Annotated in this window: 47 protein-coding genes (2 of these 47 cut by a window edge); 21 read left to right on the top strand and 26 right to left on the bottom strand. The window is 65.5% G+C overall.

Annotation, left to right across the window (positions count from 1 at the left end):
• The 8 genes from PFLCHA0_RS21260 to PFLCHA0_RS21225 all read left to right on the top strand — a co-directional run.
• Window positions 1–6472, top strand: partial view of a non-ribosomal peptide synthetase gene (locus tag PFLCHA0_RS21260; RefSeq protein WP_041752440.1) — the end only. The gene continues 6545 nt to the left of window position 1, outside the view; 6472 of the gene's 13017 nt are visible here — the last part of the coding sequence; the start codon falls outside the window, past its left edge; the stop codon is at window positions 6470–6472.
• 227 nt (window positions 6473–6699) lie between these two features.
• On the top strand, window positions 6700–7737 hold the full coding sequence (locus PFLCHA0_RS21255) for a hypothetical protein (protein WP_015636491.1): 1038 nt from the start codon (window positions 6700–6702) through the stop codon (window positions 7735–7737).
• Between the two features lie 119 nt (window positions 7738–7856).
• The gene (locus PFLCHA0_RS21250; protein ID WP_015636490.1) at window positions 7857–8906 is read left to right on the top strand and encodes a hypothetical protein; all 1050 of its coding nucleotides are present in this window, start codon (window positions 7857–7859) and stop codon (window positions 8904–8906) included.
• 111 nt (window positions 8907–9017) lie between these two features.
• Window positions 9018–9524, top strand: a complete 507-nt coding sequence (locus tag PFLCHA0_RS21245) for a sigma-70 family RNA polymerase sigma factor (protein WP_041752437.1) — start codon at window positions 9018–9020, stop codon at window positions 9522–9524.
• Entirely contained in the window at window positions 9521–10480 is a 960-nt protein-coding gene (locus PFLCHA0_RS21240) for a FecR family protein (protein ID WP_015636488.1), read from the top strand. Before PFLCHA0_RS21245 ends, PFLCHA0_RS21240 begins: the two co-directional genes overlap by 4 nt.
• An 86-nt stretch (window positions 10481–10566) precedes the next feature.
• Window positions 10567–13008, top strand: a complete 2442-nt coding sequence (locus tag PFLCHA0_RS21235; RefSeq protein ID WP_015636487.1) for a TonB-dependent siderophore receptor — start codon at window positions 10567–10569, stop codon at window positions 13006–13008.
• 409 nt (window positions 13009–13417) lie between these two features.
• Window positions 13418–13774, top strand: a complete 357-nt coding sequence (locus PFLCHA0_RS21230; protein WP_041752435.1) for a DUF6124 family protein — start codon at window positions 13418–13420, stop codon at window positions 13772–13774.
• 108 nt (window positions 13775–13882) lie between these two features.
• A complete protein-coding gene (locus tag PFLCHA0_RS21225; RefSeq protein ID WP_015636485.1) occupies window positions 13883–14695 on the top strand; it encodes an alpha/beta fold hydrolase in 813 nt (270 codons plus the stop codon).
• 214 nt (window positions 14696–14909) lie between these two features.
• On the opposite strand, the gene dsbG is transcribed toward PFLCHA0_RS21225, so the two are convergent.
• Genes dsbG through dsbD form a run of 3 tightly spaced genes read right to left on the bottom strand, consistent with a single transcriptional unit; the run spans window position 14910 to window position 18267 of the window.
• On the bottom strand, window positions 14910–15677 hold the full coding sequence (gene dsbG, locus PFLCHA0_RS21220) for a thiol:disulfide interchange protein DsbG (protein ID WP_011062459.1): 768 nt from the start codon (window positions 15675–15677) through the stop codon (window positions 14910–14912).
• Window positions 15653–16516, bottom strand: coding sequence for a TlpA disulfide reductase family protein (locus tag PFLCHA0_RS21215; RefSeq protein WP_011062458.1), 864 nt, complete (start codon window positions 16514–16516; stop codon window positions 15653–15655). Before PFLCHA0_RS21215 ends, dsbG begins: the two co-directional genes overlap by 25 nt.
• Window positions 16516–18267 carry a protein-disulfide reductase DsbD gene (gene dsbD, locus PFLCHA0_RS21210; RefSeq protein WP_015636484.1) on the bottom strand — a complete coding sequence of 584 codons (1752 nt, stop codon included), beginning with the start codon at window positions 18265–18267 and terminating at the stop codon, window positions 16516–16518. The genes PFLCHA0_RS21215 and dsbD overlap by 1 nt, the downstream gene beginning before the upstream one ends.
• A gap of 153 nt (window positions 18268–18420) precedes the next feature.
• On the opposite strand from dsbD, the gene PFLCHA0_RS21205 reads away from it, so the two are divergent.
• The 4 genes from PFLCHA0_RS21205 to PFLCHA0_RS21190 all read left to right on the top strand — a co-directional run bounded on the left by PFLCHA0_RS21205 (window position 18421) and on the right by PFLCHA0_RS21190 (window position 22379).
• Complete coding sequence (locus PFLCHA0_RS21205) at window positions 18421–19098, top strand: response regulator (protein ID WP_011062456.1); 678 nt, start codon at window positions 18421–18423, stop codon at window positions 19096–19098.
• The gene (locus PFLCHA0_RS21200; RefSeq protein WP_011062455.1) at window positions 19099–20424 is read left to right on the top strand and encodes an ATP-binding protein; all 1326 of its coding nucleotides are present in this window, start codon (window positions 19099–19101) and stop codon (window positions 20422–20424) included. It abuts the gene before it with no gap.
• Window positions 20425–20659: 235 nt separating this feature from the next.
• Window positions 20660–22072, top strand: a complete 1413-nt coding sequence (locus PFLCHA0_RS21195; protein WP_011062454.1) for an aspartate aminotransferase family protein — start codon at window positions 20660–20662, stop codon at window positions 22070–22072.
• Between the two features lie 82 nt (window positions 22073–22154).
• Complete coding sequence (locus PFLCHA0_RS21190; RefSeq protein ID WP_011062453.1) at window positions 22155–22379, top strand: MbtH family protein; 225 nt, start codon at window positions 22155–22157, stop codon at window positions 22377–22379.
• A gap of 66 nt (window positions 22380–22445) precedes the next feature.
• Here PFLCHA0_RS21190 and PFLCHA0_RS21185 read toward each other — a convergent pair whose 3' ends face one another.
• From PFLCHA0_RS21185 to PFLCHA0_RS21140, 10 genes are all read right to left on the bottom strand, one after another.
• Window positions 22446–23273, bottom strand: coding sequence for a class I SAM-dependent methyltransferase (locus PFLCHA0_RS21185; RefSeq protein ID WP_015636483.1), 828 nt, complete (start codon window positions 23271–23273; stop codon window positions 22446–22448).
• 210 nt (window positions 23274–23483) lie between these two features.
• Window positions 23484–24467 carry a metal ABC transporter solute-binding protein, Zn/Mn family gene (locus PFLCHA0_RS21180; RefSeq protein WP_011062451.1) on the bottom strand — a complete coding sequence of 328 codons (984 nt, stop codon included), beginning with the start codon at window positions 24465–24467 and terminating at the stop codon, window positions 23484–23486.
• The gene (locus PFLCHA0_RS21175; RefSeq protein ID WP_015636482.1) at window positions 24468–25367 is read right to left on the bottom strand and encodes a metal ABC transporter permease; all 900 of its coding nucleotides are present in this window, start codon (window positions 25365–25367) and stop codon (window positions 24468–24470) included. It abuts the gene before it with no gap.
• The gene (locus PFLCHA0_RS21170; RefSeq protein WP_015636481.1) at window positions 25367–26110 is read right to left on the bottom strand and encodes a metal ABC transporter ATP-binding protein; all 744 of its coding nucleotides are present in this window, start codon (window positions 26108–26110) and stop codon (window positions 25367–25369) included. Before PFLCHA0_RS21170 ends, PFLCHA0_RS21175 begins: the two co-directional genes overlap by 1 nt.
• Complete coding sequence (locus PFLCHA0_RS21165) at window positions 26107–27036, bottom strand: metal ABC transporter substrate-binding protein (protein ID WP_015636480.1); 930 nt, start codon at window positions 27034–27036, stop codon at window positions 26107–26109. The genes PFLCHA0_RS21170 and PFLCHA0_RS21165 overlap by 4 nt, the downstream gene beginning before the upstream one ends.
• A gap of 35 nt (window positions 27037–27071) precedes the next feature.
• The gene (locus PFLCHA0_RS21160; RefSeq protein ID WP_015636479.1) at window positions 27072–27644 is read right to left on the bottom strand and encodes a DUF6162 family protein; all 573 of its coding nucleotides are present in this window, start codon (window positions 27642–27644) and stop codon (window positions 27072–27074) included.
• Window positions 27641–27979, bottom strand: a complete 339-nt coding sequence (locus tag PFLCHA0_RS21155) for a hypothetical protein (protein WP_015636478.1) — start codon at window positions 27977–27979, stop codon at window positions 27641–27643. Before PFLCHA0_RS21155 ends, PFLCHA0_RS21160 begins: the two co-directional genes overlap by 4 nt.
• The gene (locus tag PFLCHA0_RS21150; RefSeq protein ID WP_011062445.1) at window positions 27976–28518 is read right to left on the bottom strand and encodes a hypothetical protein; all 543 of its coding nucleotides are present in this window, start codon (window positions 28516–28518) and stop codon (window positions 27976–27978) included. The genes PFLCHA0_RS21155 and PFLCHA0_RS21150 overlap by 4 nt, the downstream gene beginning before the upstream one ends.
• Window positions 28515–29738 (bottom strand): PepSY-associated TM helix domain-containing protein, encoded by a 1224-nt coding sequence (locus PFLCHA0_RS21145; protein ID WP_015636477.1) that lies wholly within the window; start codon window positions 29736–29738, stop codon window positions 28515–28517. The genes PFLCHA0_RS21150 and PFLCHA0_RS21145 overlap by 4 nt, the downstream gene beginning before the upstream one ends.
• 296 nt (window positions 29739–30034) lie before the next feature.
• Window positions 30035–30502 (bottom strand): VOC family protein, encoded by a 468-nt coding sequence (locus PFLCHA0_RS21140; protein WP_011062443.1) that lies wholly within the window; start codon window positions 30500–30502, stop codon window positions 30035–30037.
• 283 nt (window positions 30503–30785) lie between these two features.
• Between PFLCHA0_RS21140 and PFLCHA0_RS21135 the strand changes: the two genes are divergently transcribed.
• The 3 genes from PFLCHA0_RS21135 to PFLCHA0_RS21125 all read left to right on the top strand — a co-directional run bounded on the left by PFLCHA0_RS21135 (window position 30786) and on the right by PFLCHA0_RS21125 (window position 33531).
• Window positions 30786–32009, top strand: coding sequence for an SfnB family sulfur acquisition oxidoreductase (locus tag PFLCHA0_RS21135; RefSeq protein ID WP_015636476.1), 1224 nt, complete (start codon window positions 30786–30788; stop codon window positions 32007–32009).
• 3 nt (window positions 32010–32012) lie between these two features.
• Window positions 32013–32678: a methionine ABC transporter permease gene (locus tag PFLCHA0_RS21130; RefSeq protein ID WP_011062441.1), complete on the top strand. Its 666-nt coding sequence runs from the start codon at window positions 32013–32015 to the stop codon at window positions 32676–32678.
• 82 nt (window positions 32679–32760) lie between these two features.
• Window positions 32761–33531 carry a MetQ/NlpA family ABC transporter substrate-binding protein gene (locus PFLCHA0_RS21125; RefSeq protein ID WP_015636475.1) on the top strand — a complete coding sequence of 257 codons (771 nt, stop codon included), beginning with the start codon at window positions 32761–32763 and terminating at the stop codon, window positions 33529–33531.
• Window positions 33532–33620: 89 nt separating this feature from the next.
• Here PFLCHA0_RS21125 and PFLCHA0_RS21120 read toward each other — a convergent pair whose 3' ends face one another.
• From PFLCHA0_RS21120 to soxR, 5 genes are all read right to left on the bottom strand, one after another.
• Window positions 33621–34955, bottom strand: coding sequence for a coiled-coil domain-containing protein (locus tag PFLCHA0_RS21120; RefSeq protein WP_015636474.1), 1335 nt, complete (start codon window positions 34953–34955; stop codon window positions 33621–33623).
• The gene (locus tag PFLCHA0_RS21115; protein ID WP_015636473.1) at window positions 34952–41278 is read right to left on the bottom strand and encodes an AAA domain-containing protein; all 6327 of its coding nucleotides are present in this window, start codon (window positions 41276–41278) and stop codon (window positions 34952–34954) included. The genes PFLCHA0_RS21120 and PFLCHA0_RS21115 overlap by 4 nt, the downstream gene beginning before the upstream one ends.
• A 15-nt stretch (window positions 41279–41293) precedes the next feature.
• Entirely contained in the window at window positions 41294–41938 is a 645-nt protein-coding gene (locus tag PFLCHA0_RS21110) for a 4Fe-4S cluster-binding domain-containing protein (protein ID WP_015636472.1), read from the bottom strand.
• On the bottom strand, window positions 41935–43773 hold the full coding sequence (locus PFLCHA0_RS21105; protein WP_015636471.1) for an AAA family ATPase: 1839 nt from the start codon (window positions 43771–43773) through the stop codon (window positions 41935–41937). Before PFLCHA0_RS21105 ends, PFLCHA0_RS21110 begins: the two co-directional genes overlap by 4 nt.
• Window positions 43774–44031: 258 nt before the next feature.
• The gene (gene soxR, locus PFLCHA0_RS21100) at window positions 44032–44505 is read right to left on the bottom strand and encodes a redox-sensitive transcriptional activator SoxR (protein WP_011062436.1); all 474 of its coding nucleotides are present in this window, start codon (window positions 44503–44505) and stop codon (window positions 44032–44034) included.
• A gap of 108 nt (window positions 44506–44613) precedes the next feature.
• On the opposite strand from soxR, the gene PFLCHA0_RS21095 reads away from it, so the two are divergent.
• A complete protein-coding gene (locus PFLCHA0_RS21095) occupies window positions 44614–44979 on the top strand; it encodes an antibiotic biosynthesis monooxygenase (protein WP_011062435.1) in 366 nt (121 codons plus the stop codon).
• Here PFLCHA0_RS21095 and PFLCHA0_RS21090 read toward each other — a convergent pair.
• The 4 genes from PFLCHA0_RS21090 to msuE form a co-directional block, all read right to left on the bottom strand.
• Entirely contained in the window at window positions 44976–46076 is a 1101-nt protein-coding gene (locus tag PFLCHA0_RS21090) for a sigma-54 interaction domain-containing protein (RefSeq protein ID WP_011062434.1), read from the bottom strand. The genes PFLCHA0_RS21095 and PFLCHA0_RS21090 overlap by 4 nt on opposite strands.
• A 24-nt stretch (window positions 46077–46100) precedes the next feature.
• Window positions 46101–47288 (bottom strand): acyl-CoA dehydrogenase family protein, encoded by a 1188-nt coding sequence (locus PFLCHA0_RS21085; protein WP_011062433.1) that lies wholly within the window; start codon window positions 47286–47288, stop codon window positions 46101–46103.
• A 134-nt stretch (window positions 47289–47422) separates the two neighbouring features.
• A complete protein-coding gene (ssuD, locus tag PFLCHA0_RS21080; protein ID WP_011062432.1) occupies window positions 47423–48562 on the bottom strand; it encodes an FMNH2-dependent alkanesulfonate monooxygenase in 1140 nt (379 codons plus the stop codon).
• A gap of 9 nt (window positions 48563–48571) precedes the next feature.
• On the bottom strand, window positions 48572–49135 hold the full coding sequence (msuE, locus tag PFLCHA0_RS21075; protein WP_015636469.1) for an FMN reductase: 564 nt from the start codon (window positions 49133–49135) through the stop codon (window positions 48572–48574).
• 400 nt (window positions 49136–49535) lie between these two features.
• Between msuE and PFLCHA0_RS21070 the strand changes: the two genes are divergently transcribed.
• The 4 genes from PFLCHA0_RS21070 (at window position 49536) to PFLCHA0_RS21055 (ending at window position 53757) form a co-directional block, all read left to right on the top strand.
• A complete protein-coding gene (locus PFLCHA0_RS21070; RefSeq protein ID WP_015636468.1) occupies window positions 49536–49796 on the top strand; it encodes a hypothetical protein in 261 nt (86 codons plus the stop codon).
• A 102-nt stretch (window positions 49797–49898) separates the two neighbouring features.
• Window positions 49899–50513: a LysE family translocator gene (locus tag PFLCHA0_RS21065; RefSeq protein ID WP_015636467.1), complete on the top strand. Its 615-nt coding sequence runs from the start codon at window positions 49899–49901 to the stop codon at window positions 50511–50513.
• A 210-nt stretch (window positions 50514–50723) separates the two neighbouring features.
• Window positions 50724–51893: a cysteine desulfurase family protein gene (locus tag PFLCHA0_RS21060; protein ID WP_015636466.1), complete on the top strand. Its 1170-nt coding sequence runs from the start codon at window positions 50724–50726 to the stop codon at window positions 51891–51893.
• A 55-nt stretch (window positions 51894–51948) separates the two neighbouring features.
• On the top strand, window positions 51949–53757 hold the full coding sequence (locus PFLCHA0_RS21055; RefSeq protein WP_015636465.1) for an aminopeptidase P family protein: 1809 nt from the start codon (window positions 51949–51951) through the stop codon (window positions 53755–53757).
• A gap of 84 nt (window positions 53758–53841) precedes the next feature.
• Here the strand turns inward: PFLCHA0_RS21055 and PFLCHA0_RS21050 are convergent, their stop codons facing one another.
• Both PFLCHA0_RS21050 and PFLCHA0_RS21045 read right to left on the bottom strand, forming a co-directional pair.
• Window positions 53842–54438, bottom strand: a complete 597-nt coding sequence (locus PFLCHA0_RS21050) for a 2-hydroxychromene-2-carboxylate isomerase (protein WP_015636464.1) — start codon at window positions 54436–54438, stop codon at window positions 53842–53844.
• 37 nt (window positions 54439–54475) lie between these two features.
• Window positions 54476–55216 (bottom strand): SDR family oxidoreductase, encoded by a 741-nt coding sequence (locus PFLCHA0_RS21045; protein ID WP_015636463.1) that lies wholly within the window; start codon window positions 55214–55216, stop codon window positions 54476–54478.
• A gap of 93 nt (window positions 55217–55309) precedes the next feature.
• On the opposite strand from PFLCHA0_RS21045, the gene PFLCHA0_RS21040 reads away from it, so the two are divergent.
• Window positions 55310–55879 carry a TetR/AcrR family transcriptional regulator gene (locus tag PFLCHA0_RS21040; protein ID WP_015636462.1) on the top strand — a complete coding sequence of 190 codons (570 nt, stop codon included), beginning with the start codon at window positions 55310–55312 and terminating at the stop codon, window positions 55877–55879.
• 9 nt (window positions 55880–55888) lie between these two features.
• Here PFLCHA0_RS21040 and PFLCHA0_RS21035 read toward each other — a convergent pair whose 3' ends face one another.
• Both PFLCHA0_RS21035 and rhtA read right to left on the bottom strand, forming a co-directional pair.
• Window positions 55889–56170: a hypothetical protein gene (locus tag PFLCHA0_RS21035; RefSeq protein WP_011062423.1), complete on the bottom strand. Its 282-nt coding sequence runs from the start codon at window positions 56168–56170 to the stop codon at window positions 55889–55891.
• 158 nt (window positions 56171–56328) lie between these two features.
• Window positions 56329–57157: the 3' portion of a threonine/homoserine exporter RhtA gene (rhtA, locus tag PFLCHA0_RS21030; protein WP_011062422.1), read on the bottom strand. Its footprint extends 59 nt past the window's final position; the window shows 829 of its 888 coding nt (coding positions 60–888); its start codon lies off the right edge, out of view — the gene reads right to left on this strand; the stop codon is at window positions 56329–56331.

Here is a 57157-nt window from a genome sequence, read left to right as displayed (position 1 = left end):
CGAGCCCGGCGAGCAACGCCTGGATCAGTGCATCCATCATCTGTTCAGCGAACAGGCCCTGGCCCGCAAGGACGCACCGGCCCTGACCTTCGCCGGGCAGACCCTGAGCTACAGCGAGCTGGACAGCCGCGCCAACCGCCTGGCCTGGATGCTTCGTGAGCGTGGCGTGGGCCCGCAGGTGCGGGTTGGCCTGGCCCTGGAGCGTTCCCTGGAAATGGTCGTCGGCCTGCTGGCGATCCTCAAGGCCGGCGGCGCCTACGTGCCCCTGGACCCGGAATACCCCCTGGACCGCCTGCACTACATGATCGAAGACAGCGGCATCGGCCTGCTGCTCAGCGATGCGCGGATGTTCGCCGCCCTGGGCGAGCTGCCGGCCGGAGTCGGCCGCTGGTGCCTGGAAGAGGACGGTGCGCTGCTGGCCGACTACCCGGCGGGCGAATTGCCCTTCATCAGCCTGCCCCAGCATCAGGCGTACCTGATCTACACCTCCGGTTCCACCGGCCAGCCCAAGGGCGTGGTGGTGTCCCACGGGGAAATCGCCATGCACTGCCAGGCGGTGATCCGCCGCTTCGGCATGCGCCCGGACGACTGCGAGCTGCACTTCTATTCCATCAACTTCGACGCCGCCACCGAGCGCTTGCTGGTGCCGCTGCTCAGCGGCGCCCAGGTGGTACTGCGGGCCCAGGGCCAGTGGGACGCCGAAGAGATCTGCCAACTGATCCGTCAGCACCGCATCAGCATCCTCGGTTTCACCCCCAGCTACGGCAGCCAGTTGGCCCAGTATCTGGCGACCCAGCAGCAGACCCTGCCGGTGCGCATGTGCATCACCGGCGGCGAGGCCCTGACCGGCGAACACCTGCAGCGCATCCGTGCGGCCTTCCAGCCGAACCTGTTCTTCAACGCCTACGGCCCCACCGAAACCGTGGTCATGCCCCTGGCCAGCCTGGCGCCGCAGCAGTTGGCCGAAGGCGTGGCCAGCGTGCCGATCGGCAGCATCGTCGGGGCCCGGGTGGCCTATATCCTCGATGCCGATCTGGCGCTGGTGCCCCAAGGGGCGACCGGTGAGCTGTATGTCGGCGGCGCCGGTCTGGCCCAGGGTTATCACCGTCGTCCGGGGATGAGTGCCGAGCGTTTTGTCGCCGATCCGTTCGCCACCGATGGCGGGCGCCTGTACCGCACCGGGGACCTGGTGCGCCAGTGCGCCGACGGTCAGCTGGAGTACATCGGCCGGGTCGACCATCAGGTGAAGATTCGCGGTTTCCGCATCGAGCTGGGGGAGATCGAAACCCGTCTGCTGGATCATCCGGCCGTGCGTGAAGCGGTGGTGCTGGCCTTGGATACCCCGGCCGGCAAGCAGCTGGCTGGTTACCTGGTGACCGAGGTGGCCGAGCGCAACGAGGTGCAGCAGGCCAACCTGCGTGAAGCCCTCAAGCAGCAACTGAAAACCCAGTTGCCGGACTACATGGTGCCGACCCACCTGATCCTCCTGGCCAGCATGCCGTTGACCGCCAACGGCAAGCTCGATCGCCGGGCCCTGCCATTGCCGGACCCGGAGCTCAACCGCCAGCAGTACGTGGCGCCGAGCAACGAGCTGGAACAGACCCTGGCCAGGGTCTGGGGCGAAGTGCTGAACGTGCAGCAAGTGGGCCTCAACGACAACTTCTTCGAACTGGGGGGCGACTCGATCCTGTCGATCCAGGTGGTCAGCCGCGCCCGCCAGTTGGGGATTCACTTCACCCCGCGGGACCTGTTCCAGCACCAGACGGTGCAAACCCTGGCGCGGGTTGCCAGCCACACTCAGCGCGTCAGCGCCGAGCAGGGCCAGCTCAGTGGCGAAGCGCCGCTGACGCCGATCCAGCACTGGTTCTTCGACAGCCGCATTCCCCAGCCGCAGCACTGGAACCAGGCCTTGTTGCTGGAACCGCTGGGCACCCTGGATGCGTCGTTGCTGGAGCAAGCCCTGCTGGCGGTGCTGGAGCAACACGACGCCCTGCGCCTGCGCTTCAACCAGGCGGGCGGGCAGTGGCGCGCCGAGTACCTGCCGTTGTCCGATGCTCCCTTGTTGTGGCAGGTGCGGGTGCCGTCCATGGCCACCTGCGAGGCACTGTTCGCCGATGCCCAGCGCAGCCTCGACCTGGAACACGGGCCGCTGCTGCGGGCGGTGCTGGTGGACGGCCCTGAAGGCGAGCAACGCCTGTTGCTGGCCATCCACCACCTGGTGGTGGACGGTGTGTCCTGGCGCGTGCTGCTGGAAGATTTGCAAAACGCCTATCGTCAGTTGCAAGCCGGAAAGGCCCTGAACCTGCCGGCCAAGACCAGTGCCCTGCGGGACTGGTCGAGCCGCCTGCTGGCCTATGCCGGCAGCGAATCCCTGCGTGAAGAGCTGAGCTGGTGGCAGCAGCAATTGGCCGGCCCGGCCGCGCAACTGCCGGGGCTCAAGGCCACTGGCAGCCAGCAGCATCAACAGGCTCAAAGCCACAGCGTGACCCTGGATGCCGAGCGCACCCGTCAGTTGCTGCAACAGGCTCCAGCGGCCTACCGCACCCAGGTCAACGACCTGCTGCTGACCGCCCTGGCCCGGGTGCTGTGTCGCTGGAGCGGGCAGCCTTCGGCCCTGGTGCAATTGGAAGGCCACGGCCGCGAGGCGCTGTTCGACGAGATCGACCTGACTCGCACCGTGGGTTGGTTCACCAGCGCCTATCCGCTGCGCCTGACGCCGTTGCAGGTGGAAGAAGCGGCCGGGCAGGGCGCCTCGATCAAGGCCATCAAGGAACAACTGCGGGCCGTGCCGCACAAGGGCCTGGGTTATGGCGTGCTGCGCTACCTGGCGGATGAAAGCTGCCGCGAGGCCCTGGCGGCGCTGCCGCTGGCGCCGGTGACCTTCAACTACCTGGGGCAGTTCGACCAGAGTTTCGGTACCGATGCACTGTTGCGCCCGTTGGATGAATCCGTCGGCCCGGCCCATGCACCTGAAGCACCGTTGCCCAACGAACTGAGCATCGACAGCCAGGTGTATGGCGGCGAGCTGGTGCTGCGCTGGACCTACAGCAGCGAACGTTTCGACGCCGAGCTGATCAGCGAGCTGGCGAGCGCCTACCTGGGCGAGCTGCAGAGCCTGATCGGCCATTGCCTGAAGGACGATGCCGGTGGCCTGACGCCGTCCGACTTCCCCCTGGCGCGCCTGACCCAGGCCCAGCTCGATGGCCTGCCGGTACCGGCGGCGCAGATCGAAGACGTCTACCCGCTGACCCCGATGCAGGAGGGCATGCTGTTGCACACCCTGCTGGAGCCGGGCACTGGCCTGTATTACATGCAGGACCGCTACCGCATCAACAGCGAACTGGACCCGGAGCGTTTCGCCCAGGCCTGGCAGGCGGTGGTGGCGCGCCACGAAGCCTTGCGCGCGTCTTTTTGCTGGAACGTCGGCGAAGACATGCTGCAAGTTATCCACAAGCCGGGCCGCACCCCGATCGAGTTTCTCGACTGGAGCGCGATGCCCGAGGCCGAGCAGGAAGCCAAGCTGCAAGCCCTGCACAAACAGGAGCGCGAGGCCGGCTTCGATCTGCTCAACCAGGCGCCGTTCCACCTGCGGCTGATCCGCGTCGGCGCTGCGCGCTACTGGTTCATGATGAGCAACCACCACATCCTCATCGATGCCTGGTGCCGCTCCTTGCTGATGAACGACTTCTTCGAGATCTACACCGCCCTCGGTGAAGGTCGCGAGGCGCAACTGGCGGTGCCACCGCGGTACCGCGACTACATCGGCTGGCTGCAGCACCAGAGCCTGTCCGAGGCGCGGCAGTGGTGGCGACAGAACCTTGAAGGTTTTGAACGCACCACGCCGATCCCCAGCGACCGGCCGTTCCTGCGCGAACACGCCGGTGACAGCGGTGGCATGATCGTCGGCGACTGCTACACCCGCCTGGATGCCCGGGATGGTGCGCAACTGCGGGAACTGGCGCAGCAGCACCAGCTCACCATCAACACCTTCGCCCAGGCGGCCTGGGCCCTGGTGCTGCGGCGCATGAGCGGCGATCGCGACGTACTGTTCGGCGTTACCGTGGCCGGGCGCCCGGTGGAAATGCCGGAGATGCAACGCACCGTCGGCCTGTTCATCAACAGCATCGCCCTGCGGGTCAAGCTGCCCCAGGACGGTGAGCGCTGCAGTGTGCGCCAGTGGCTCAGCGCCTTGCTCGACAGCAACATGCAGCTGCGTGAGTACGAGTACCTGCCGCTGGTGGCGATCCAGGAAACCAGCGAACTGCGCAAGGGCCAGCCGCTGTTCGACAGCCTGTTCGTGTTCGAGAACGCGCCGGTGGAAGTCTCGGTGCTGGACCGTGCCCAGAGCCTGAACGCCAGTTCGGATTCCGGCCGTACCCACACCAACTTCCCGATCACCGCGGTGTGCTACCCGGGGGATGACCTGGGCCTGCACCTGTCCTACGACCAGCGCTACTTCGAGCAGGCGACCATCGAACGCATGCTCGGCGAGTTCAAGCGCCTGCTGCTGGCCCTGATGCAGGGCTTCCATGGCGACATGGCCGAACTGCCGCTGCTGGGCGAAGAAGAGCAGGACTTCCTGCTGGCCGGCTGCAACCAGAGCGAGCATGAGTACCCGCTGGAGCGCAGCTACGTGGAGCTGTTCGAGGCCCAGGTGGCGGCCCATCCGCAACGCATCGCCGCCAGTTGCCTGGACCGGCGCTACAGCTACGCCGAGTTGAACCGCTACAGCAACCGCTTGGGTCATGCCTTGATCGCCAACGGCGTGGGCTTTGATCAGCCGGTGGCCCTGCTGGCCGAGCGCGGCCTGGAACTCTTGGGCATGATCATCGGCAGCTTCAAGGCCGGGGCCGGCTACCTGCCCCTGGACCCGGGCCTGCCAAGCCAGCGCCTGGGTCGCATCATCGAGCTCAGCCGCACGCCGATCCTGGTCTGCACCGCGGCCTGCCGCGAACAGGCCCAGGCCCTGCTGGACGAGTTCGGCTGTGCCGGGCGTCCGCGGCTGCTGGTCTGGGAAGAGCTGCAAGCCGCCGAGCATGCCGAGCACAACCCGGGCCGCTACAGCGCGCCGGACAACCTGGCCTATGTGATCTACACCTCCGGTTCCACCGGCCTGCCCAAGGGCGTGATGGTGGAGCAGCGCGGCATGCTCAACAACCAGCTGAGCAAGGTGCCGTACCTGCAACTGAGTGAGGCCGACGTGATCGCCCAGACCGCGTCCCAGAGCTTCGATATTTCGGTCTGGCAGTTCCTTGCCGCGCCGCTGTTCGGCGCTCGGGTGGACATCGTGCCCAACACCATCGCCCACGATCCCCAGGGCCTGTTGGCTCACGTCCAGGAGCAGGGCATCACGGTGCTGGAGAGCGTGCCGTCGCTGATCCAGGGCATGCTCGTCCAGGACGCCATCGCCCTCGCTGGCCTGCGCTGGATGCTGCCCACCGGCGAGGCCATGCCGCCCGAGCTGGCGCACCAGTGGCTGCTGCGTTATCCACAGATCGGCCTGGTCAACGCCTACGGCCCGGCGGAGTGCTCCGATGACGTGGCCTTCTTCCGTGTCGATATGGCCTCGACCCGTGGCGCCTACCTGCCCATCGGCACGCCCACCGACAACAACCGGCTGTACCTGATGGACGAAGCCCTGGAGCTGGTGCCCCTGGGAGCGGTGGGTGAATTGTGCGTGGCTGGCACCGGTGTCGGCCGTGGCTACGTCAGCGACCCGTTGCGTACCGCGCTGGCCTTCGTGCCCCATCCGTTCGGTGCTGCGGGCGAACGCCTGTACCGCACCGGCGACCTGGCGCGCCGGCGCAGCGACGGCGTACTGGAATACGTCGGCCGGATCGACCATCAGGTGAAGATCCGTGGCTATCGCATCGAACTGGGCGAGATCGAAGCGCGCCTGCATGAACAGCCGGAACTGCGCGATGCCGCCGTGGGCGTGCAGGAGGGCGTCAACGGCAAGCACCTGGTTGGGTACCTGGTGGCCAGTGACACGAACCTGAGCCCGAGCGAATGCCTGGAGCGGATCAAGCCGCGGCTGCGCGCCGAACTGCCGGAATACATGGTGCCGCTGCACTGGCTGTGGCTTGCGCGCCTGCCGCTCAACGCCAACGGCAAGCTCGATCGCAAGGCCCTGCCGGCCCTGGAGATCGGCCAGCTGCAGAGCCAGGACTATCAAGCGCCGGGCAATGAACTGGAGCAAACCCTGGCGGACATCTGGGCCGAGGTGCTCAAGGTCGAACGGGTGGGCGTGCGCGACAACTTCTTCGAGTTGGGCGGGCATTCCCTGCTGGCGACCCAGATCGCTTCACGGGTACAGAAGACCCTGCAACGCAACGTGCCGCTGCGGGCCATGTTCGAATGCAGCACGGTGCAGGAGCTGGCCGCGTACATCGACGGTTTGGCCGGGAGTGAGATCAGCGAGGAGAAGGTCGACCGGCTGAGTGATCTGATGGCCGAGCTGGAGGGGCTGTGATCGACGGATGAGCGGTGGGGCGTTGTTCGCGCAGCAGGAGGACCGACATTTGGCGTAGGAGCCGGCTTGCCGGCGAAGAGGCCCGCAAGCCTTGCATCGTCCTGGCCGACGCCTTCGCTGGCAAGCCAGCTCCTACGGGCGAAGAGGCCCGCAGGTCCTCTGCTATGATCGCGCCCGGCCCAGGTCCAAGCACCTGCGCCGGGCGTTTTCATTCAAGGACCGGAACCATGGCAGAACAGCTTTACTGGCGCGACATCGAAGATTCCCTGGGCAACTGGAGCGGCCTCGGTGTCGAGGTCGAACCGGGCCCCACGAACAGACCGCCGTTGTACTTGCGCACCGGCGCCAATGCCCGGATCAAGCTGATGCACCACGACATGCCGTTGTTCTGGGCCACCCTGGCCCGGGACCACGGCGGCGTCTGGCTGGTGCGCAACCCGCTGGCGGACGGCGCCGAATGCCGGCTGCTGGCACCCATCGACTCACCCACCGTGGAGCAGCACGCCGCCCTGGCGCCCGAGCTGCGGATCAAGGCCTGGAGCCGCTATTTCGTCAGCCGTCTCAGTGAAAGCGCCCGGCACTTCCTCACCCCCGGTTTCTGGCTGGCCCAGGGCCTGCTGCCGGAGCCCTCCAGCACCGCGAGCGGCCTGGACCACTGGCGCTTCACCTCGGTGATCGACCCTTTGACCCATGTGCCCAACTGGCACCTGTACGGCGAGGATTTTCTCGACAACCTGCAACCCCAGACCCTGGAGTGGATCGACTGGTGGCATGGCGGCGGCAAGCTCATCGGCCTGCACCGTGTCGACCCTGAGGCCGGGCGCCTGAAGTGGTGGCGCAAGAAGGCCCGCGAAGGCAGCCTGGCGCCGATCCTGCTGTGGTACGTCGGCGGGTTGGCGTCCTACGTGGTGATCGACGGCCATTACCGTTTGCAGGCGGCCATCGCGGAAAACCTCGCGCCATCATTCATCGTCCTCAGCGCCACCCGCGAGCGCGGCTTCGCACCGAGCCTGGAGCATCAGCAACGGATCATGGATTCACTGCGCAAGCGCGGCGACGCGGTGCCGCGCAACCCGGCCCTGAGCACCGAGAACCTCAACCGGGTGCTGATCCAGGCCTTCGATGACCGGCCGCAGTACCGCAGCGCTACCCCGGCCTGGGCCGGCAATGAGCCGGAGTCGCAGTGGTGCGACGAGGTGCGTCAGTGCCTGGGCGGGCAAGGGTTGGCAGACGAAGTAGACGCGGTCATTGGCCGCCATGGGTAAGGCGCTGGCCGCCTTCGCTGGCAAGCCAGCTCCTACAGGCGAATGCGCCCTCCAGCCCTCTGCTATAGTCGCGCCTGCCCGCCGCAGGGCCGGTCATTGATCAAGGATTAGGGACAATCGTGGAACAGATTTTCTGGCGTGATATCGAGGATTTGGCCGGCCACTGGAACGGCCTCGGCGTGGACGTCAAACGCCCGGCCAGTGGCAAGCCCAACCTGTGCCTGCTCAGTGGCAACAACAGCCGTATGCAGTTGGTGCTCGGCGACCAGACCCTGCTCTGGGGCACCATGTCCCGCTGCCTGTATGGCGTATGGCTGGTGCGCAATCACCTGCCGGAGCAACTGCCGCAAACCCTGGTGGGCCCCATCGACTCGCCTCAGGTGGAACAACAGGCGCGCCTCGACCCGGCGCTGCGCCTCAAGGCCTGGAGCCGCTTCTTCGTCGAGCAACTGATGCAGCACCAGCCGGACTTCTTTTACCCCGGCTACTGGCTGGTGCGGGCCCTGCGCCCGGCATCGCAGAAACCGATGCGGCCGCTGCTCAGCGGCACCGAAGCCTGGTACTTCAAGGGCGGTGAAGACGCCCTGAGCCATATGCCGCAGTGGGCGATCTATGGTCGTAACATCCTCGACAACCAACAGGCCGGTACGGCGCGCTGGGTCGGGTTGGGGGAGTACGGTGGCGCAGTAGTCGGCCTGCATGCCGTGGACCCGCATTCCGGGCGCTTGAAGTGGTGGCGCAAAAAAGCCCGCGAAGGCAGCTTGCCGCCGATCCTGCTGTGGTACGTCACCGGTCTGAGCTGCTATCTGATTCTCGATGGCCATTACCGCCTGCAGGCGGCCATCGATGAAAACCTGCCGCCGGAGTTTCTGGTGCTCAGCTCGCCGCGGCTCTACCGCTATCGCCCCAACGCGCAAGAGCAGCAGAAGGTGCTGGGGGCGCTGCAAGTGCAAATCCAGCGCAAAAAACTGGACACCGGGCGCTTCAACCAGTTGCTGATCAGCACCTTCGACGACCGGCCGTATCACGGCTTCGGCAGCCAGTCCTGGGCGGGGATTGCCTCGGAGCAGGCGTGGATCGACCAGGTCAGCGGCATTCTCAAGGAACGCGGTGACCTGAGCGACCTGGAGGAAATCCTCGAACGCGAAGCGCCGGAAGAGTACCGCTGATCGCCACCCCCGGATTTGCCGCGGCGCTGGGGGATTTGCAACGACGAACGTTGATTTTCATGACCGGCAAACTGGATAATGATAACAATTACCATTAGCGTGCCGGTCTCGATGCACAGTCCCGTAGACACCAAAGCCATAGTTGCCAACCTCTATAGCGAGAATTACCGCTGGTTGCGTGCCTGGCTGTATCGCCGATTGCAGTGCCCGCAGGATGCCGCGGATCTGACTCAGGACACCTTCGTGCGCACGCTGACCGCCGGCCAACTGGCCGATCTCAACGAACCGCGGGCCTTTCTCGCCACGGTGGCCAGGCGCTTGTTGAGCAACCTGTTCCGGCGCCGTGCCTTGGAGCAGCAGTACCTGCTGGAACTGGCGCGGATGCCGCAGGCCTTCAGCCCCTCCGAAGAGGAGCTGGCGCTGGTGCGCGAAGCGCTGGAACTGATCGACCGGCTGCTCGAAGGTCTACCGCAACGGGTGCGCCATGCTTTTATCCTGCATCGCCTTGAAGGCCTGGCGCAGCCGCAGATCGCCGAGCGCCTGGGAGTTTCTCTGGCGACCGTCGAGCGCGACCTGCGGCGAGCCTTCCTGCATTGCCTCAGCGAGCGCGCCGCATGAGCCGTACCGCCAGCGACCAGGCCAATCGCGCCGCCGTGGACTGGTTGCTGAAGCTGGAATCCAGCAGCCAGGGAGATGCCGTGCAGCAAGCCTTTGCCCACTGGCTGGCGCAGAGCGGCGAACACGCCGCTGCCTGGCAGCGGGTCAACGCCGTGCTCAGCCAGCCCTTGCAGCAACTGCAGAGCAGCGAGCAACTGCAGGCGGCCAGCCGGGCCTTGCGATCGCTGCCTTCGCCAGCGCGGCGCAAAGTGCTGGGCGGCGGGCTGGCGTTGCTGGTGCTGGGAGGCGGTGCTGCCGGGCTGGTTAACCGCGTGTTGCCCTTGGGTCAGGTGCTGGCCGACCTGGATACTGCCACCGGCCAGCGTCAGTCCATGATCCTGGCCGATGGCAGTCGGCTCCACCTGAACGCCCGCAGCGCCGTGGATATCCGCTTCGATGCCGGGCAGCGGCGCATCGTCCTGCGTGAAGGCACGGTGCAGGTCGACGTCGCCGCCGACCCGGCGCGGCCGTTTATCGTCGAAAGCCGCGAGGGGCGGGTGCAGGCCCTGGGCACCCGTTTCATGGTCAGCCGCAACGATCTCGGCAGTCTGGTTTCCGTGCAGCAACACAGCGTGCTGCTGACCACCGCCCAGGGGCGCCAGCAGCGGGTCGAGGCCGGTGAAGCCTTTGCTTTCGGCGCTCAAGGCATCGAGCGTCAGGCACCGTCGTTGCGTACCCGGGTGGACTGGCTCGACGGCCGCATCGATGTGCGCAACGAGCCCCTGGGCGAATTGATCGAGCTGCTGCGGCCCTACCGCAGCGGCCTGTTGCGCATCAGCCCGGAAGCGGCGCGGGTCCGGGTCTATGGGGTGTTCCCCTTGGATGACAGCGATCAGGTGCTGCGCTCCCTCGGCGAAACCCTGCCGATCCAGGTGACTCGCTATGGCTTCTGGCTGACCCGTATCGAGCTGCGCTGATTGTTAAAAAAGCCAGGAACAGTGAGGGGGTTCGGTTTTTCCCGTGTCCTGGTTATGGAAAGCCAACCTAATAACGAGCCCTTTCCATGTCCCAGATTATTTTCCGTCCCAGCTTGCTGGCGATGGCTGTCGTTCTGAGTTACGCCGCTCTGCCCACTGTCGCCCATGCCGCGACCGACCCGCAGCAGGCTCAGGCCACCCGAGCGTTCGATCTGCCCGCCGGTGACCTGGGTGAGACCTTGAGCCGCATCGCCCGGGACAGCGGCCGGGTGCTGTCGGTGGCCCCGCAGTTGCTCAGCGGCAAGCGCGCCAGTCGGGTCAGTGGCCAACTGACTCCCGAGCAGGCTGTGCAGCAGGCCCTGGTGGGCAGCGGCCTGGGCCTGACCACCACCCCCAGTGGCACCTGGAGCCTGTACCTGTTGCCCACGGGGTCGGCGTTGCAACTGCAGCCGACCCATATTCAGGGCCAGGATCAGGAGCAGGCCTGGGGGCCAGTGGATGGCTACGTGGCTACTCGCAGCGCCACCGCGACCAAGACCGATACGCCGATCCTGGAAATTCCTCAGACCATCAACGTGGTCACTGCCGATCAGGTGCAGACCCAGGGCGCGCGCAACCTGACCCAGGTCCTGCGCTACACGCCGGGACTGAGCGTCAACGGCTACACCGACCGCAATACCATTGCCGACGAGATCACCAGCCGCGGTTTCGCCCCGACCCCGCTGTACCTGGACGGCGCCTACCTGCCCTATGCCGGCAGCCTGGGCGGGGCGCCGCAAATCGATCCCTACACCCTGGAGCGCGTCGAGGTACTCAAGGGGCCGTCGTCGGTGCTCTATGGACAGAACCAGCCCGGTGGCCTGGTCAATCTAGTGTCCAAACGCCCCAGCAGTACGCCGCAACATCAGGTCAAGTTCGGCCTGGGCAGCTACAACCGGGTCTATGGCGCCCTGGACAGCAGCGGCCCACTGGATGATCAGGGAGAGTTCTCCTATCGCCTGATCGGCGTGGCGAAAAAGGGCAACGAACAGGTGGCTCACACCAACAGCCAGCGCACCCTGCTGGCGCCGAGCCTGACCTGGAGCCCAAGCGACGCCACGCGCCTGACGCTGTTTGCGCAGATCCAGCGCGACGACGGGCTGGCCGACTACCAGGCGTTGCCGAAAATCGGCACCCTCGAACGCGGCCCCGATGGGCGCAAGATCGACCGCGATTTCTTCAATGGCGATTCGCGCTACAACGACTACAAGCGCGACCAGTACATCCTTGGCTACGAGTTGAGCCAGGCCCTCAACGACGACCTGAAATTCCGTTCCACCGCGCGCTACATCGACGTGCGCGACCGCTACAAGGGCTTTTACCTGCGTGGCTTCGTCACCGATGCTGGCGGTGTGACCGACTACACTCGAGCTACCCGCACCAAGCTCGACTGGCAGCAGCACAACACAGCCTACACCCTGGACAACAACCTGGAGTACCGCTTCAACACCGGTGCCCTGGAGCACACCACCCTGGCGGGCGTGGACTATCGCCATTTCAATCGCAAGTACACCGGCTACAACGCCTACGGGGTCTTGCCGGTAGACCTGTACGGCAAGAACAACTACGACACCAGCAGCGTCACCCCCGAACTGACCACGCGCTGGGACAACACCGTCAGCCAGACCGGCGTCTACGTCCAGGACCAGATCAAGCTTGACCAATGGATACTGACCCTCGGCGGCCGCCAGGACTGGGCCGAAGTGGAAAACAAGGACCTGCTGGCCCGCAGCATCGTTGAACAGCGGGACCACAAGTTCACCGGTCGGGTGGGCCTGACCTACGTGACCGATTTCGGTCTGGCGCCCTATGTCAGCTACTCCCAGTCCTTCCTGCCGACCGTGGGCACCAGCGCCCCGGAGCGCGGTGCCAAGGCCTTCAAGCCGACCGAGGGCGAGCAGTATGAAGTGGGGGTGAAGTACCAGCCCGTGGACAAGACGCTGATGACCGCGTCGGTGTTTCAGGTGAAGCAGAAGAACGCCCTGACCAACGACATCGACTACCCCGAATACAACGCGCAGCAGGGCGAGATTCGTTCCCGGGGCATCGAGCTGGAAATCAAGTCCAGCCTGGACAACATCGATGTGATGGCTGCCGCCACCTACATCGATTCCTTCTATACCAAGGCCAATGACTCCACCAAGGGCAACCGTAATGAAGCCCAAGCGCCGGTCTCGGCCAGTGCCTGGGTCGACTACCACTTCACCCAGGCGGCGCTCAGCGGCCTGACCTTTGGCGTGGGCGCGCGCTACACCGGCAGGAAGCCGGGGGACTCGGGCAGCACCTTCAGCACACCAGCCTATGTGGTGTACGACACCACCGTCAGCTATGACCTGGGCAAGCTCGACCCGAGCCTGCGCGGGCTGAAAAGCAGCCTCAACGTGCAGAACCTGTTTGACCGGGAATACGTCTCCGACTGCAACTACAACTTCGGCTGCTACTACGGCCAGGAGCGGGTGGCTTCGGTGGAAATGAGCTACGACTGGTAACACAGGGCCAGGGGAGCAGATGGCCGTGAAGGCGCCTGCTGCCCTGGAACGTAGTGGCTCCGAATGTCGAGGAACAACGTCTGATAGTCAGGCGGTTCGCTTTCTTTTGTAAGGCAAATCCGAGAAACTGCGGGCCGCTTGAATGCGCCTGGTGGGCGGGCTAGGGTTCCGGAGCCATCGCTCAATCGATGGCTCGGATGTGCAAGTCCGGTCATGTCGGCGCATCGTTGTCAAAAGCAGTTCGGGGTTTTTTGCCCGTTGTTTCTGCGTTATGGCAGCCGTGCGTGGGAGACTTTCGAGTCTGCCGGGTTCCGATATGCCCGGTCTTGCACACCTGCGTACGGCTGCCACCCTATTCGTGTGCAAGCGAACGGTGACGGCTCCTTTGAGTTCATATCGGAGTTACACCATGAAAAAGCTCGTCCCCGATCCACCCACGTCCTATCGCGATCCCGCCCTCAAGGCCGCCAACGCCACCCTGCGCGTGGCCCTGGCCCGGCAACCGCTGGACCCCGCGGTGTTCCAGCTCACGACCCAAGCCAAACCCGTTTCCCCCGACTCGCTGTTCAGCGTGCGCGAAGGCGTCAGCGCCGAAGAGGCCTTGGTGCATGTGGCGCTGCTGCTCAAATGCGCCGAAGAGGTCTGCGATGAAATCACCCAGCAGGGCAGCGGCCTGGAGCGCGGGCTGATCTGGTCCATGGTGCATTCCGTGGAAATGGCCAGGGCCGTGGTGGAGGCCTTGCTCGACGGTCAGCGCGGGCCTTGAATCCGGGCATCTCCTGATACGTTTTGTCGGACGGGTCCGATTGACTGGGCTTTTTTCACGGCACAGTCTGTCGGACCTTTTTCGTCATTTCCTTGCAGGAGCTACCCCATGCCTTTCGCCACCATCGATGGACAACCGTTGCACTACCTCGACCAGGGCCAGGGGCCGGTGGTGTTCCTGGCCGGCAGTTATTTGTGGGACACCGGCATGTGGGCGCCGCAGATCGAGGCGCTGTCGGCGCAGTATCGGGTGATCGCGGTGGACCTGTGGGGCCATGGCCAGTCCGGGCCGTTGCCGGCAGGCACCGCGTCGCTGGACGATGTGGCGCGGCAGATGCTGGCCTTGCTCGATCATTTGCAGATCGAACGGGTGACCCTGGTGGGCTTGTCGGTGGGCGGCATGTGGGGCGCGCGTCTGGCCCTGGCGGCGCCGCAGCGCATCGACGGGTTGGTGCTGATGGACACTTACCTGGGCGCCGAGCCTGAGCCGACCCGGCAGTATTACTTTTCCCTGTTCCAACAGATCGAGGACAGCGGCCTGATCGCCGAAGCGCTGCTGGATATCGTGGTGCCGATTTTCTTCCGTCCGGGTATCGATCGGCAGTCGGCGCTGTTCCAGGATTTTCGCGCCAGCCTCGCGGCGCTGCCGACCGAGCGTTTGCGCGCGAGCGTGATTCCCATGGGGCGCATCACCTTCAGTCGGGCGGATGTGCTGGATCAGCTGGAGCGCCTGGATGGGCAGAACACCTTGCTGCTGTGTGGTGATCAGGACCAGCCGCGGCCGCCTGCGGAAACCCTCGAAATGGCTGAGCGCATTGGCTGCCCTTACCAGCTGGTGCCCGAGGCGGGGCATATTTCCAGCCGGGAAAACCCGCAGTTCGTGACCCGGGCCTTGCTGGCGTTTTTACAGCGCCACGGTTGAAGCCCGATTCTTCCGTTGTAGGAGCTGGCTTGCCAGCGAAGGGGCCCGCAAGCCGGGCGCCAGCCTGACGGACGCTTTCGCCGGCAAGCCGGCTCCTACGGGTGGGGATACGCGTTGTAGGAGCTGGCTTGCCAGCGAAGAGGCCCGCAAGCCGGGCGCCAGCCTGACGGACGCCGTCGCCGGCAAGCCGGCTCCTACGGGGGAGGGTGCGGGGTTATTTCGGACCGAGGATCTGGGTCAGTTTGCCCGGGGCCGGGGCGCCCTGCTGTTGTTGCAGTTCGCCCTTGTCGTCGAGGTAGAAGATCGCCGGGGTCGCCGATAGCTCCAGCTCTTCCATCAATTTCATGTTGGCGTCGAGTTTGGCCTGGACCGCTGCAGGAATACTGGCCAGGGGTTTCAGGGCGCTGCCCTTGCCGGCCTTTTCATGATCCTGCAAGGCCTGTTGCGGGTCCTTGGCGGCTAGCAGCGCAGCGGATTTGCCCGGGCTGTCTTCGCGGATGATGCCCACCATGATATGCCGCAGCTGCACTTTGCCGGCCTTGACCCAGGGCCGTGCCTGTTCCCAGAACATGTTGCAGTAGGGGCAGTTGGGGTCGCTGAACAGGTAGACGATGCGTGGTGCATCGGCCTTGCCGTCGGCGATCCAGTTGCTCTTTTCCAGGTTGCCCCAGACTTCCTTGGCCATGGGCGCGTAGACCAGTTTCTGCAACGGTTCGGCGCTCAGGTCCTTGCCGTCGGCATCGTAGAGGTTGCCCAGCAGCACGTGCTTGCCGTCAGGGGTGAGGTACAGGGTCATGCCGCGGTTCTGGTACTGCGCGGCGTAGCCCTTGAGGCCGTCCGGGGCGTCGAAGCTGCCGATGATCTTGGCACCTTTTTCTTCGATCTTGCGGATGGGCGCAGGCAGTTCCTCGGCCTGTAGCAGTGGGGCGTTGAGCAACGCCGCGCCCAGAGACAGGCTCAGCAAGTGGCGGATGAAGGGCATGGCAGTTTCCTTGAAGGGGCGACCGAGGTTGGGTGGGCGCCGTCGAAGTTTTCCAGGGCCCGGGCCAGGCTGGCTTCCGAGAGTTCCCCCAGGTGGCTGCCCAGCAGGCGGCCATCGGCGCTATAGAACAGCGTAGTCGGCAGGGCCATGGAGCCCACGGCCTTGCCCAGGCGGCCACTGCCGTCGAACAGCACGTTGTTCAGGTTCAGGTCCTGGGTGGCCAGGAAGGTGCTGACGCTTTGCATGCTTTCGGCCTGGTTGACGAACAGGAAGGTCAGGTCCGGGCGTTGCTGCTGGGCTCTCTCCAGCACCGGCATCTCCCGCCGGCACGGTGGGCACCAGGTGGCCCAGAGGTTGATCACCAGCGGGCCACCCTGGTAGTCGGTGAGTTGCACGGTTTCGCCGGCGGCGTTGCGCAGGGCCACCTCCGGCAGGCGCGTGCCCTGGTCGTAGAGGGTCAGGGCCAGGGTCGCCAGCAGCCAGAAGGCCAGGCCGCTGGCCACCCCGGCACCCAATGGGCGGCGCAGCGCCGGGCGTTTCCAGCCCCAGGCCAGGGCCGCCAGGAGCATGACGATCACCCCCGGCCAGGCCAGGAAGCCGCCGTCGCGCAGGTCGATGATCATCCACAGGTCGTGTTGGTAGTGCTTCCAGTAAGCGAGCACGAAACTGACCCGGGCGGCGAGCATGCCCAAAAGGAACAGGCTGAACAGCACGGATTCGGGGTTGTCACCGCCGCGCTTGGCCACGCGCCAGCCCACCAGGGTGGCCAGGGCCAGGGCACTGATCAGCAGCAGGTGGTTGAGGGCGATGGCAAAGGTGCCGATGGTAAAGGTCAGCATCAACGGGCTTCCCGGGTCTGGGTCCAGCGTTGCAGGAAGGCGTTGGCATCCACTTCGCCGGTGATGCGCTGGCTGCGGCGTTCACTGCCGTCCGGGCCGATCCACAGCATGCTCGGTGGCCCCGGCACCTTGTAGCGGCTCAGGAGTTCGCGGCCGTCGGCGTTGTCCAGGGTCACGTCCAGGCGCAGCAGGCGCACATCCTTCAGGGCCTCCAGCACCTGAGGCTGGCCGAACACGGTTTTCTCCATGATCTTGCAGGACACGCACCAGTCGGCGTAGTAGTCCAGCAGCACCCACTGGCCCTGGGCCCGGGCGCTGTCCAGGGCGCCTTGCAGCTCGGCGGGGGACTTCACCGTGGTGAAGGCATCATGGGCCGTGACGCTATTGGCCACAGGGCCACCGCTGTAGACCTTAAGCGGCCGCCATAGGTCGTCGCCGCCACCGGCGGCACCCACCAGCAGCATGCCGCCCCAGGCCGCGAACAGCAGCGCGCCGGCACCGAACAGGTGCAGCAAGCGGCCGGCAATCGCCCGTTGCTGCCAGGCGCAGTAGGCCACCACCAGAGCCAGGGCGCCCCACAGCCCCATCCACAGGCCGGGGTTCAGTACCGGGCGCAGCATGTAGATGGCGGTGCCCAGGAACAGGAAGCCGAACACGCCCTTGAGCAGGTTCATCCACGGCCCCGGCTTGGGCAGGAAGCGGTTGCCCACGGTCACCAGCAACAGCAGGGGCAGGCCGATGCCCAGGCCCAGGGCGAACAGCGCCAGGCCGCCAAACAGGGCATTGCCGGTCTGGGCGATGTACAGCAGGCCACCGGCCAGGGGCGCGGTCATGCACGGGCCCACCAGCAGCGCAGACAGCGCGCCGAGAGCGCCACAGCCGATCAGGCTACCGCCCTGGCGCTGGCGACTGGCACCTTCCAGGCGGTCGCGCAGGACTGCGGGCATCTGCAATTCAAAGAAACCGAACATCGGCAGCGACAGCAGCACGAACAGGGCGGCGAAACTGCCCAGCACCCAGGGTTGTTGCAGCCAGGCCTGCAGGTTGCTGCCCAGCAGGGCGGCGATCACCCCCATGCCGGCATACACCAGGGCCATGCACAGCACGTAGCTTGAGGCCAGGGCCAAACCGCGGCGCGGGCTGGCGCCGCTGCCGACGACCATGCCGGCGAGAATCGGCAACATCGGCAGTGAGCAAGGGGCGAAGGCCAGCAGCAGGCCGAAGCCGAAGAAGGCCAGCAGGCCCAGGCCCCATGATTTCTGTTGCAGCTCATTGGCCAGCAACTGGTCCTGGGCCGAGCCGTTGCTGGTTGTCGCAGAGTTGGCGGCAGCGACTGTGGGCGCACCGCCCAGGTCCACTTCCAGGGTTTGCGGCGGGTAGCACAGGCCGGCGTCGGCACAGCCCTGCCAGCCCAGCTTGACCTTGCCGCTGGCGGCGGCCGGCAGCTTCACTTCCAGGCCCTGGCGATACACCGTCTGCTGGCCGAAGAATTCGTCGCTGTGGTCTTCACCGGCCGGCAGGGTGGGTTGCAGCTCTGGCGCCACGCCGTCGAACTTCAGGCGCTTCTGATACAGGTAGTAGCCGTCGGCGATCTGCCAGAACAGCTGGGTTTCCCCCGAAGGCAGGCGCTCGGAGGTGAAGACGAAGGCCTTGCCCACCGGCAGGAAGTCGGGCTTGACCTCGAACGGGTTGTTGCCGGCGTGCGCCAGTGTGGTGAAGAGCATGAACAACAGGAGAAACAATCGACGCATGGCCAAGCCTTAAACCGGTGCAAGTTGCGAGCACAATGGCCGGTCCTGATTAACCGATGATTAACCATACTTGGCTTGTGGCCAGGAAACGGCGGGCATAATGTCCGCTTAATCCGCAGCCCGCTTAATCAACGCCTTTGTACAGGACCGACCATGCACGTACTTGTCTGTGAAGATGATGAGCTGATTGCCAGCGGGATAGTCGCCGGCCTCACGGCCCAGGGCCTGACGGTCGAGCATGTGGCCACCGCTTCGGCAGCGCGGGCCATGCTCGGCGTGGCCGATTTCGACGTGATGGTACTGGATCTTGGCCTGCCGGATGAAGACGGTTTGAAGCTGCTCAAGCAGCAGCGCCAGCAGGGCCTGGAGATTCCGGTGCTGATCCTCACCGCCCGCGACTCGGTGACCGATCGGGTCGATGGCTTGCAGGCCGGTGCCGACGATTACCTGCTCAAGCCGTTCGACCTGCGGGAACTGGCGGCGCGCCTGCACACCCTGTTGCGCCGGGTGGCGGGGCGCAGCGTCAACCTCATTGAACACGGACGCCTGACCTATGACCCGAGCACCCGGGAAACCCTGCTCGGTGGCCAACCGGTGGACCTCTCGCGGCGCGAGCAATCCCTGCTCCAGGCTCTGCTGCACAACCGTGGCCGGGTGCTGTCCAGCGAGCAACTCAAGGACAGCGTCTACGGTTTCAACGATGAGCTGGAGAGCAACGCGCTGAATGTGCACATCCACCACCTGCGGCGCAAACTCGGCAACGGCATCGTTGAAACCGTGCGCGGCCTCGGCTATCGCCTGGGCCCGGCCGACGGTGAGGAGAACCGCTAAGTGAGAAGCCTGCGCCTGCGCCTGAGCATGACCCTGGGCGCTGCCTTCATCCTGATCTGGGCCCTGGCCGCGGCCTGGATGCTCAGTGACCTGCGCAACCAGATGATGTTTTCCCTGGACCAGCGACTGGTCGCCTCGGCGCGCATGGTCGCCGGGCTGCTGGAGCAGATGCCGGCGCTGCCGTCCCATGGCCCGAGCAACCAGATCAACAGCGCGGCCCTGACCATCCCCGGCGGCATGGCCTGCCAGGTCAGTTCCCTGCGCGGGCAGATCCTGGCCCGCAGCCACAGCACTCCGGAGCACCCGCTGGAAGCCGAGAAACTGGGCTTTCACGACCAGATGATCGACGGCGCGCCCTGGCGCACCTTCACCCTGGTGCGCGGCGACATGCGCATCACCACCGCGGATCGCCAGGTCGAGCGCGAAGCCCTGAACATGTCGGTGCTGCTGGCGGCTTCGGTGCCGGTGGGCGTGGCCCTGCTCGGCTGCCTGTGGCTGCTGTGGCTGGGCATCGGCCAGAGCCTGGCCCCGCTGAACCGGATTCGTGACGCGCTGATGCGCCGCAGCGCCGACTCCCTGGAACCGTTGCAGATCCAGCCCATGCCCAGCGAGCTGCGGCCGCTGCTGGAAACCCAGAACCAGCTGTTCCAGCGCATTGCCAAGACCATCGAGCGCGAACGGCGCCTGACCGGTGACGCCGCCCACGAATTGCGCAGCCCGCTGACCGCGATCAAGACCCACCTGCAAGTGGCGCGCATGACCGAAGGTGCGGCCCGGGATCAGTCCCTGGCCCGGGCCGAGGAGGGCGCCGACCGCATGCACCGCACCCTGGAGCAGTTGCTGTTGCTGGCCCGGGTCGAGGGCAGCCTGTCGTTCGACGACGGCGTGCACTGTACTGCCGAACAGGTGGCGCGCCTGGCGATCCAGGACGCCGCCGTGGGCGCTCGGGCCCGGGTCAAGCTGCATATGCACGGCAAGGCCGGCGAGGCTGCGGTGGAAATGCCCTCGACCCTGGCCATCGCTGCCTTGCGCAACTTGCTGGACAACGCACTGCGCCACACCCCTGAAGAATGCCCGGTGGAGCTGAACCTGGAGACAGTCGGCGCCCGGGTGCGTTTCCAGGTCCGCGACCATGGCTCGGGCATTCCCGCGCAAGACTTGCAGCACCTGACCCAGCGCTTCTGGCGCGACAGCCAGAGCAGTGGCTGTGGCCTGGGCCTGGCGATTGTCCAGGCCATCGTCCAGCGTTGTGGTTGCGAGCTGAATTTCGACAGCCGCCCCGATGGCCTGCGAGTCGAGCTGACCCTGCCTGCCCACCGCGCCTGACCCATCACCTTCCCCTGTAGGAGCCGGCTTGCCAGCGAAGGGGCCCTTGAGACCGCCTTCGCCAGCAAGCTGGCTCCTACGGGGCGGCATGTGCAATTTCCTCGCCCCGGGGTGTAAATCCCCACCGCGCTGAAGCGTTTTTAGAACAGGAAAACCTGTCAGTGCGCGCCCGCGCTTGGGCTGCGCATCCGGCCGGTGGCCGTTTTGCTCAAATTGCAGCGTGAGGGTTCGAGACATGTCAGCCGTTACCAGCCTGATGGAAGATTCGCCGGTGGGCCTTGGCGCCGCCCCGCAAGAGACGCTTTACCAGTTCGACGAGTCGCCCCTGCTGGCCCGCCAGAGCCGCCAGGAATCCAATGCCCGCAGTTATCCACGGCGCATTCCCCTGGCCCTGAAGCGGGCCAGCGGCATTCACGTCGAAGACGTCGAGGGCCGGCGTTTCATCGATTGCCTGGCCGGTGCCGGGACTTTGGCCCTGGGCCACAATCACCCGGTGGTGATCGCCGCGATCCAGCAGGTGCTGGCCGATGAATTGCCGCTGTTGACCCTGGACCTGACCACCCCGGTCAAGGACCAGTTCGTCCAGGACCTGTTCGGCCTGTTGCCCGAGGCCCTGGCTGGCGAGGCCAGGATCCAGTTCTGCGGCCCCACCGGCACCGATGCAGTGGAAGCCGCGCTGAAGCTTACGCGCACCGCTACCGGGCGCAGCACCGTGCTGTCGTTCCAGGGCGGTTACCACGGCATGAGCCAGGGTGCGCTGAGCCTGATGGGCAGCCTGGGGCCCAAGCGCGCCCTGGCCGGGCTGCTGAACAACGGCGTGCAGTTCCTGCCGTTCCCCTATGACTACCGCTGCCCGTTCGGGCTGGGGGGCGCCGAAGGGGTCAAGGTCAACCTGCATTACCTGGAAAACCTGCTCACCGATCCGGAAGCCGGGGTGGCCCTGCCAGCGGCAGTGATTGTCGAGGCGGTGCAGGGCGAGGGCGGGGTGATCCCGGCCGACCTGGAATGGCTGCAAGGTGTGCGCCGCATCACCGAGAAGGCCGGGGTGGCATTGATCGTCGATGAAATCCAGAGCGGCTTCGGTCGCACCGGCAAGATGTTCGCCTTTGAGCACGCGGGGATCATTCCCGATGTGGTGGTGATGTCCAAGGCCATCGGCGGCAGCCTGCCGCTGGCGGTGATGGTCTATCGCGACTGGCTCGACACCTGGCAGCCGGGTGCCCACGCCGGCACCTTCCGCGGCAATCAGATGGCCATGGCCACCGGTTCCGCGGTGATGCGCTACCTCAAGGAACACCGGGTGCCCGAGCACGCGGCGGCCATGGGCGAGCGCTTGCGCGAGCACCTGCTGATCCTGCAGCGCGACTTCCCGCAACTGGGGGATATCCGTGGTCGTGGCCTGATGCTCGGGGTAGAGCTGGTGGACCCGGCCGGCGTGCCGGATGCCCAGGGCCATCCACCCCAGCATGCGCGCCTGGCACCGCTGGTGCAGCGCGAATGCCTCAAGCGCGGGCTGATCCTGGAGCTGGGCGGGCGCCACGGCGCCGTGGTGCGTTTCCTGCCGCCGCTGGTAATCACCGCAGCGCAGATCGACCAGGTGGCCCAGATCTTCAGCAAAGCCGTAGCGGCGGCAGTGGCCAGCCTCTAATTTTTTGCCCCGCCGTTTCGTTCCTTCTACACAACCGCCGTGCGCTGAGCGCGGCGAACCTTATCAGTGATGGAGACAAGCAATGACTTCAGTATTCGACCGTGAGGACATCCTGTTCCAGGTGGTGGTCAACCATGAAGAGCAATACTCGATCTGGCCCGACTACAAGGCCGTGCCCCAGGGCTGGCGCACTGTGGGCAAGAGCGGTTTCAAGAAGGACTGCCTGGCCTACATCGAAGAAGTCTGGACCGACATGCGGCCCTTGAGCCTGCGCCAGAAGATGGACCAGCAGGCCGTGGCCGGCTGATCGGTCAGGCAGGGCAAGAAAAGCCCGCGGAACTCCAGGGTTCAGCGGGCTTTTTGTATTGCGCGATCAGGCCGCGGGCTTGATGGCCTGCAAGGTGTAGCTCAAGGGCAGGCGCCATGGCGCGTCCTTGAGCCGCCATTCGCCGCGTTCATCAACGATCATCTGCCCGGGGAGGGCTTCCCAGGGGATGCTCTGGTGCTCCACCAGACCGGTGATCTGCAAGCCCTGGCCCAACAGGGCGCTGATGATTTCGCCCATGCCGTGATTCCATTCGTGGGTCATGGTGGCCTTGAGGGGGCTGTCGGTTTCCACGTAGGTATTTTCGTCGTCCCAGACCAGAGGCTCGCGGGTTTCGAAGTAGGGCAGTTCCACCCGCAATGAGTCGTGGTGATCTTCGTTGATGGCCCAGAGCATCGGGTGGCCTTCGCGGATGAACAGCCGGCCCCCGGGCTTGAGCAGGGCGCCGACGGTCTGCGCCCAGCGCTCGATGCTCGGCAGCCAGCACAGGGCGCCGATGCCGGTGTAGACCAGATCGAAGTTGCCTTGGGGCAGTACCTCGGCGGCCAGGAACACGTCGGACTCGTGGTAGTCGATAGGCGTATTGCAGCGTCGGGCCAGGGTCCGGGCTTCCGCCAGGGACGCCGGGGAAAAATCCACGCCGCTCATCTGCGCGCCGAGGCGGGCCAGGGACAGGGTGTCGGTGCCGATATGGCATTGCAGATGCACCCCGCGCAGGCCTCGGATATCCCCCAGCAAGGGCCGGTCGAACTGCACCACGTCGGACAGATAGCCGGCTTCGTCGACAAAACGCTGCACCGCGTAGTCCGCCGAGGCGGCATGCAGGGGCGCGCGTTCGTCCCAGTTGGTCTTGTTGAGGTTTACGTAGTCGCTCATGGCGCGGGCTTCTTCTCTGGGCTTTTGGCGAAGCGCAGACTAGCACCGGAAAATGCGCGCGATCTTGAGGGAATATGTAAGCGGCCCCGGCCCCTGACCCCGACTGTAGCCGCTGCTGAGCCATGGCGAAGCTGCGCCAAGGTCCGAAGGACCTTCAGCGATCTCAAGAGCAGCGTCTCCTGCACAGCCGTTCGCAGCCTGCGGCAGCGGCTACAGGCTCAAGGCCTGGGTGACTTTCTGCAGGTTGCCTTCCAGTTCGGCGAGCGGGTCAGCGCTGTCGGTTTCCAGCACCAGTAGCTGGCTGCCGCCGGCGCTGATGGCGGCTTTCAGTGCATCGGACGGCTGGCGGTGGTGCAGGACCAGGGCCACATCGTTGTCCTTGAGCCGGGCTTGCAGCTTTTTCAGGGCCTCGGGGGTCCATTCGTTGTCGGCCCGGGCGTCCACTTCCAGCAGTTCCAGGTTCAGGCCACTGACCAGGTACCCGAAGTGCTCGGAGAGGCTCAGCACGCTGAGGTTGTCGGCCTCGGCCAGGCGCGCTTCGCTGTCGGCGCTGAGTTTCAGCAGGCGCTGTTTGAGGCCCGCCAGGTTGCTTTCGATCTGCGGTTTGGCTTCGGGCGCCAGCCGCGCGAGGTCCGCCGCCAGCACGTCGGCCATGCGCCCCAGGTTGTTGCTGGACAGCCAGGGCTGGGCGTTGAGCCCGTCGCTCTTGCCCGGTTGCAGGGCCACCCCGGGCAGGGCGCCGTCCACCGGGCGTGCAGCGTCGATCTCGACGATGCGGATGTTGCTGCGCCGGGCGTTGGGGTACAGCGGGTCGTCCGGCCAGATCGAGCGCAGGCCGATCACTGCGTCGGCATTGAGCGCCAGCTTGGCCAGGGCCGGAGCGCCACGCCCGGTGAAATAGGCAGTCTGCCGCGAGCCCGGCAGGTTGGCCGGGGCGGCCCGTTCCAGCTTGATGTCGGTACCCTGCAGCAGGATCTGCCCCAGGCCGAAAGTTACCGGTAGGGAAGCCAGCACCGTCGGTGATTTGCTTGAGGTGGCGCTGTGCAGCGCGGTGTTGCCCATGCCGTGGTTGGCGACCACGCGCATCGGTTCGAAGTGGTCGCGCTCGGCCAGGGCCGGAGTACTGATCAGGCCGCCGAGGGCCAGGGCCAGGGTCAGGCGACGCAGTGACAGGTGAGGCAATGAACTGTGCATTTATCCGATATTCCCTTTCAGGCTGGGGACAGTGCCGCGAGCGATGGCGGCCAGGGCGAAGGCGACACCGGCCACCAGGATGATCGCGGCGCCGGAGGGCACCGGCAGGTCGAAGACGATCGGCAGCAGGATGCCGCACAGGGTGCTGACGGTGGCGATGCTCACCGAGATCCAGAAGAAGCCCTTGAGCGACTGGCTCAGCAGGCGTGCCGCGGCGGCCGGAATCACCAGCAGGGCGCCTACCAGGATGGCGCCGATGACTTTGACCGCGGCCACGGTGATCAGGGTCACCAGGATCACGAACAGGTAGTCCAGGGTCTTCACCGCTACGCCGCGTACCGCCGCCAGCTGCGGGTTGAAGCTGGCCAGCATGATGCGGTTGTACAACGGCAGGCTCAGGCCCAGCACCAGGGCGCCGACGATCAGCAGCACCAAGAGGTCGCTGCCGTTGACCGTGAGCACCGAGCCGAACAGCACGTTTTCCAGGATGTGCACGTTGATCTTGCCGGCGAGGATCAGCAGCAGGCTGGCGCCCAGGGCCAGGGACACCGAAAGGAACACGCCGATCAGGGTGTCCGGGGCCAGGCCGGTGCGGTTGCGCAGGTAGTTGAGCAGGATGCCGAACAGCAGGCAGTAGCCGAACAGGCTGCCGTAGGGGCCGGTGTAGGGTTCGCCCAGGAGAATGCCGATGGCCACCCCGGTCAGCGCCGCGTGGCCCACGGCTTCGGAGAAGAAGGCGAAGCGTTTGACCACCACCAGGGTACCCAGGCCGCCCAGCACCGGGCCGATCAGCAGCCCGGCCAGCAGGGCGTTGACCACGAACCCGTAGGCCAGGGCTTCGGGCAGGTAGCCGGCCGAAGCCCAGCCCTGGACCATCAGGCGAAAAGCTTCATAGGTCATCAGGCGGCGCTCCCGGCGGCTCGTGGATGGGTGGAGAACAGGCTGAGCAGGCGCTCCGGGGTCAGGGTCTGCTGCGCCGGGCCGTCGAACAGCACCCGACGGTTGAGGCCGGTGACCCGGTCCGCCAGGCGGCCCACGGCCTCCAGGTCGTGCTCGATCCACAACAGGGTGATGCCGCTCTGGCGCCAGTCGTGGAGCAGTCGTTCGAAGACCTGGATGCCGGCCTCGTCCAGGGCCGACATCGGTTCATCCAGTACCAGCAGTTGCGGTGCCGGGATCAGGCCCTGGGCCAGCAGTACCCGCTGGCGTTCACCGCCGGACAGGGCGCCCATGCGCCGCTTGCGCTTGTCCTGCATGCCGACTCGTTCCAGGGCCTCGCCAATGGCTTGGGCGTAGTGCCGGCTGAGGCCGAGAAAGGCCGGGCGGCGCTGGCACATGGCGGCCATGAAGTCGTCCACGGTCATGGGCAGGCCGCGGTCGAACTCCAGGGCCTGGGGCACGTAGCCGATGGTGCCGGGGGCATCCGGCCACTGCAGGCGCAACTGGCCCTGGTGCGGCATCTGCCCCAGCAGGGTCTTGATCAGCGAACTCTTGCCGCCGCCGTTGGGGCCCACCAGGGCGTGCACGCTGCCGGGCTGCACCTGGAAGGCGACGCGATCGAGGATGGTGGTGCGGCCCAGGGTCAGGCTGACCTGGTCGAACTCGATGGCCGGGCCCCGCAGCAGGGTCTCGATGGCGGTCATGCCCCGGCCTCCTGGATGGCCCGGACCACGGTGTCGAGGTTGCCCTTCATTTCCTTCTCGTACTTGTCGGCGCTGTAGTCGCCGTAGGAAATGTGTGACAGCGGGTAGAGCTTGACCCCGGATTCACGCTGGATGGTGTCGACGTAGGTGGAGGGGAAGTCCATCTCCGAGAAGATCACCTTGACGTCCAGCTCGCGCAGTTGGTCGATGGTCTTCTTCAACTGGCTGGGGCTGGGTTCGATGCCGTGGGCCGGCTCCACCACCGCGGTGACTTGCAGGCCGAACTCGCGCAGCAGGTAGTCGTAGGCAGCATGCACCGTGGCCACCCGCAGGTCGGCATTGGGCGCCTGGGTCAGCTTGGCCAGGGCGTCGGCGCGCATCTGCCGCAGGCGCTTGCCGTAGGCGCGGGCGTTCTGGGTGTAGGTCTTGGCGTTGGTCGGGTCCATCTTGCCCAGCTCTCGGGCGATGTTGTTGACCTGGGCGATGGAGGCGCTGATGGAGAGGAAGGTGTGCGGGTTGACCACTTTGCCGGCGCCTCGCGCGGCCACCCCGGTGGCGGCCAGCAGCGGCACGTTTTCGTTGGCTTCGATCACCGGGATGTCCGGGCGCTCGCTGGCGGCGATCATGCGGTCGGCGAAGTCATCGTGGCCCACGCCGTTGAGCACTATCACGTCCAGGGTGCCGATGCGCTTGATGTCCTCGGCCCGGGGTTCGTAGGCGTGGGGGTTGAAGCCGGCGGGAATCAGCGGCACCACCTCGGCCTTGTCACCGACGATATTGGCCACGTAGCTGTAGTAGGGGTGCAGGGTGATGCCGATGCGCAGGCGCTTGGCCGGGTCGGCGCTGGCCAGGGGGCTGAGCACCAGGGCCAGCAGACTGACCAGCAGCACCTGCAGAAAGGGGCGGCGTTGAGATGAAATAGGCATGAGCAAGCGGTCTTCTCTCGGGTGAATGCGAATGATCAGTGGCGATGCTGGCGGGTCACTCCGGCATCGAATTGCGCCACCACCTGTTGCCAGCCGGCGGCGGCCAGTGGTTCGTCGCCCAGGTCAGCGGGCAGGGCGGCGGAAGGGGCGCGGTTGAGCCAGATATCCACCTGGGTGTCATCTTCGGCGTCGATGCGCATCAGAAAGGAGCCGGCCACTTGCGGGTTCTGGCTCAGACCCAGGTAGGCCTGGTTCTGCACTGTCCAGATATGGCCACCGCGGCTCACCGAGCTGGCGTCCTGGGCGAAGGGTGCGAAGCCTTCGCCGGCCAGTTCCTCGGGGGTCGGCAGGTCCTGGCTTTCGGCGCGCAGCAGGTGGATTTCGTCGAGGGTCACCCGCAGGTCGGCATAGATGCCCTGCTCGCCGGCGCTGAGGTCGCGGCGCGCGTCCAGCTGGTGGCTGGCGACACTGCCGGTCGCGGTTTCTTCGCCGCGCCACAGCACCACGGTGGCAGCCACACTCAGAATCAGTGCACACAGCAACAGCACATAGAGGGTTTCATGGCCGGCGCCGGCGGGGCGCACAACCTGGGTGGTGGCAGGAGTCATGGGGCCTCGATATCCGCTTGGTCGATCTCGACCACGTGGCCGGGGCCCGCATCGAAGAGTACGTAGAACTCGCTGGAAGGTTTCTTGAAGGTCAGGGTCGAGTCGGCTCCCAGCTTGCCCGGCACCAGGATGGTTTCGTCGTAGCCGATCACGTCCAGGGTCACCCCCGGGGCGCCGCTGCCATCGGAAAAACCACCGGTGCAGCGGATCTGCTCGGCGTCTATGGCCTTGCACTCGCACATCGGGTTGTGGGCCAGGGCGCTGTGGCTGAAGGCGCCGCCCAGCAACAACAGGGCCAGGGCGCCAAGGCGCCGTGGGGATACTGCGCAACTCATCGTTTGCCTCCTTGTTTTTCGAGCCAGGCCACGGTGGCGGGTGACGCCTGGCTCAGGGGAATGGATGCCTGGTGCATGCTGCCGTCCCAGCCTTCCATGGTGATCCACAGCTCGGAATCGGCCTTGGTCTTTTCCGGGATGGGCAGGCTGGCGCCCATGCGGTACGGGCTGCCGAAGAAAATCACCCCGGCGGCCCGCAGGCTGCGGGGCTTGCCGATGCGCAGGTAGGTGGCCTTGACCGGCTCGATGCAGGCCTGGCACAGGGCGGCGTTGAAGCTTTTCAGGTAACCGGCGGGGCCATCGCTGCGTGGCGCTTCGTTGCGCATTTCCGCCAGGCGCAGGCTCCAGGGGCCGACCTGGATCTCGCCGATCTCCCGTTCACCCAGGCCGCTTTCGCCGCGAAACAGGGCAACGTCGGCGAAGTATTTGGGCATGAAGCCCAGGGGAATCAGCAACAGCAGGATGTTCAGGTGAAAGCGCCACTTGTGCCAGAGCCGGCTCAGGTTCGAAGGCGCGGCGGCGGTGCTAGTCTGGCTCACAGGGTGCTCTCCGAGGTTTCGGCGCTCATGGCCGGGGCGGGTGCCTGGGCGGGTTTGCTGGCGGGGCGCGCACGGGCGGCCTTTTCTTCGCGCTTAAGGGCGTTGGCGGTGACCAGGGCGGTGCGCTTGGTCCAGATCAGCAGGCCGCTGAGGACCATCATGCTCAGCACCAGGCCGAAGAAGAACCAGATCAGCTTGATCCAGAGGCCGCCGAAATCACCGGTGTGCAACGGGCGCATGGATTCGGTGACGAACTCCAGGGTGTTGCGGTCCGCCAGCAGGTGCGAGGTGTCCAGGGAGCCGGTATAGGGGTTGATGTTGGCCGTCTGGTACATCAGCGGATACCAGCCGCGGCCGCCGACATACAGGTGGCTGTAGGCGTTGCTCGGCAGGCTGACGAAGCTGATGTCGAAGCCGGGGATTTTCTGTGTGGCAATGCCGATGGCCTGGTCCAGGCCGATCATCGGCGCCGGGCTGCCATCGCCCGTGGTCGGCACTTGCTCGCGGGCGATCACCGGGACCACGGGTTCGCTGGAGATACTGATGTGGTTGTCCGAAAGAATCGCTTCGATCATGAACCAGGTGCCGGTGATGGAGATCACCGCGATGAACCAGATCGACCAGATGCCGCTCAGGCGATGGAAATCACCCCAGAAGATCCGTGCACCGTGGCGCAGGCGCAGGGTCGGCTTGAGAAAGCCTTTCCAGAACTTCTTGTAGACCACCAGCCCGGTGATCAGCGACACCAGCATGGGCAGGCCCAGCAAGGACACCAGGTACCAGCCCCAGCTGTAGCCGTTGGTGAAGGGCACCAGCCACCAGCCGTGCAGGGCGCGGGTGAAGCCCTGGAAATCGAACTGCGGGCTGGTGCCCTGGATCACCCCGGTGTAGGGGTTGACGTAGAGCGTCGGCGAGCGGCCGTCCGGGTAGCTGACACTGACACTCAGGGCGAAGTGGCTTTCATCCGGGGTGACGATGGTGTCCACCCGGGTCTGGGGTTCGGCGCGCTTGATGGCCTGGACGATCTGGTCGTAATTCAGCGGTTGTGCATCATCGCTGGGCTTGCTGGCGCGCACGTCGGGGTTGGCCAGCCACACGATCTCCTGGCTGACCACCGCCAGGGTGCCGGTGACGCAGACAATCAGCACAAAGAACCAGATGGGCAGGGCCAGCCAGCTGTGCACCAGAAACCAGATTTTTGAACGGGACTTCTTCGACATTGAATGGGCGTCTTGATTCGAGGAATGGAGCGGCACTGGAACCCGGGACCGGGCCCGGGACAAAAAGCGCCGGGCATAGCCTGGGCCAACGCGGCCTGCTGCATCTAATTAAGACGAATGAGAATCGTAAATCCCGAAAGGCGATATGAAAGTAAATGTTACGAAGCTGCGAAACCTTCGTGAAAGCCGCTGCTTGACTGGTTTGGCCAATGCCCATGGCCCCGTAGGAGCGGGCTCGCCCGCGAACGGGTCCGCGAGACGCCTTCGCCGGCAAGCCGGCTCCTACAGGGGCAGGCTCAGCCAGCCTGTTGCTGGAACATTTCCCGGGCCCGCCGGCCGATTTCCTCGGCGCTCAGTTCCTCCTTGCGGCTGGCGAGGAACCACACATGCCCGAAAGGGTCGCGCAGGCTGCCGCTGCGATCTCCGTAGAACTGGTCCTTGACCGCCGACACTTCGGTGCCGCCCGCGGCGATCGCCTGGGCAAAGCGGCTGTCGACATCTTCCACATACAGGTGCAGCCCGACCGACGTCTTGTGGGCTTCTGGGCTGCCCATCGGGGTTTGTTCGCAAGGGCTGCCGAGCATGATGGCCGAACCGCCGATGCGCAGTTCGGCATGGCCGACCCTGCCGTCGGGCATGTCCAGGCGCATGATCTGCACCGCGTCGAAGGCCTTCTTGTAGAACTCGATGGCCTCGGCGGCGCGCTGGATGCCCAGGTAGGGGGTGACGCCGCTGAAACCTTCGGGAATGGGATTGACGCTCATCAGGGTTTCTCCTTGATCTTGTTGTTGGGGGCGACGCTGACGCCGCGTGGAGCAGGCTTCACTCTATACCCGGGCCCTTGCCTGCCTGGCACGGGCCGACGAGGTGTCGTCCAGGCAACACTGGCCTACTGTTGGCCCATCAACAGCGTTCCAGCAATCTGCCCGGTAGAGGGCCTGATGCAGGGGCGAAATACCCACCCAAGTCCTTGAATTCATTGGGGCAGGCTTTAGGCACAGAAGCTGCAATGAGCGGCAGTCACCTTCATTCGCCCGAGAGCGCCGTATGCCTGCATTGCCTGAATCTGCCGTTTATCCCCTGCACACTCCCGCTGCCCATGTGATCCGCGATGGCGCCGAAGCCCTGGCCGTGGCCCGGCAAGTGGCCGCGATCCTGCTGGAGCAGGACGCCGAGCGCGACCGTACCCGGGAAGTACCGGCGCAGGTGGTCGACCTGTACTCCAACAGTGGCTTGTGGGGCATCAGTGTGCCTCGCGAATTCGGCGGCGCCCAGGTGTCCTATGCGGTGCTGGCCGAGGTCATCGCGATCATTTCCGCTGCCGACCCGTCCCTGGGGCAGATCCCGCAGAACCACTACTGCCTGCTGGAAGACATCCGCCTGCAGGGCACGCCGGAGCAACAGGCGCACTTTTTCGCCCTGGCCCTGCAAGGCCATCGCTTTGCCAATGCGTTGTCGGAAACCGGCGGCAAGAACGTCCAGGACATCCAGGCCACTATCCGCCGCTCGGGTGACGGTTATGTGATCAATGGCCGCAAGGGCTACTGCACCGGTTCGCTGTATGCCCATTGGCTGGCAGTGCTGGCCCTGGACGAGCAGGGCAGGGGCCAGTTGGCCTTCGTGCCCCGGGGCAGCGAGGGGCTGGCGGTGATCGACGACTGGGACAGCATCGGCCAGCGCACCACCTCCAGTGGCACCGTACTGGCCCAGGACCTCAAGGTGCCGGCCTTCAACCTGTTTCCCACCTACCGTTCCTACGAAAGCCCGACCCTGGCCGGGCCCTTCGCCCAGCTGACCACGGCCGCCATTGACGCCGGGATTGCCCGGGCGGCGCTGCGCGACACCATCGCCTTCGTGCGTGAGCATGCCCGGCCGTGGATCGATGCCGGGGTGGAGAAGGCCAGTGAAGACCCGCTGACCATCATCCAGGTGGGGGCCCTGGACATTCGCCTGGAAGCCGCCGAGGCCCTGCTGGAACGGGCCGGCCTGGCCCTGGACGCGGCCCGCCCGGCACCCGATGAAGACAATGTGGCCCGGGCCTCCCTGGCGGTGGCCAAGGCCAAGGTGCTGACCACTGAAATCGCCATCGAGGCCAGCAACAAACTGTTCGAACTGGGGGGCACCCGTTCCACCCTCAAGCGCCACAACTTCGACCGCCACTGGCGCAACGCCCGGGTGCATACCCTGCACGACCCGGTGCGCTGGAAATACCACGTGGTGGGCAACTGGCTGCTCAACGACATCAAGCCACCGCGCCATGACTGGTCCTGAACCATGGCCGAACTGTTCAAGAACATTTACTGGGCCGATATCGCCCAGGCCTGCGTCGATACCCTGAGCATGCTCGGCGCGGCCCTGGGTTTTACCGTGCTGCTGGGGCTGCCCCTGGGCGTGCTGCTGTTTCTCACCGGCAAGCGCCAGTTGCATGAAGCGGTGGGCCTGTATCGGGTGCTGTCGGTGCTGGTCAACATGCTGCGCTCCTTGCCCTTCATCATCTTGCTGATCGTGCTGATTCCCCTGACCACCTTGCTGGTGGGCACCTCGCTTGGCGTGCCGGGCACCATCCCGCCGCTGGTGGTGGGCTGCACGCCGTTCTTTGCCCGGCTGGTGGAAACCGCCCTGCGGGAAGTGGACCGCGGGGTGGTGGAAGCGACCCAGGCCATGGGCGGCAGCACCTGGCAGATCATTCGCCACACCTTGCTGCCCGAAGCCCGGGGCGGTCTGCTGGCGGCGGTCACGGTGACCGCCATCGTGCTGGTGGACTACACCGCCATGGCCGGGGTGATCGGTGGCGGCGGCCTGGGCGACCTGGCGATCCGCTACGGCTACCAGCGTTTCCAGACCGATGTGATGGTGGTCACCGTGGTCCTGCTGCTGGTGCTGGTGCAGGCCCTGCAGATGACCGGTGACCGCCTGGTGGCGCACTACAGCCGCCGTTGAAGCGATTTCTTCGAACCCAACCCGAAACACGGCCCCACGTGCGCCCCACGACGGCTGCCTGCCTCTGCCTTAGGAGCAACCCATGAAGAAGACCCTGGCCGTATTGGCCGCCGTACTGTCCCTGAGCGTCAACGCCAACGAAAAGCTGCTGGTGGGCGCGACCCCGGTGCCCCACGCCGAGATCCTCGAATTCGTCAAACCGCAACTGGCCAAGGAAGGCGTGGACCTGCAGATCAAGGTGTTCACCGACTTCATCCAGCCCAACCAGCAACTGGCGCTGAAGAACCTCGACGCCAACTACTACCAGTACCGGCCGTTCCTCGATGACTTCAACAAGACCCGGCACACCGACCTGGTGCCCGTGGTGGGGGTGCACATCGAACCGTTCGGCGCCTACTCCACCAGGATCAAGACCATCGCCGAGCTCAAGGACGGGGCCAGCGTGTCGATTCCCAACGACCCGGTGAACACCGGCCGGGCCCTGGTGCTGCTGGATGAAGCGGGGCTGATCAAGCTCAAGGACCCGAGCAACACCCTGGCCACCCAGCGCGACATTGTCGAGAACCCCAAGCACCTGAAGATCCGTGAACTGGAAGGCGCCTTGCTGGCCCGCTCGGTAAGCCAGGTGGACCTGGCGTTTGTCTTCGCCAACTACGCCCTGGAAGCCGGGATCGATACCAACAGCGCCTTGATCGTGGAGAAGGGCAAGGACCTGTACATCGAATTTCTGGTGGCGCGCCCGGACAACATCAACGACCCGCGGATCCAGAAACTGGCCAAGGCGCTGAACTCCGACGCCGTGCGCCAGTTCATCCTGACCCGCTACAAAGGCCAGATCGCCCCCGGCTTCTGAGCATCTGCCCTCTTGTAGGAGCTGGCTTGCCAGCGAACGAGCCCGCGAGATCGCCTTCGCCGGCAAGCCGGCTCCTACGGGGAGGCGGGTCAGGTGCGCTGTTGCGCCTGCTCCCGGTATTGCTGCCGGGTGTCGTCCAGCAGCACCTCCCTGAGCGGCACCGCCCCTACGGCCAGGGCTTTCTCGATGCTCAGGTCGTCGCCACGGGCCGCCAGCAGGGCTTGCAGCCGCTGGAACTCGCCGCACCAGATGGTCTCGATGTCTTTGTCGCGCTGGGTATCGCGCTGGGCGCTGAGGGCTACCGCGCGTACCTGCAACCGGCCGTTGTCGGCATTGCCGCCCACCTCCACGCCATAACCCGGAGTGGCGCCCTTGCGCAGCACCACCCTGCCGTCCTGGGCCCAGGCGGTGGCCATGCCCTCGCGAACTTCGTAGCCCAGGCTGGCCAACCCTTCGAGTACCGCCTGGCGGCGGGCCAGGGCGGCGCGTTGTTGCAGCTCGGCTTCGATCAGCGCACTGAAACGGGCAATCAGCCCGTCCACTGGCGCCATATGGGCCAGGCTGCATTGGCCGGCCTGGGCCAGCTCGTTCTCGGCGGTTGCGGGGCACAAGGTCGCCACTTCGCTGGCCAGTTCCTCAAGGCGCGCCAGGCGCGCGCGGCGCTCCTGGCTGTCGCGGGTGGCCTGGGCCAGCTCCAGCACCAGGCTGTCCAGCAGCAGGTTGCGCTGCTGCACGCGGGTTTCTGCATCTATCTGGCGCAACTTGGCCAGGTAGGGTTCGGCGCTGGCCTGATCATCGAGGGTCAGCAACTGGGCAATGTGCTGCTCGATGCGTTCCAGTCTGGGTTCCGCTTGCTCATGGGCGGCGCGCCACTGCGCCAGGGTCTGGGTTGGGGTTTCGCCTTGCAGGCGCCGGGCCAGTTGCTGCTGGGCCTCGCTCAGGCCCTGTTCTTCGACTGCCGCCCCCAGGCTGGCGAAACCCTGGGCCAGGATCGACTCCACAGCCGGCACCGGCTGCCCATCGGCAATCGCCCGCAACGGCTCCAGCAATTGGGCTGCGAGCGGCTTGCCTTGCAGGGCGCCCAGCAGGGTGGCGGCGTTTTCCCGCTGGCGGCGGGCCAGTTGGCGCTGTTGCGTGGCTTGCTGCACGGCGCGGTTTTCCCGTTGTTGCAGATCGTCCTTGAGGAACTCGATCTCGATCGGTACCTGCTTTTGCAGGTCCTGCAGGCGATCGGCCTCGATCAATTGGCGCAACTGTTTGAACCGCTCGTGGGTGGCGGCCCGTTCCTGTTCGGTCAGTTGCCCCAGGCGCTGGGCTTGTGTTTCCCAGCGGGCAATCGCCTGTTCCAGGCGCCGCAGGTGACCGGCGCAGATCTCCAGGATTTCTTCACGGGTGACGATACGCACCACTTTCGGGCCGCTCATGGGGTTTGCTCCGTATCTGCCAGGGCTTGGGGCTGCGTGACCGAATCGGCGCCGGCCAGCGGCTGCAGGGCCTGCTCGATGGCGGCCTGCAGGCGAGCGCGCTCGCCTTCAGGGTCGTGGTACCAGGCCTGCGACGAGACCCGGTGCAGGTGGGGAATGGCCCGGCGCAGCACCGAAGGGCGCCAGATTTCCCGGGAGCGAGCGCGGGCCAGGAGGCCGTGGCGCGGGGTATCGCATTCGATGCCCAGAGCGTAGAGCCCGGTATCGGGGTGCTCGATGGCAAAGTCCAGGCCGAAGGCATCCCCTTCGTTGGCGCTGACCGGGCTCCAGCCAAGGGTACGGATGAACGCCGCCACCGCCTGGGTGAAGCCGTCGCTGTGGGCGTTGTGCTGGACCTTTGCATCCTGGCGCTCGGTGACCAGGCGCCCCAGCAGGCTGTGGCCGCTGGCAAACTCCCCGGCCGACAGGGCGCGGGCGTACTCCAGGTAGCCTTGCAGGTAGTCCCGCGGGCTGGCGGGCGGGCGCTGGGTGGTGAGCATGTCGGAGATATCGGCAATCGGCATCGAGGTGATCATCACCACTTTGCGCCGGGCCCGGGTCACCGCCACATTGAGCCGGCGCTCGCCGCCGGTCTGCCCCAGGACCCCGAAGTTGCGGCGGAAGCTGCCCTGGCTGTTACGCCCGAAGGTCGAGGAGAACACGATGATGTCGCGCTCATCGCCCTGGACGTTCTCGACGTTCTTGACGAACACCGACATGTCCTCGCCGTCCTCGCTGCGTTCGCGCTCCTGGCTGTAGGCCGCACGAAACGCCGGATCCTGCTCGGCGCGCAACTCCAGGCGCTCTTCGATCAGGTCGGCCTGCTTGCGGTTGAAGGTCACCACGCCCACCGAGGGGCGTTCGGCATAGGGCGCCTGCCAGAGCTCGGCCAGGTAGTCCACCACCCGTTCGGCCTCGTCGGGGTTGACCTGCTGCTGATAGACGCCGTCCACGCGGATCAGCTCCAGCGGCTTGATGGCGAGGATATTGGCCTGGGGATGGCGTACCGGGATGCTCAGGCGGTTGCCGTAGAACGAGGCGTTGGAGAAACCGATCAGCTCGCGGTAGGCCGAGCGGTAGTGGATCTGCAGGGTGGTGGCGGGTAGCGAGCTGCGAGCCAGTTGCAGCAGGTCCGGGCAGTCCTTGATTTCGCGGCGGTTCCAGGTGTCTTCGAAGGCCTCCCGTTGTTCCTCGTCGGCATCGGCGTCCGGCTGGTCGCCATCGAACAGTTCGGCTTCGTCGCTTTCCACCCGGCTGGAGAAGAAGGCGGTGGGCGGCATCTGCTTCTCGTCGCCGCTGACCACCGTGACCCGGCCCCGGTACAGGGTCGGCAGGGCGAACTCCACCGGCATCTGCGAGGCTTCGTCGTAGATCACCGTATCGAACAGCCCGGGCTTGAGCGGCAACACCCGGCTGGCCACGTCCGGGTTCATCAGCCACACCGGGCGCAGGCTCATCAGCCCCAGGCCGGCGCCCATTTCCATGAACTCGCGCAAGCGTCGCGAACGACGCCCGGTGAGGCGGGTGACGTCCTCCCACTGTTTGCGGGTGCCCAGGCGCGACAGCTCGATGCCTTCACTGAGCAACTGACGGTTGAGGTTGCGCATCTGGGTGTCGGCTTCGCCCAGGCTGGCGATCTTCGCCGCGGTTTCGCTGTGCTCGAGCATCAGCTCGGGTTGGCGTTGTTCGATCTGGCGCTTCCAGCCCAGCCGTGCTTCGCGGTTGAGCATGCGCCGCACCACGGCTTCCAGTTGCTCGGCGGGAATGGCGTCGAGCGTGTCCTGGTAATCGCGCAGGACTACCAGCAACTCCAGGTCCGCCGGCGACAGCTGGCCGGCCCGGGCCCGGAAAGCCTGGTAGGCGCTCAGGGTCGGCAAGGCGTCGCGCAGGCGGTTGAGGGCCGACTGATTGCCCTGGTTGTGCTCCACGCGCTGGCGCAGTTGGCCCAGCAGCTCGGGTTGCAGCCACTGATCCAGGCGCTGCAGGGCATTCAGGCTGTCCTGGCGCACGCTGTGGCGGATAAACGCGGCGTCGTAGCCGGCCAGCAGGCTGTCCAGAGAGCGCCGCTCGCCGGTCAGTACCACCGCATCCAACTGCTCCACCCGGGGGGCTTGCGCCAGGGTCATGGCCAGGGCGCGCATTTCTTGCAGTTGCCCGAGGTCCTGGCGTACCTGCGGCAGCAGGCCCGGGCCGCAATCGCTGGCGATTTGTGCAAGGCTCAGTTGCTGATGCAGGTGTTGCAACTGCGCGCGCAAGGGCCGCCACTGGCTTTCCAGCAGGGCCGCCGCCAGCAGTTCTGGCAGGCGCTGCGGCTGGGCCGCGGCGCCCTGTTCGGCGAGGAAGGCCAGCAACTGGCGCTGGCGGATCAGGCGCAGCGGGTTGAGCCGCGCCAGCCAGGAGCGACCCTGGATAACGGCGCGGGCGCGTTGCTGCAGGGTGCGCAGTTGGGCCGCGGGCAGGGCGCTGAGGCCCGGCGCCAGGTCGGCCTGGTAAGCGGTGGCGTCGCACTGTTCCAGTTGTTGAGCCAGTGCCTGCAGGGCCTGGATCAGCCCGTCGCCTTCTGCGGCCTGGCCGTTGCTGCCACGAAACAGCGGGAGCCAGCGTGCCAGCCGTTGGCGACGCTCATCGTCCAGGCCCAGCAGGCTGTGCAGGTGCTGGTCGAGCCAGGCGCGGTAGGGCGCCGGGTCGTCGACTTCGAAGTCGGCCGGGTGTGCCTGCAGGGTTTCCAGGCGCTGCTCCTCGCAGCTCAGCAGGCGCTCGAAGCCCTGGTTGAACGCTTGCACCGTGGCGGCGTCGGTGGGGAAGGGCTGGAGCTGGGCCAGGGCGCTGTGTTCATAGCGGGCCGGCAGCCACAGGCGGATCAGCGGCGCGCAGGCCTCTTCCAGGCGGGTCAGGCTGGCGATGTCCAGGGCCGCCAGGTGCTGGCGCAATACCGGGACATCCAGGGCCGCTGGCCCCTGTTCCAGGCCGATCAGCTCGCCGATCAACTGGCGGTAGCTCAAGCCACAGTGTTCATCGATGCGGTGCAGGCTCTGGTGGAAGCGATCCAGTTCGCCCTCCAGGGCTTCGATGCGTGCCGCCAGGCGTTCACGCTGGTGCAGCCAGGGTTGCTGGACGGCATCGTCCTTGAACAGGGCCTCAAGCTGTTCGCGGACACTGCGGATCACCGGTTCGCGGTCACGGTTGATGTCGTTGAGCATCACCACCCGGTTGCCCAGGCCTTCGGCCACCAGGCGCTTGTGCACCACTTCCAGGGCGGCGTGCTTCTGGCAGACGATCAGCAGGCTGCGCTGGCGGCCGATGGCGTCGGCCACCATGTTGACGATGGTCTGGCTCTTGCCGGTGCCGGGCGGGCCTTCCACCAGCAGCCCGGGGGCCTGTCGGGCCTGGAGCACCGCGGCTTCCTGGGAGGGGTCGCTGGCCACGGTAAAGAAGCGCTGCAGTTCAGGCGCGAGCGCGGTGGCAGCGCTGTCGCCGCTGTCGCCGCTGTCGGGCTCCGCGGGGTTCAGGCGCAGGGCGGTTTCCAGGCCGGTGCCGCCGGGGGGCAGGGCCTTGAGCTGGCGCAGGTCCTCGCCGATGGCCTGGCCCATGAAGGCCACATGGAACAGCACGGCGGCACAGGCCAGTTGATCCTGGTAGGGCTGCACTTCGGTGCTCGGCGGTGGCAGGCTGCCGAGCACCCGGGAGCTGGCAGTGGCCAGCATGCCGAAGGCGTCCATCACGTCGGCGGCCTTGAGCGCCGAACGCCCCAGCAGTTCATCGGCGGCCTTGCGCCAGAGCTTGGCGGCATCGATGCCCAGCAAGGTGTCGAGCCCCGGATTGAGGCGCACCTCTTCACGCTCGCTGTCGAAGACCAGGGCCACCTTGCCGCGGCTGCCGACTTCCAGCAGCAGCTTGACCGGCCACAGCAGCAACGGCGCGATGCGAGTGCGAGTGGTGCCACGCGCGTCCCGGGTCAGGAGGAAGGGGAAGCCCAGGTACAGGCCATCGATCCCGGTGTCGCGCTTGTACAGCGAACTCTGGCGGTACAGGCTGTTGAGCCGTGCATCCAGCTGCAGGTTTTCGGCGAAGCACGCCGGGTCGAGGCTGATGGGCTGGGCGTTGCGCGCCACCAGGTGATCCAGCAGCGCCGGGGCCGGGCTGCGCTCACTGTGCAATTCGTTGAGGTCGACCCGGGCGGTGGTCTTGCCGATGCTCATGCGCACCAGCGGGCCGCGCAGCACCACGCTGGCGACCTTCTTCTCGAAGAAGTCGAGGATCTGCGACACGTAGTGCTGCTTTTGCGGCTCCAGCCACTGCTCTGCGCCGATGGCCAGCAGCACCAGGGCCCTGGCCAGGGGCATGCGGCGTTCCAGGCGGAACTGCTCGGCCCATTCATCGACGCTTGGCACGCCACAACGGGCGAAGCCGCTGATGCGCTCATCGACTTCACGGTACAAGGCCGGGCGCGGCAGCCCCAGCAGGGCACGCGCACTGGCCGCATCGAAGCTCAGGACCACGGCTTCGCGGGCCAGGGTGGCGGCTTCTTCGAGGATCGCGTCCACCGAGCGGAACTGCCCGATGGCGGCGCTGAGCAGCACGATCAGGTCTTCTTCGCTGATGGAGCGGCGGTCCGCCAGGGACAGGATGCCGTTGTGCTCGCTGTCCGGCAGCAGGCGCTGGCGTTCTTCCCACTGTGCGGCCAGACGGGCGCGGGAGCTGGAGAGCAGGTAGATGCGCAGTTGCTCCTCGTCCAGTTCGATGGCCTGGTGCTGGGCGCGCTGGCGTACCTGTTCGGCCCGCAGCTTGAGCCGCGACAGCCAGTGCTCGGTCTCCAGGCGTTCCAGCAGGTCCGGGGCCGGGCCGCTGATCAAGCGGTAACCGTCCAGGGGATGCTCCAGCAACCAGCCGGGGGTGACGATCTCGCCGCGCTGGATCAGGGGCATTTCCGGGTTCAGCAGTTTCAAGGCGAGCATCAGCCGGGTGTCATCGTCCAGCCCTTCGTGCTGGGCCACCTGGCGCAGGCCCGCCAGCTGCCGTGCGGGCAAACCGGCCTGTTCGGCCCAGGTGACGATCACCCCGCGCAGCAGATGATCCAGGGCCTGGGGCCAGTGTTCGACTTCGGCGGCAGCCAGGGCGAACGGCCCTGGCCGGCGAAAGCGCCGGCTGCCCAGGGCGATGCTGGCGCCTTCCTCGGCGTCCTCTTCACTGGCGACCGAGGCCGGGACGCTGGGGCTTTCGCCCTGGAGCCAGGCCTGCACCTGAGGCCATTGCCAGCGCTGGTGGCGGTCCCGGGCCAGCAGGCCGCGCAGCAGCAGTTCCAGGCGCGGGTCGAGGTCATCCGGCAGCAGCACGCCGTTGGCCAGAATGTGAATCAGGTAGGCGTTGGCATTGATGCCGGCGAAGCATTCTCCCTGGGTCAGCTGTTCCAGCAGGATCATCCCCAGGCTCCACCAGTCGGAGGCCGCGGCCACGCCCCCGGCAATGGCTTCGGGGGCCATGTAGCGGCTGGTTTCCAGGGGCGAGACGATGTCCAGGTCGAACTCCGACAGCCGCGCCGAACCGAAGCCGCTGATCACCAGGTCCAGGGGCTCGCGGCTGCGCACCAGCAAGGTGGCCGGGCGCAGGTCGCGGTGGCGCAGGCCGGCTTCGCTGAAGGCATGCAGGGCCTGGCCCAGTTCACGGACGATGTGCTGCACCGCGGCCCTGTCGCTGACCACGATCCCCAGGTCGGCCAGGGTGCCGCCGGTGAGTTCTTCAGCCACTTCGAAGGCGCGCTCGTCCCAGCGGCCGGTGAGGATGATTTCCGGCACGTGTTCCCGGGGCAGGCGCTTGAGGGCTTCGTACACCGATGGGTCGGGTTCGGCGCCGGCCTGGTACAGGGTCAGCACCGCCTGGTGCGCGGTTTCCCGGTGCTCGGCGATAAAGCGCTCGCGCACGCCGCCGCTGCTGATCTGGCGCAGGAGGCGCCAGCCTTCGATCACGGTTTCACTGTCGGCGGCTGGGGGCGCGGCGGGTGGCTGTTGCTCCGGGGCGAGCGGGTCGGCGCCGCAGACCAGGCACATCAAGTCGCCGTCCACCATGGCATGACCGTTGCCGCAGAGCAGGGGGGAGCCGCTGTCCGCCGCGACCGGGGGCTGCGGCTCAAGCGCTTCGAGGGTGACTACCGGTTGTGGGCGCCAGCCTTCGGGATGAATCGCTTCGGCGGAAAGTTCCCAGCCGCAGGCCCGGTTGTCTACCTGGCCTTCACAGAAAATTTCGGCCAGTGGGCGTTCAGTCTGGCAATTGGGGCAAAAACGTATCATCGGTAGCGGTTCCGGTTAACGGCGGCGTGAGGTGTGGGCGCTGATCTGGAGTTGGTGGCCCTGGTCGTGCAGCAGGTCGCGCAGACGCAGCACGTCGTCACGCCGGGGAATTCCAGCCATCCAGACACTGCCGTCGTCGTCGAACATCACATCCAGCGCGCGGTCTTCGTGGTGCAGCGGGCGCTGGTAGGTGGACAGACGCCGGCGGCCCAGCTCGGTCAAGAAGATCAGGCGCTGGTTGTCGCTGCCCCGTAGGACCAGCGTTTGCGCCTGTTGTTGCTCGAAGGGGTCGCAGATCAATGCATCCAGCAGGCCTTCGGCTTGTTGCAATAGCGGTTGCAGGGTTTCCAGGGAGTGGCCGCTGTAGACCAGGATGTCGACCCCGGTGCGCTCGCGCAGGCCTCGAAGCAGGGCCAGCAGCGCCTCGGGCTGGTCGAAGGGCTCGCCGCCGGACAGGGTGATGCCTTCGGCCCGGGCCAGCCAGGGTTGCAGGTCGTCCAGCACCTGGGCCAACGGCAAGGGGTGCTTGCCCGGCCCCCAGGTGTCCGCGGAAATGCAGCCTGCACAGCGGATGCTGCACCCCTGGAACCACAGGCCCAGGCGCTGCCCCGGCCCCAGGGTGGTGACCGGGAAGTGCACCCGCGACAGGCGGATGTTCACGAGGCGCGGGCAAGCAGTTGCAGGCCGCCGGCCTGCAGTTGGCGGATTTCGAAGGATTGGCCGGGCTGCGCATCCTGGTCGAACAGGGCCCGGGCCAGGGGGTTGAGCAGGTGCGCCTCCAACTGGTTGCGAATGCCCCGGCCACCGTTGGACAGGTCCTGCAGGCACAGCTGGCGCAGGTTGTGCAGCGAGTCGTCATCGAGCTGCACATGCAGGGCCTGGGCCGCCAGGTCGGCGAGGATATTGCCGACCATCTGCTGGAAGATCTGCTCGGCGATGTCCGGGCGGATGAAGTCGAAGACGATGATGTTCTCGCCGATCCGGTTGAGGATTTCCGGGCGGTTGAGCACCAGTTTGAAATAGCGCTCGATCTCGCCCTGGACCTTGCCTTGCACCGCTTCGAAGGCTTCGCCGGGCTGGACGTTGGCGACTCGCTCGCCGTTGTCGCCCTGGCGGTAGATGCCCAGGTTGGAGGTGAAGACGATCAGCGCCTCGGAGAAGTACACCCGGTCGCCCCGGCCTGAGGTAAGCACACCGTCATCAAGGATCTGCAGGAACTTGTCGAGGATCCGCGGGTGAGCCTTTTCGATCTCGTCGAACAGCACCACGCTGAAGGGTTTTTCGCGGATCGCGTTGGTCAGTTCGCCGCCCACGTCGTAGCCGACATAGCCGGGTGGCGCGCCTACCAGGCGCTGGTCCGCGTGTTCGGCGCTGAATTCCGACATATCGAAGCGGATGTACGCGCTTTCATCGCCAAACAGCAGGCTGGTGATGGTCTTGGCCAGTTCGGTCTTGCCGACCCCGGTGGGCCCGGCAAGAAAGGCCACGCCCCGGGGCCGGTTGCCCTTGCGGCTGGCGCCGACCCCGGTCATGGCGCGCTTGACGATATCCAGCATGTGGGTCACGGCGTGGCCCTGGCCCTTGACCCGCTGGCGAATGAAGCCGTCGGCCTGGCGGATGCGCTGGCGGTCGATCTTCAGCCAGGGGTCTTCGGTGACCCCGACTTTATAGCGGCGTACGGCATCGCCGATGCGTTCCATGGCCAGGCCTTCGACCCGGGCCAACTGGACGATCGCGTTGAGGTCGAGCAGCAGCAGGCCCTCGGTGTTTTCGACGAAGGCCTGCACCGCGCTGTCGCGGCTTTCTTCGCTGGCCTCCTGGGCGCCGGGCAGGCCGCGCAACAGTGCCGGAGCCAGGGCCTGGCGGGCCTGCTGGTCGGGTTTGGACACGGGAATCGGCCGCAGGCGTGGGTTGTCGATCAGCATCCAGTCGGGCAGGTCGCCTTCCTTTTCCACCACCCAGAGAATGCTGTTGAAGAACGGCGTGCGCAGCTCCCCGGCCGGGCGGCTGCGGGCCTGGTGGGACAGCACCAGGGCCTGGGTGAACAGCTGGTGTTCTGCGGCGCTCAGGGCGTCGTTGCGGATCACCAAGCGTGAAGCGAAATCGACAATCAGGGCCAGGGGCGCGCCCTGGCGCTCCACCAGGCGCGGCAAGGTCGCCGACAACAGGTCGAGGCCGGCCGGCGCGGCCCCGTCCACCGGGGTCAGGCCCAGCTCGCGCAGCAGGTTATCGGCCTGGGCCGGCTCGTTGCCGGGGGCCAGCAAAACCCTGAGGCCGCCTAGGGGATCCCAGCTCAGCACCTGGGCATAGCCGGCTGCCAGCAGTTCATCGCGCAGGTTGAGGTTGAAAGGCTGGGGGGTGATGACCCCGGGGGCGACCTCACTGGCCTGCAGGTCACGGACGTTACCGGACAGTACGAACTGGCTTTTCAGTGGGAGAAAACGCAGCAGATCGCGCAGCCAGCGTGGCTTTTCGAAAGTGGCAGTCCTTGGCATGGAAACGGAGCTCGTCGTAGGAAGCAGGACGCGACATTAGCATAGGGACGTTTTTACTTACGATGCTCCACAGGCTTTCTTACCTGTCAGCGCTGAGCGGGAATCCGGCTTGCGAGGGAAGAGACCCGTGAGATCGCCTTCGCCGGCAAGCCGGCTCCTACGGGTATGAAGGCGATGTGGCTGTAGGAGCTGGCTTGCCAGCGAAGAGGCCCGAGAGTCAGCCTTCGCCGGCAAGCCGGTTCCTGCGAGGGAAGCCGGCTACGGGGTGTCGGTGGCGGCGTCGGGCTCCAGCAGGCGGGCGCCCGGGCCGGCGTCTCCCAGGGCATCTCCATAGTTGCGCAGCGGGCACCCTTCCATGGACAGGCAGCCACAGCCAATGCACTGGTTCAGCCGCTCGCGCAGCAGGCTCAGTTGGCGGATGCGTTCGTCCAGTTCGCGGCTCCACTGTTCCGACAGGCGCTGCCAGTCCGCGGCAGTAGGCGCGCGGTCGGCGGGCAGGGTCGCCAGGGCCTGGCCGATCTCTGCCAGGGGAATGCCCAGGCGCTGGGCCACCTTGATCAGCGACACCCGGCGCAGCACCGAACGTGGGTAGCGGCGCTGGTTGCCCGCGTTGCGATGGCTGTGGATCAGGCCCTTGGTTTCGTAGAAATGCAGCGCGGTGACGGCTACGCCACTGCGGGCCGACAGTTGGCCGACGCTCAGCTCTTTATGACGGGAGTCGGGTTCGATCATCAGTGGACCTCGGGAGGAAAAATACGCTTGACCTTGACTTAACTAGAGGTTTTACCCTGCGGCGCATTCAACAGCAATATTCTGTTTGCCCCCAGTGGAGAGTGATCCATGAGCGCCTTTGAAAAGACCCGCAGCTTTACCCAATTGATCGAGTTCGAGATCGAGCCCCATCAGCAACAGGCCCTGGTATCGGCCCTGGCCGAGCAGACCGAGCGCCTGGCCCAGGGCTATGGCGGTTTTCTGAGTGCCAGCGTGCAGGCCAGCGACGATGGCCGGCGGGTGCTCAATTACCTGCAATGGCAATCCCGGGAAGCCGGCGAAGCGGCGTTCCGGCGCTTCGAGAACGGCGAGCAGGATTTCTGGCAGTTGATCCTCGCCCACCAGGCCAAGACCGTGACCTTCGGTTCATTCCAAGTGCGCAGCAGCATCGCCCGTAGCCACGACAATGCCTTGCACTGCGACCTGCCGGGCTAGATCGACAGTTGCAGGGTGCGCTCGTTGGGCGCATCGATGGGGCGCCGCTTGTTCACCGCCAGTTCGCCGATCTTGATCAGCCGGGTCCGGGTGACGTTGCGGCTCAGGCCCAGCAGGTTGGCGGTGTGCACCTGGTTGTAGTGGCTGAAGCGGTAGGCCGCGCGCAGCAAGGCATCCTCGACCTTTTCGTGCAGGGCCCCGGCCTGTTCGGCGAAGAGTTTTTCAAAGGCCCGTTCCAGTAGGGCCTCGGCAGAGTCGTCGTGGCTCGGGTGGCTGTCGTCGGCGCGTTCGATGCGCATGTTGGACAGGCGCAGGTCGTCGCGCTGGATCACCCCGTTGCGGCAGATCAGCAGGGTGTGGTGGATGACGTTTTCCAACTCGCGGATGTTGCCCGGCCAACTGTAGCTCTTGAGCTTGTGCTCGGCCTCGGGGCTGATGCTGATGCTGCCGTAGCCCAGGCGCTGGCTGTAGGCCTCGATGAAGTGCCGGGTCAGCGGCAGGATGTCGCCGGGGCGCTCGCGCAGCGGGCTCAGTTCCAGGCTGACCACGTCCAGGCGGTAATACAGGTCTTCGCGAAAATGCCCGGCGTTGATGGCCTTTTCCAGTTGCACGTTGGTGGCGGCCAGTACGCGCACATCGATGGGAATGCTCTTGCGCGAACCCAGGCGCACCACTTCGCGCTCCTGCAGCACCCGCAGCAGCTTGACCTGGATGGCCATGGGCAGGTCGCCGATCTCGTCGAGGAACAGGGTGCCGCCGTCGGCCTCTTCGAACCACCCGGCCTTGGCGCTGAGGGCACCGGTAAAGGCGCCTTTCTCATGGCCGAACAGTTCCGCCTCCACCAGGGATTCGGAGAAGGCACCGCAGTTCACCGCCACGAACGGTCGGTTGCGCCGGGCACTGAGGTTGTGGATATGGCGCGCCACCAGCTCCTTGCCGGTCCCGGTTTCGCCAATGATCAGCACGCTGGCTTCGCTCGGTGCCACCTGTTGCAGGTGCGCCAGCAGGGCCTGGGATTTCGGGTCCTCGAACACCTGGGCGGTGGCGCGGATCGAGGTCGCCAGGGCGGGCGAAGGGGGTAGGGTCAGAAGCTGCATCGGCACTCTCCGTCGAACAGAAGGCTAGGAGTAGAAAGTCGGGGTTGGCAGGGACTGGTTCAGCGCCCAGTCGCCCAGCTCATGAAGCTTGTAGTCCAGCGGGTCGTGCAGGGTCTGGGTGCGCAGGTTGCGCCAGTGCCGGTCCAGGCCCAGGGAGGCGTGGGTCGAGCGCGCGCCGGTGACTTCGAACAGGCGGCTGCACAGCTCCAGGCCCTGGCGGCTGGCGGCGACCTTGGCGGTGGCGATGGCCGTGGCCAGGTGCCCGCGCTCTTCGGCGCTGAGGGCCGGGCCCTTGGCCCAGGCCTGGTCCAGCAGCGCGGCGGCCCGCTCCACCAGCAGGCGGATGCCTTCCAGGGCGACCCAGAATTCGCCGTAGTGGCTGAGTATGTAGGGGTCCTGGCGCACGTCCTGGGCGCTGGACTTATGCCAGACCCGGGTTTCGCCGAGGGTGTACTGCCGGGCTTCTTCGAAGGCGCCTTCGGCGATGCCGAGGAACATGTGGGTGAAGGTCAGTTGGGCGATCAGCGGGCGCAGGCAGGCGAATGGTGTGCTCAGCGGGCCGGGGTCCAGCAGCAGTTCCGACTCCTCCACCCGTACCCGTTCGAAGGTGGCGCTGCCGCTATCGGTCTGGCGCTGGCCGATGTTGTTCCAGTCGTGGTGCAGGGTGATGCCGCTGCGGCCGCTGGGGATCGCGGCGATCAGCAACTTGCCGCCATTGCTTTCATCCACTGCCGAGGCAATGAGCATTTCCGAGTCGCTGGCACCGGAGCAGAAGCTCTTCTTGCCGGAAAACTCGCGCCAGCCCCCCAGGTTCCGGACCACGGTGCGGGTGTCCAGTGGGTTCAGGGCGTTGCCCCAGAACCAGTTCTTGCGTGCGGTCTGTTCGAACCAGGGTTGCCACTGTTCGGGTTTGGCAAACAGGCGCACGGTGGCCAGCATCAGGTGGTGGAAGCCGAAGACATGGGCGATGGAGCTGTCGACCCGGGCGAATTCGCGGACGATGTTCAGCGTCTCGCTCCAGGGCGCGCCGAGCCCGCCGAACTGGCTGGGAATGCTCAGGGCCAGCAGGCCGCTTTGGCGCAGCGCGTCACGCTCGGCCTTGGGGGTGCCGCCGCGCTCGTCGCGTTCGACGGCGGTCAGGGCAAACTCGGCGGCCAGTTGGCGGGCGGTCTGCAGGGGGGACAACAGGGCGCTTTGCGGTTTGGCAGTCACGCGGTGTTCCTCGTTCGTGGCCGTTGTGGCGGCCGGGAAAAGGTGCTGCGAGCTGCAGGAACTGGCTTGCCAGCGAAGCGGGCCGGAAGATCGCCTTCGCCGGCAAGCCGGCTCCTGCAACAGCATTGGGGATTTCAGCGGCTGTTGGGCAACACGTCGTTGGCGATCATTTCGCCGAACGGCCCGGTGAGGTTGGTGACACCGCGGCCGGCCAGGCTGGCATAGGGCTCCGGCAGCAGCGGGAACACCAGCTCGGCGAAGCGATAGGCTTCTTCCAGGTGCGGGTAGCCGGAGAAAATGAAGCTCTCGATTCCCAGGTCCGCGTACTCCTTGATGCGCTCGGCCACTTGCTGCGGGTTGCCCACCAGGGCGGTACCGGCGCCACCGCGCACCAGGCCGACCCCGGCCCAGAGGTTGGGGGCGATCTGCAACTGGTCGCGGCGCCCGCCGTGCAGCGCTGCCATGCGCCGCTGGCCTTCGGAGTCGAAGCGGGAAAAGGACTGCTGGGCGGCGGCGATGGTGTCGTCGCTGATGTGCTCGATCAGCTTGTCCGCGGCTTTCCAGGCTTCGTCCTCGGTCTCACGCACGATCACATGCAGGCGGATGCCGAACTTCACCGTGCGGCCCTTGCGCGCTGCACGTTCGCGTACGTCGGCCAGTTTCTGCGCCACCGCCGCCGGTGGCTCGCCCCAGGTCAGGTAGACATCCACCTGGTCCGCCGCCAGTTCATGAGCGGCCTCGGAGGAACCGCCGAAGTACAGCGGCGGGTAGGGTTTCTGCACGGGCGGGTAGAGCGCCTTGGCGTTCTGCACATGCAGGTGCTTGCCTTCGAAGTCCACGGCTTCGCCTTGCAGCACCCGACGCCAGATCTGCAGGAATTCGTCAGTGACTTCATAGCGTTCGCTGTGGCTGAGGAAGCTGCCGTCGCCGCGGTTTTCGTCCGGATCGCCGCCGGTGACCACGTTGATCAGCAGGCGGCCGTTGGACAGCCGGTCCAGGGTCGCGGCCATGCGCGCGGAAACCGTGGGGGAGATGATCCCCGGGCGGATCGCCACCAGGTAGCGCAGGCGTTCGGTCAGGGGCACCAGGGCCGAGGCGATCACCCAGGAGTCTTCGCAGGAGCGCCCGGTGGGAATCAGCACACCGTGATAGCCCAGGCTGTCCGCGGCCTGCGCCACTTGCTTGAGGTAGTTGAGGGTGACCGGGCGCGCGCCCTGGGCAGTGCCGAGGAAATGGCCGTCGCCGTGGGTCGGAAGAAACCAGAACACATCCATGACAGCTCCTCAGGCGATTTTCAGCAGGTGGGTCGGGTGGGCGCGAAACAGCGGCGCGGCCCGTTCGGCGGCGAGCTGGATGCGCGCTTTGAGCAGGTCGCTGGTGATCTGGTAATTGCTGAAGTCGGCCTCGGTGGCGTACACGCCGATCGGCAAGGTCAGGGCCTGGAAGAAACTGAACAGTGGGCGTAGCTGGTGATCCAGAACCAGGGCATGGCGTTCGCTGCCACCCGTCGCGGCCAGCAGCACCGGGGTATCGATCAGGGCATTGAGATCGATCAGGTCGAACAGGTGCTTGAGCAGGCCGGGATAGGAACCGCGATACACCGGGGCGGCGACGATCAGCAGGTCGGCGTTCTCGATGGCCTGGAGTTCGGCTTCAACCTCGGCCGGCAGTTCCTGGCGCGACAGGGCGGCACCCACCGGGCGGGCGATATCCCCCAGTTCGATCAGGTGGGCGTTGAAGGACAGGTGCCCGGACAGTTCAGCCAGCAGGGCCTGGGTCAGCACCAGGGTGCGCGATGGGCGCCAGGTTCCACCGGAAAGGGCTACGACGTTCAAGGGGCGGGACATGATCAGTTCCTTTTTAAACAGTGGCTCAACGAGCAGTGGCAGGTCCCGGGCTCTGGAGCAAGAGCTGTACCAAAGACTTGCAGCCCTTGTACGGCGCGGTTTTGCGCTGATCTGCAGTTGCCGGGTGCTGTTGCCCAACCGCTGTTTTGTTGATCGGCTGTTGCCTGGCCAACAGTTGCTCTGGCAACAGTTGGCGGGCGAGATGGGACTGTTATAAAGGCTTGTTGTTATTCCTTAAAAGAGCTTGTTTTCATATTTATAGAGCTTTATGGAATATAAGGGTGAGCAGCGCCCTGGCCTTGGAACGATCGATAGCCACTATCGAGCAGGGTGATTTTTGCCGCTGATGGCGCGCGAGTAGCCTGTGTCCATTGTTCGCAACCCGCCCCAGGTGCTCGCCATGAAGGCTTTCTCTGCTGTCTTGCTGTTGTTGGTTTCCAGTGTGCTGGCCGGTTGTGCCAGCCCCGGTGCACCGGAGTTGCGGCCCTATACCGCGCAGGAAATCCGGGAGCTGGCTATGGAGGCGTTGAACCGGCGCGGTTTGTCCTTCGATGAATACCAGCAGAAAAAGGCCGAGTTGCTGGGCCGCCCGGCGAGCTTCGACAGCCAGGGTGAAATGAGTGCGCAGCGCAATATCAGTCGCCATCAACCTGCCAGTTGAGAAGAACTGTACTGGTCCAAGTTTTCAGCAACTGTCCGTGGGTTTCAGCCTGAGGCTGGGTTAGGGTCGAGGCCTGATCGACCTGCCCCGGACCTTGCCCCCATGAGCCTTTCCCCTGACCTGCTGTTGGCCTTCGCCCTGTTTGCCCTGGTCACTTCCATCACGCCCGGTCCCAACAACACTATGTTGCTGGCCTCGGGGGTGAACTTCGGCTTCAACCGTTCCATTCCCCACATCCTCGGCATCAGCTGCGGCTTCTTTGTCCTGGTGCTGGCGGTCGGCCTGGGCCTGGGGGCGGTGTTCGAGGCCTACCCGCTGCTGTACAGCGTGCTGCGCTACGTTGGCGCAGCGTACCTTCTGTACCTGGCGTGGAAGATTGCCCGTTCCGGGCCGCTGTCCGATGAACAGCAGCACCACGGCCGGCCGCTGGGCTATTGGGGCGCCGCGGCGTTCCAGTGGGTCAATCCCAAGGCCTGGGTCATGGCAGTGGGGGCCATCAGTACCTATACCCCGTTGCAGGGCTACTTCACCAATGTGCTGGTGATTGCCGCGGTGTTCGCGCTGATCAATGCGCCCACGGTGAGCCTCTGGGCTGCGTGCGGCAGCTTGCTGCGCAATGTGTTGCGCAACCCGCGCTGGTTGCGCCTGTTCAATCTGTTGATGGCCGCCTTGCTGGTGCTTTCCCTGGCACCGCTGTTGTTCGAAAAGATGAGTTGAACGGCGCTTCATGGCGCTGCCTCGAGCCTGTAAGCTGCGATGCAGGAGCGTTCCTACGCACTTTTAAACGAAGATGTTCTTCTTTAACTGCATCCGATCGGGTACTGCTCAAGGCCAGCATTTGCCGCGCCGCCTATACACGGCGCGTGGCTGCCTCGCCTTTTTGCCAGCATATGCCGACCCTGGAACAAGCTCTGCGGGTTTTCAGTCATGAACAAGCGTCCTCTTTATTTCGACTACGCCGCCACCACGCCGGTGGATGAGCGAGTCATTCAGGTCATGCTGGAGTGCCTGGGTTTCAACGCCCATTTCGGCAATCCGGCGTCCAGTTCACACGCCTTTGGCCGGGAAGCGCGGGGTTACGTCGAGCGCGCCCGGCAACAAGTGGCACAACTGGTCGGCGCGCAGCCCGAGCAGATTGTCTGGACCTCCGGCGCTACCGAATCCAACAACCTGGCCCTCAAGGGGGTGATGCAGGCCCGGGGCGTGAGCGGCGGCCATGTCATCACCAGCCAGATCGAACACAAGGCGGTGCTCGACACCGCCCGGCAACTGCAGGAGGCCGGGGTCGCAGTGACCTACCTGGTGCCGGATGCCGATGGCCTGATCACCGCGCAAGCGGTCAGCGAAGCCCTGCGCGACGACACCTTCCTGGTGTCGCTGATGCTGGTGAACAACGAACTGGGCACCCTCAACGACATTCTGGCCATTGGCCAGGTGGTGCGTGAGCGTGGCGCCCTGTTGCATGTGGATGCCGCCCAGGGTGCGGGCAAGGTGGCCATCGATCTGGCCCGGTGGCCGGTGGACCTGATGTCGTTCTCGGCCCATAAGCTATATGGCCCCAAGGGCATCGGCGCGCTGTATGTCGGGCCGCGGGCGCAGCAACACGTGCAGGCGCAGATTCATGGCGGCGGCCATGAGGGCGGCTTGCGCTCCGGAACCCTGGCCACCCACCAGATCGCGGCCATGGGCGCCGCCTTCGCCCTGGCCGGCGAACTGTTCGAGGAAGAAACCGCCGCCATCGTGCGTCTGCGCGGGCGCCTGCTGGAGCAACTGGCGGGTATCGCCGGCCTGCGCTTGAATGGCAGTGTCACCCAGCGCATTCCCCACACCCTGAGCCTGACCTTCACCGAGGGAGGTTTTGATGGGGCGGCGTTGGGCGCGGCCCTGGCCTTTTCCGCGACTTCGGCCTGCAACTCGGCAAGCAATGCGCCTTCCCATGTATTGCTGGCGCTGGGGCATGATGCCGGGCAGGCCGCGCGGACCATCCGCTTGAGCCTCGGGCGTTTCACCTGCGAACAGGATGTGGATCGCGCCGCTCAACTGATCCAGGCGGCGACCGCCTCAGCCCCTGCGTTCTGGGCCACAACACAACCTTGAGGGTCGAGTGACTTCGATCTTCCATAACAATGATTAAGCCGGTTAAGGAGACACAATGAGTACCCAGCCTTCGACCAATGGAGTGGTCCCCCAGCGCTTGGCGCATGTCCGTCAGCTGATGAGCCGCGAAGGCATTCACGCCTTGCTGGTGCCCTCGGCCGACCCGCACCTGTCGGAATACCTGCCGGGCTACTGGCAAGGGCGCCAGTGGCTGTCGGGGTTTCATGGGTCGGTCGGGACCTTGATCGTGACCGCTGACTTTGCCGGCGTATGGGCCGACAGCCGTTACTGGGAGCAGGCCACCAAGGAACTCAAGGGTAGCGGCATCGAACTGGTGAAGTTGCAACCGGGCCAGCCCGGGCCCCTGGACTGGCTGGCCGAGCAGACCCCGCAAGGTGCGGTGGTGGCGGTGGACGGCGCGGTCATGGCCTTGGCTTCGGCCCGTACCCTGGGCAGCAAGCTGCAGGAACGCGGGGCCAGCTTGCGTACCGATATCGACCTGCTACAAGAAGCTTGGGACGACCGCCCGTCATTGCCCGATCAGCCGGTCTATCAGCATCTGCCGCCCCAGGCCACCCAGAGCCGGGTCGAGAAGCTTGCGGCGTTGCGCGCAACTCTCAAGGAGCGTGGCGCCGACTGGCATTTCATCGCTACCCTCGATGACATTGCCTGGCTGTTCAACCTGCGCGGCGCCGATGTGTCCTTCAACCCGGTGTTTGTCTCCTTTGCCCTGATCAGCCAGCAGCAGGCGACCTTGTTCGTGGCCTTGAGCAAGGTCGATGAGGCATTGCGCGCGCAACTGGAGGTGGATGGCGTCAGCCTGCGCGACTATTCAGAGGTGTCCGCGGCCTTGCAGGCAGTGCCGGAAGGCGTAGCGTTGCAGATCGACCCGGCGCGCGTCACCGCGGGCTTGCTGGAGCACCTGAACCCCGGGGTGAAGCTGCTGGAGGGGCTCAACCCCACCACCCTGGCCAAGTCGCGCAAGAGCCTGGCGGACGCCGAGCACATTCGCCAGGCCATGGAGCAGGATGGTGCGGCGCTCTGCGAATTCTTCGCCTGGCTGGACAGCGCCCTGGGGCGTGAACGCATTACCGAACTGACCATCGATGAGCGCCTGACGGCCGCCCGTGAGCGGCGCCCGGGTTATGTCTCGCTAAGCTTCAATACCATTGCTGCGTTCAACGCCAACGGCGCCATGCCCCATTACCACGCCACGCCTGAAGAGCATGCGGTGATCGAGGGTGATGGCCTGTTGCTGATCGATTCCGGCGGCCAGTACCTGGGGGGCACCACCGATATCACGCGCATGGTGCCGGTGGGGACGCCGAGTGCCGAGCAGAAGCGCGATTGCACCCGGGTGCTCAAGGGCGTTATCGCGCTGTCCCGGGCGCAGTTTCCGCGGGGCATTCTGTCGCCGTTGCTGGATGCCATCGCCCGGGCGCCGATCTGGGCCGAGGGTGTGGACTACGGGCACGGCACCGGGCATGGCGTCGGTTATTTTCTCAACGTTCACGAAGGCCCGCAGGTGATTGCCTATCAGGCCGCAGCGACGCCGCAGACTGCGATGCAACCGGGGATGATCACTTCGATCGAACCCGGGACCTACCGCCCTGGCCGCTGGGGCGTACGAATCGAGAACCTGGCGCTCAACCGTGAGGCGGGCAAGACCGAGTTCGGTGAGTTTCTGAACTTCGAAACCCTCACCCTGTGCCCGATCGATACCCGTTGCCTGGAGCCATCGCTGCTCACCGAGGATGAGCGCGAATGGTTCAACGGCTATCACGCTGAAGTCCGCCGGCGCCTCAGCCCGCTGCTGGAGGGCCCGGCCCTGGAGTGGTTGCAGGTTCGTACTGCGGCTATCTGAGGAAAGATGTCACCCGCGCAAGGCGGGTGACGTCACGCGATGGGTTCCTGGCAATGGCGCGGCCGCTGCCAGGGACAGGGCAGGTTACGGCGCGCTCAAGGCTTCGCGGACGAAATCCAGGCGGTCCTGGCCAAAGAACAGTTCGTCTCCCACGAACATGCTGGGCGCGCCGAACACCCCTTTTTGCAACGCCTGTTCGGTCTTGTCCTTGAGGGCGGCCTTGACCTCTTCGTCATTGCTCAGGTCGAGGATCTGCTGCGGATCGAAGCCACCTTGTTCCAGGACCTGGGTGATGGTGGCCGGGTCGTTGAGGTTGCGTTTGTCCACCCAGAGCGCACGGAACAGGCAGTCGAGGAATTCGCCGAAACGTTCCGGCAGGCGCAGTTGAACCCCGGTGGTGGCGCGCATCAGCAGCAGGGTATTGATGGGAAAGTGCGGATTGAAGTTGAGCTCCACCCCATAGCGCCGGGCAAAGCGCGCCAGGTCGTGCAGCATATACCGGCCCTTGGCGGGAACACTGATGGGGGAGGCGTTGCCGGTGGTCTTGAAGACCCCGCCCAGCAGCATGGGCTGATACACCAGTTGGCTATCGGTTTCGACGCAGATTTTTGGCAGTTGGGTATAGGCCAGGTATGAGGTCGGGCTACCCAGGTCGAAGAAGAACTCCACCTTTTTGCTCATGTTTCAGACTCCTTGATTGTTGTTATCGGAGAAGGCCTTACCAGCGTTCGTTCCACGGGCGCAGGTCCAGCTCGAAGGTCCAGGCGTCCCGGGGCTGGCTGTGCAGGTACCAGTAGTTTTCGGCGATATGCTCGGGGTTGAGGATGCCGTCCTGGTCCTTGAGGGCGTATTTTTCGGGAAAGCTGGTACGGATGAAATCGGTGTCGATGGCACCGTCGACGATGACATGGCCGACATGGATGTTCAGGGGGCCCAGTTCCCGCGCCATGCTCTGGGCCAGGGCGCGAATGCCGTGCTTGGCCCCGGCGAAGGCGGCAAAGCCGGCGGCACCGCGTACGCCTGCGGTGGCGCCGGTGAACAGAATAGTGCCGCGTTGGCGTTTGGCCATGCGCTTGGCCACTTCCCGGGCATTGAGAAAGCCCGAAAAGCAGGCCATTTCCCAGATCTTGAAATACTTGCGTGCGGTTTCTTCAAGAATGCTGCAGGGCACATTGGCGCCAATATTGAAGACAAAGGCCTCGATAGGGCCGATCTGGGTTTCGATCTGCTCGATCAGCGCGATCACGTCTTCCTCTTTGCGTGCATCACAGCCAAAACCATGGGCCTGGCCGCCGGACTGCTGGATGGCGTCCACCAGGGGTTGCAGTTTGTCCGCGCTGCGGCGGGTCATGCAGGTAATAAAGCCTTCGGCGGCGAAACGCTTGGCAATGGCACCGCCGGTCGCGTCGCCGGCACCCACTACCAGTACGACTTTGTTCTTGTTCAAGGTTGCAGTCATGGGAGGTTCGCTCTTTGGTAAACGATCGTTAACTAAACGAACGTTATGCTATGATTTTTCCGTCGTCAAGAGAACTTGGGAGCCCGTCAGGGAATGCGTTATTCAGCCAGTCACAAGCAGGAAACCCGCGAGCGTCTGCTGCAAAGCAGCGCGGCGCAGGCCAAGAACGAAGGTTTTTCCACTGTGGGGGTGGATGCCTTGATGAAAGCCATTGGCCTGAGTGGTGGGGCTTTCTATAGCCACTTCACCTCCAAGGACGAATTGTTCAGCTCGATTGTCGAGCGCGAGTTGAGCCAGAGCCTGGCGCGCCTGGGCGGGGAGGGGCAGCAGAATCAGGAGAAGTTGCGTCGCTGTCTGAAGCAGTACTTGAGCGTGGCGCATCTGCAACAGCCGGGTGCCGGCTGCGCACTGCCGGCATTGGGTGCGGAGATTGCCCGGGGGACCCTGGAGGTGCGGCAGGAAGCGCAGGACTGGATCTGCCGCTTGCACCAGGCTTGGGCGCAGACTCTGGGCAGCGAGAGCCTGGCCTGGTCGATCCTGTCCCAGTGCGTTGGCGCGTTGGTGGTAGCGCGAATGCTGGTGAACCCAGCCATTCAGCATCAGGTACTGGCGTCCAGCCATGAGCAGATCATCGGGCAGCTGGAGCGGCTGCCCGCAAGTTGACCGGCAAGGCTATTTACAGATGACGATCATGCTGCGGCTGGTGTAGCCGGCAGGGTTCAGGCCGAAGGGGTAGTCGCCTGGGTCTTCCACGGCATCACCGGACTTGGCGATGACCTTGTAGCCTTTGGGGCCGCAGGACTCAGTCGCCTTGGTGTAGCACTTTTCCCAGGAAGAAGATAAGCCCGAGCAGTTGATGTGGAGTCCTTTCTTGCCCCGTTTGACTTCGGTTTTCGCGGTCGCCGCGCAGCCTGCAATTGCAAGTACGGCCAACAGTATCAAAAATCGTTTCATCCCCGTCCTTATCGCTAGCCCCGGATCTGGCGTCCGAGTGTGACTGCATTACTTGTCGTCTTTTGCGTGTGCGATATCCCTGTCCGGCAACTCCCTGGGCGACGTTGAGTAGCCGGCTAAACATGGCCTAAATGAGCACCAATTACCAGAGTTGAATCTCAATCAACTGCAACTATTGGTTTGGCCTCGCGGCGCATGGTCATGGTGGCGCCTACGGAAGCCAGGATGATGCAAGCGATTGCCGTCCACTGGGACAGGGACAGGTACTCGTGGAGGAACAATAGGCCGGAAAGCGCGCCGAAAGCGGGCTCGATACTCATCAGGGTGCCGAAGGTACGGGCTGGCATGCGAGTCAGGGCAACCATCTCCAGGCTATAGGGGAGGGCTGTGGACAAGATGGCGACTCCCAGGGCAACCGGGATCAGGGAGGGGGTCAGTAGTGCGGCGCCGGCATGGACTATGCCTATGGGTGCAACAAAGAGAGCGGCAATCATGACGCCCAGGGCGGCGGTCTGAATGCCGTTCTCGGCGCCGGCCTTCTGTCCGAAGAGTATGTACAGCGCCCAGCAGACCCCGGCCCCCAGTGCATAACCTGCACCGACCAGGTCGATGGCTGTTTCTGTGGCTCCGGTGGGAATAAGCAGTAGCAGCCCGACGATAGCCAGAGCGATCCACAGGAAGTCTATGGCCTTGCGTGACGCATAGATGGCTACTGCAAGGGGGCCTGTGAACTCAAGGGCGACGGCGATGCCCAGAGGGACACTCCTGAGGGACATATAGAAGAGGAAGTTCATGCCGCCCAGGGCCATACCGTAGATGATCACGGTGCGCAGGGTGTTGGTGGTGAACTTGGCGCGCCAGGGTCTTAATAGAAGCAGCATGATGATGCTGGCGAAAATCAGCCGCAGGGTTGTGGTTCCTTGTGCGCCAACGATTGGGAACATGCTCTTGGCCAGTGAGGCTCCTGACTGAATCGAGGCCATGGCA

Source organism: Pseudomonas protegens CHA0, assembly GCF_000397205.1.
GTDB lineage: Bacteria > Pseudomonadota > Gammaproteobacteria > Pseudomonadales > Pseudomonadaceae > Aquipseudomonas > Aquipseudomonas protegens.
Note: the sequence above shows the minus strand (reverse complement) of the source record. Positions and strands in the feature narration are given on the sequence as shown.

Bases quoted from the DNA above. Each gene is read 5' to 3' on its own strand.
- PFLCHA0_RS21040 (WP_015636462.1), top strand. From the start codon at position 55,310: ATGCGTTATTCAGCCAGTCACAAGCAGGAAACCCGCGAGCGTCTGCTG.
- PFLCHA0_RS21035 (WP_011062423.1), bottom strand. From the start codon at position 56,170: ATGAAACGATTTTTGATACTGTTGGCCGTACTTGCAATTGCAGGCTGC.
- PFLCHA0_RS21135 (WP_015636476.1), top strand. From the start codon at position 30,786: ATGCCTGCATTGCCTGAATCTGCCGTTTATCCCCTGCACACTCCCGCT.
- PFLCHA0_RS21240 (WP_015636488.1), top strand. From the start codon at position 9,521: ATGAGCCGTACCGCCAGCGACCAGGCCAATCGCGCCGCCGTGGACTGG.
- PFLCHA0_RS21155 (WP_015636478.1), bottom strand. From the start codon at position 27,979: ATGAGTTGCGCAGTATCCCCACGGCGCCTTGGCGCCCTGGCCCTGTTG.
- PFLCHA0_RS21115 (WP_015636473.1), bottom strand. From the start codon at position 41,278: ATGATACGTTTTTGCCCCAATTGCCAGACTGAACGCCCACTGGCCGAA.
- soxR (WP_011062436.1), bottom strand. From the start codon at position 44,505: ATGATCGAACCCGACTCCCGTCATAAAGAGCTGAGCGTCGGCCAACTG.
- PFLCHA0_RS21160 (WP_015636479.1), bottom strand. From the start codon at position 27,644: ATGACTCCTGCCACCACCCAGGTTGTGCGCCCCGCCGGCGCCGGCCAT.
- PFLCHA0_RS21055 (WP_015636465.1), top strand. From the start codon at position 51,949: ATGAGTACCCAGCCTTCGACCAATGGAGTGGTCCCCCAGCGCTTGGCG.
- PFLCHA0_RS21205 (WP_011062456.1), top strand. From the start codon at position 18,421: ATGCACGTACTTGTCTGTGAAGATGATGAGCTGATTGCCAGCGGGATA.
- ssuD (WP_011062432.1), bottom strand. From the start codon at position 48,562: ATGGATGTGTTCTGGTTTCTTCCGACCCACGGCGACGGCCATTTCCTC.
- PFLCHA0_RS21190 (WP_011062453.1), top strand. From the start codon at position 22,155: ATGACTTCAGTATTCGACCGTGAGGACATCCTGTTCCAGGTGGTGGTC.
- PFLCHA0_RS21065 (WP_015636467.1), top strand. From the start codon at position 49,899: ATGAGCCTTTCCCCTGACCTGCTGTTGGCCTTCGCCCTGTTTGCCCTG.
- PFLCHA0_RS21145 (WP_015636477.1), bottom strand. From the start codon at position 29,738: ATGTCGAAGAAGTCCCGTTCAAAAATCTGGTTTCTGGTGCACAGCTGG.
- dsbD (WP_015636484.1), bottom strand. From the start codon at position 18,267: ATGCGTCGATTGTTTCTCCTGTTGTTCATGCTCTTCACCACACTGGCG.
- PFLCHA0_RS21095 (WP_011062435.1), top strand. From the start codon at position 44,614: ATGAGCGCCTTTGAAAAGACCCGCAGCTTTACCCAATTGATCGAGTTC.
- PFLCHA0_RS21090 (WP_011062434.1), bottom strand. From the start codon at position 46,076: ATGCAGCTTCTGACCCTACCCCCTTCGCCCGCCCTGGCGACCTCGATC.
- PFLCHA0_RS21175 (WP_015636482.1), bottom strand. From the start codon at position 25,367: ATGACCTATGAAGCTTTTCGCCTGATGGTCCAGGGCTGGGCTTCGGCC.
- dsbG (WP_011062459.1), bottom strand. From the start codon at position 15,677: ATGCCCTTCATCCGCCACTTGCTGAGCCTGTCTCTGGGCGCGGCGTTG.
- PFLCHA0_RS21045 (WP_015636463.1), bottom strand. From the start codon at position 55,216: ATGACTGCAACCTTGAACAAGAACAAAGTCGTACTGGTAGTGGGTGCC.
- PFLCHA0_RS21195 (WP_011062454.1), top strand. From the start codon at position 20,660: ATGTCAGCCGTTACCAGCCTGATGGAAGATTCGCCGGTGGGCCTTGGC.
- PFLCHA0_RS21185 (WP_015636483.1), bottom strand. From the start codon at position 23,273: ATGAGCGACTACGTAAACCTCAACAAGACCAACTGGGACGAACGCGCG.
- PFLCHA0_RS21070 (WP_015636468.1), top strand. From the start codon at position 49,536: ATGAAGGCTTTCTCTGCTGTCTTGCTGTTGTTGGTTTCCAGTGTGCTG.
- PFLCHA0_RS21165 (WP_015636480.1), bottom strand. From the start codon at position 27,036: ATGCCTATTTCATCTCAACGCCGCCCCTTTCTGCAGGTGCTGCTGGTC.
- PFLCHA0_RS21130 (WP_011062441.1), top strand. From the start codon at position 32,013: ATGGCCGAACTGTTCAAGAACATTTACTGGGCCGATATCGCCCAGGCC.
- PFLCHA0_RS21215 (WP_011062458.1), bottom strand. From the start codon at position 16,516: ATGCTGACCTTTACCATCGGCACCTTTGCCATCGCCCTCAACCACCTG.
- PFLCHA0_RS21230 (WP_041752435.1), top strand. From the start codon at position 13,418: ATGAAAAAGCTCGTCCCCGATCCACCCACGTCCTATCGCGATCCCGCC.
- PFLCHA0_RS21060 (WP_015636466.1), top strand. From the start codon at position 50,724: ATGAACAAGCGTCCTCTTTATTTCGACTACGCCGCCACCACGCCGGTG.
- PFLCHA0_RS21170 (WP_015636481.1), bottom strand. From the start codon at position 26,110: ATGACCGCCATCGAGACCCTGCTGCGGGGCCCGGCCATCGAGTTCGAC.
- PFLCHA0_RS21235 (WP_015636487.1), top strand. From the start codon at position 10,567: ATGTCCCAGATTATTTTCCGTCCCAGCTTGCTGGCGATGGCTGTCGTT.
- PFLCHA0_RS21245 (WP_041752437.1), top strand. From the start codon at position 9,018: ATGCACAGTCCCGTAGACACCAAAGCCATAGTTGCCAACCTCTATAGC.
- PFLCHA0_RS21140 (WP_011062443.1), bottom strand. From the start codon at position 30,502: ATGAGCGTCAATCCCATTCCCGAAGGTTTCAGCGGCGTCACCCCCTAC.
- PFLCHA0_RS21120 (WP_015636474.1), bottom strand. From the start codon at position 34,955: ATGAGCGGCCCGAAAGTGGTGCGTATCGTCACCCGTGAAGAAATCCTG.
- PFLCHA0_RS21105 (WP_015636471.1), bottom strand. From the start codon at position 43,773: ATGCCAAGGACTGCCACTTTCGAAAAGCCACGCTGGCTGCGCGATCTG.
- PFLCHA0_RS21180 (WP_011062451.1), bottom strand. From the start codon at position 24,467: ATGCACAGTTCATTGCCTCACCTGTCACTGCGTCGCCTGACCCTGGCC.
- PFLCHA0_RS21050 (WP_015636464.1), bottom strand. From the start codon at position 54,438: ATGAGCAAAAAGGTGGAGTTCTTCTTCGACCTGGGTAGCCCGACCTCA.
- msuE (WP_015636469.1), bottom strand. From the start codon at position 49,135: ATGTCCCGCCCCTTGAACGTCGTAGCCCTTTCCGGTGGAACCTGGCGC.
- PFLCHA0_RS21125 (WP_015636475.1), top strand. From the start codon at position 32,761: ATGAAGAAGACCCTGGCCGTATTGGCCGCCGTACTGTCCCTGAGCGTC.
- PFLCHA0_RS21255 (WP_015636491.1), top strand. From the start codon at position 6,700: ATGGCAGAACAGCTTTACTGGCGCGACATCGAAGATTCCCTGGGCAAC.
- PFLCHA0_RS21225 (WP_015636485.1), top strand. From the start codon at position 13,883: ATGCCTTTCGCCACCATCGATGGACAACCGTTGCACTACCTCGACCAG.